General features: G+C 68.3%; 51 protein-coding genes (2 of these 51 cut by a window edge). 26 read left to right on the top strand and 25 right to left on the bottom strand.

What is annotated here, in order from left to right:
• The 3 genes in view from D0D37_RS07190 to D0D37_RS07180 are tightly spaced (each overlapping or abutting the next) and all read left to right on the top strand, a layout consistent with a single transcriptional unit that may run on beyond the window.
• Positions 1–750 carry the 3' portion of an ABC transporter ATP-binding protein gene (locus D0D37_RS07190; protein ID WP_116199731.1) on the top strand. 216 nt of this gene lie to the left of the window's left edge, so only the last 750 of its 966 coding nucleotides appear in the window; the start codon falls outside the window, past its left edge; it ends in the stop codon at positions 748–750.
• Positions 747–1,730 (top strand): ABC transporter ATP-binding protein, encoded by a 984-nt coding sequence (locus D0D37_RS07185; RefSeq protein WP_116199730.1) that lies wholly within the window; start codon positions 747–749, stop codon positions 1,728–1,730. The genes D0D37_RS07190 and D0D37_RS07185 overlap by 4 nt, the downstream gene beginning before the upstream one ends.
• Positions 1,715–3,334: an N-acyl-D-amino-acid deacylase family protein gene (locus D0D37_RS07180; protein ID WP_208719833.1), complete on the top strand. Its 1,620-nt coding sequence runs from the start codon at positions 1,715–1,717 to the stop codon at positions 3,332–3,334. The genes D0D37_RS07185 and D0D37_RS07180 overlap by 16 nt, the downstream gene beginning before the upstream one ends.
• 45 nt (positions 3,335–3,379) lie before the next feature.
• On the opposite strand, the gene D0D37_RS07175 is transcribed toward D0D37_RS07180, so the two are convergent.
• Positions 3,380–4,954 carry a PucR family transcriptional regulator gene (locus D0D37_RS07175; protein WP_116199781.1) on the bottom strand — a complete coding sequence of 525 codons (1,575 nt, stop codon included), beginning with the start codon at positions 4,952–4,954 and terminating at the stop codon, positions 3,380–3,382.
• A 92-nt stretch (positions 4,955–5,046) separates the two neighbouring features.
• Here D0D37_RS07175 and D0D37_RS07170 point away from each other — a divergent pair, with 92 nt between their 5' ends.
• From D0D37_RS07170 to D0D37_RS07160, 3 genes are read left to right on the top strand one after another with little or no spacing between them, the layout of a single operon-like run.
• Positions 5,047–5,901: a hypothetical protein gene (locus D0D37_RS07170; RefSeq protein ID WP_116199728.1), complete on the top strand. Its 855-nt coding sequence runs from the start codon at positions 5,047–5,049 to the stop codon at positions 5,899–5,901.
• Positions 5,898–7,007 carry an o-succinylbenzoate synthase gene (gene menC, locus D0D37_RS07165; protein WP_116199727.1) on the top strand — a complete coding sequence of 370 codons (1,110 nt, stop codon included), beginning with the start codon at positions 5,898–5,900 and terminating at the stop codon, positions 7,005–7,007. Before D0D37_RS07170 ends, menC begins: the two co-directional genes overlap by 4 nt.
• Positions 7,008–7,030: 23 nt before the next feature.
• Positions 7,031–8,140: a serine hydrolase domain-containing protein gene (locus tag D0D37_RS07160; RefSeq protein WP_116199726.1), complete on the top strand. Its 1,110-nt coding sequence runs from the start codon at positions 7,031–7,033 to the stop codon at positions 8,138–8,140.
• 59 nt (positions 8,141–8,199) lie between these two features.
• Here D0D37_RS07160 and D0D37_RS07155 read toward each other — a convergent pair whose 3' ends face one another.
• Genes D0D37_RS07155 through D0D37_RS07145 form a run of 3 tightly spaced genes read right to left on the bottom strand, consistent with a single transcriptional unit; the run spans position 8,200 to position 10,619 of the window.
• Positions 8,200–9,105 carry a phosphotransferase gene (locus tag D0D37_RS07155; RefSeq protein ID WP_116199725.1) on the bottom strand — a complete coding sequence of 302 codons (906 nt, stop codon included), beginning with the start codon at positions 9,103–9,105 and terminating at the stop codon, positions 8,200–8,202.
• Positions 9,106–9,591 (bottom strand): hypothetical protein, encoded by a 486-nt coding sequence (locus D0D37_RS07150; protein ID WP_116199724.1) that lies wholly within the window; start codon positions 9,589–9,591, stop codon positions 9,106–9,108. It lies immediately after the preceding gene.
• On the bottom strand, positions 9,588–10,619 hold the full coding sequence (locus D0D37_RS07145; protein ID WP_208719832.1) for a DNA polymerase III subunit beta family protein: 1,032 nt from the start codon (positions 10,617–10,619) through the stop codon (positions 9,588–9,590). The genes D0D37_RS07150 and D0D37_RS07145 overlap by 4 nt, the downstream gene beginning before the upstream one ends.
• Positions 10,620–10,706: 87 nt before the next feature.
• Between D0D37_RS07145 and D0D37_RS07140 the strand changes: the two genes are divergently transcribed.
• The gene (locus D0D37_RS07140) at positions 10,707–12,044 is read left to right on the top strand and encodes an aminotransferase class I/II-fold pyridoxal phosphate-dependent enzyme (protein ID WP_116199722.1); all 1,338 of its coding nucleotides are present in this window, start codon (positions 10,707–10,709) and stop codon (positions 12,042–12,044) included.
• A 616-nt stretch (positions 12,045–12,660) separates the two neighbouring features.
• Here the strand turns inward: D0D37_RS07140 and D0D37_RS07135 are convergent.
• From D0D37_RS07135 to D0D37_RS07115, 5 genes are all read right to left on the bottom strand, one after another.
• Positions 12,661–13,056, bottom strand: a complete 396-nt coding sequence (locus D0D37_RS07135) for a VOC family protein (protein WP_116199721.1) — start codon at positions 13,054–13,056, stop codon at positions 12,661–12,663.
• 18 nt (positions 13,057–13,074) lie between these two features.
• A complete protein-coding gene (locus tag D0D37_RS07130) occupies positions 13,075–14,505 on the bottom strand; it encodes a pyridoxal phosphate-dependent decarboxylase family protein (protein WP_116199720.1) in 1,431 nt (476 codons plus the stop codon).
• 122 nt (positions 14,506–14,627) lie between these two features.
• Entirely contained in the window at positions 14,628–15,467 is an 840-nt protein-coding gene (locus D0D37_RS07125) for an aminoglycoside adenylyltransferase domain-containing protein (RefSeq protein WP_162834108.1), read from the bottom strand.
• 18 nt (positions 15,468–15,485) lie between these two features.
• Positions 15,486–16,094 (bottom strand): CatB-related O-acetyltransferase, encoded by a 609-nt coding sequence (locus D0D37_RS07120; RefSeq protein WP_116199780.1) that lies wholly within the window; start codon positions 16,092–16,094, stop codon positions 15,486–15,488.
• Positions 16,095–16,162: 68 nt separating this feature from the next.
• Positions 16,163–16,792, bottom strand: a complete 630-nt coding sequence (locus D0D37_RS07115) for a DUF5701 family protein (RefSeq protein WP_116199718.1) — start codon at positions 16,790–16,792, stop codon at positions 16,163–16,165.
• A gap of 96 nt (positions 16,793–16,888) precedes the next feature.
• Between D0D37_RS07115 and D0D37_RS07110 the strand changes: the two genes are divergently transcribed.
• Both D0D37_RS07110 and D0D37_RS07105 read left to right on the top strand, forming a co-directional pair.
• Complete coding sequence (locus D0D37_RS07110) at positions 16,889–17,515, top strand: TetR/AcrR family transcriptional regulator (RefSeq protein ID WP_116199717.1); 627 nt, start codon at positions 16,889–16,891, stop codon at positions 17,513–17,515.
• Positions 17,516–17,634: 119 nt separating this feature from the next.
• Complete coding sequence (locus D0D37_RS07105) at positions 17,635–19,161, top strand: MFS transporter (RefSeq protein ID WP_116199716.1); 1,527 nt, start codon at positions 17,635–17,637, stop codon at positions 19,159–19,161.
• Positions 19,162–19,242: 81 nt separating this feature from the next.
• Here the strand turns inward: D0D37_RS07105 and D0D37_RS07100 are convergent, their stop codons facing one another.
• Together D0D37_RS07100 and D0D37_RS07095 are read right to left on the bottom strand one after the other, a co-directional pair.
• A complete protein-coding gene (locus D0D37_RS07100; protein ID WP_116199715.1) occupies positions 19,243–20,088 on the bottom strand; it encodes an SAM-dependent methyltransferase in 846 nt (281 codons plus the stop codon).
• Between the two features lie 84 nt (positions 20,089–20,172).
• The gene (locus D0D37_RS07095; RefSeq protein ID WP_116199714.1) at positions 20,173–21,318 is read right to left on the bottom strand and encodes a pyridoxal phosphate-dependent aminotransferase; all 1,146 of its coding nucleotides are present in this window, start codon (positions 21,316–21,318) and stop codon (positions 20,173–20,175) included.
• Positions 21,319–21,381: 63 nt separating this feature from the next.
• Here D0D37_RS07095 and D0D37_RS07090 point away from each other — a divergent pair, with 63 nt between their 5' ends.
• On the top strand, positions 21,382–22,185 hold the full coding sequence (locus tag D0D37_RS07090; RefSeq protein WP_208719831.1) for a GntR family transcriptional regulator: 804 nt from the start codon (positions 21,382–21,384) through the stop codon (positions 22,183–22,185).
• A gap of 45 nt (positions 22,186–22,230) precedes the next feature.
• Here the strand turns inward: D0D37_RS07090 and D0D37_RS07085 are convergent, their stop codons facing one another.
• The 8 genes from D0D37_RS07085 to D0D37_RS07050 form a co-directional block, all read right to left on the bottom strand.
• Entirely contained in the window at positions 22,231–23,718 is a 1,488-nt protein-coding gene (locus D0D37_RS07085; protein WP_116199713.1) for a CoA-acylating methylmalonate-semialdehyde dehydrogenase, read from the bottom strand.
• A gap of 84 nt (positions 23,719–23,802) precedes the next feature.
• Entirely contained in the window at positions 23,803–24,597 is a 795-nt protein-coding gene (locus tag D0D37_RS07080; RefSeq protein WP_116199712.1) for an SDR family oxidoreductase, read from the bottom strand.
• Positions 24,594–25,757, bottom strand: a complete 1,164-nt coding sequence (locus tag D0D37_RS07075; RefSeq protein ID WP_208719830.1) for a glycine C-acetyltransferase — start codon at positions 25,755–25,757, stop codon at positions 24,594–24,596. Before D0D37_RS07075 ends, D0D37_RS07080 begins: the two co-directional genes overlap by 4 nt.
• On the bottom strand, positions 25,754–26,305 hold the full coding sequence (locus tag D0D37_RS07070) for a cysteine hydrolase family protein (RefSeq protein WP_116199711.1): 552 nt from the start codon (positions 26,303–26,305) through the stop codon (positions 25,754–25,756). The genes D0D37_RS07075 and D0D37_RS07070 overlap by 4 nt, the downstream gene beginning before the upstream one ends.
• Positions 26,302–27,630 carry an MFS transporter gene (locus D0D37_RS07065; RefSeq protein ID WP_116199710.1) on the bottom strand — a complete coding sequence of 443 codons (1,329 nt, stop codon included), beginning with the start codon at positions 27,628–27,630 and terminating at the stop codon, positions 26,302–26,304. The genes D0D37_RS07070 and D0D37_RS07065 overlap by 4 nt, the downstream gene beginning before the upstream one ends.
• A 40-nt stretch (positions 27,631–27,670) precedes the next feature.
• Positions 27,671–29,383, bottom strand: a complete 1,713-nt coding sequence (locus D0D37_RS07060; RefSeq protein WP_116199709.1) for a hydantoinase B/oxoprolinase family protein — start codon at positions 29,381–29,383, stop codon at positions 27,671–27,673.
• Positions 29,380–31,482, bottom strand: a complete 2,103-nt coding sequence (locus D0D37_RS07055; RefSeq protein WP_116199708.1) for a hydantoinase/oxoprolinase family protein — start codon at positions 31,480–31,482, stop codon at positions 29,380–29,382. The genes D0D37_RS07060 and D0D37_RS07055 overlap by 4 nt, the downstream gene beginning before the upstream one ends.
• Before the next feature lie 396 nt (positions 31,483–31,878).
• Positions 31,879–32,655: an alpha/beta fold hydrolase gene (locus D0D37_RS07050; protein ID WP_116199707.1), complete on the bottom strand. Its 777-nt coding sequence runs from the start codon at positions 32,653–32,655 to the stop codon at positions 31,879–31,881.
• A gap of 66 nt (positions 32,656–32,721) precedes the next feature.
• Between D0D37_RS07050 and D0D37_RS07045 the strand changes: the two genes are divergently transcribed.
• Positions 32,722–33,141: a MarR family winged helix-turn-helix transcriptional regulator gene (locus D0D37_RS07045; protein ID WP_116199706.1), complete on the top strand. Its 420-nt coding sequence runs from the start codon at positions 32,722–32,724 to the stop codon at positions 33,139–33,141.
• Here D0D37_RS07045 and D0D37_RS07040 read toward each other — a convergent pair.
• The gene (locus tag D0D37_RS07040) at positions 33,084–34,082 is read right to left on the bottom strand and encodes a helix-turn-helix transcriptional regulator (protein WP_116199705.1); all 999 of its coding nucleotides are present in this window, start codon (positions 34,080–34,082) and stop codon (positions 33,084–33,086) included. The genes D0D37_RS07045 and D0D37_RS07040 overlap by 58 nt on opposite strands.
• An 86-nt stretch (positions 34,083–34,168) precedes the next feature.
• Here D0D37_RS07040 and D0D37_RS07035 point away from each other — a divergent pair, with 86 nt between their 5' ends.
• Together D0D37_RS07035 and D0D37_RS07030 are read left to right on the top strand one after the other, a co-directional pair.
• Positions 34,169–34,567: a VOC family protein gene (locus D0D37_RS07035; RefSeq protein WP_116199704.1), complete on the top strand. Its 399-nt coding sequence runs from the start codon at positions 34,169–34,171 to the stop codon at positions 34,565–34,567.
• A gap of 388 nt (positions 34,568–34,955) precedes the next feature.
• Positions 34,956–35,477, top strand: coding sequence for a phosphoribosyltransferase family protein (locus tag D0D37_RS07030; protein ID WP_116199703.1), 522 nt, complete (start codon positions 34,956–34,958; stop codon positions 35,475–35,477).
• Here D0D37_RS07030 and D0D37_RS07025 read toward each other — a convergent pair whose 3' ends face one another.
• On the bottom strand, positions 35,478–37,172 hold the full coding sequence (locus D0D37_RS07025) for a bifunctional diguanylate cyclase/phosphodiesterase (RefSeq protein WP_162834107.1): 1,695 nt from the start codon (positions 37,170–37,172) through the stop codon (positions 35,478–35,480).
• A gap of 296 nt (positions 37,173–37,468) precedes the next feature.
• Positions 37,469–38,377, bottom strand: a complete 909-nt coding sequence (locus D0D37_RS07020) for an SAM-dependent methyltransferase (protein ID WP_116199701.1) — start codon at positions 38,375–38,377, stop codon at positions 37,469–37,471.
• A 135-nt stretch (positions 38,378–38,512) separates the two neighbouring features.
• Here D0D37_RS07020 and D0D37_RS07015 point away from each other — a divergent pair, with 135 nt between their 5' ends.
• From D0D37_RS07015 to D0D37_RS06970, 10 genes are all read left to right on the top strand, one after another.
• Positions 38,513–40,141: a thiamine pyrophosphate-binding protein gene (locus tag D0D37_RS07015; RefSeq protein WP_116199700.1), complete on the top strand. Its 1,629-nt coding sequence runs from the start codon at positions 38,513–38,515 to the stop codon at positions 40,139–40,141.
• A 137-nt stretch (positions 40,142–40,278) separates the two neighbouring features.
• Positions 40,279–41,727 carry an aldehyde dehydrogenase family protein gene (locus tag D0D37_RS07010; protein ID WP_116199699.1) on the top strand — a complete coding sequence of 483 codons (1,449 nt, stop codon included), beginning with the start codon at positions 40,279–40,281 and terminating at the stop codon, positions 41,725–41,727.
• Positions 41,728–41,879: 152 nt separating this feature from the next.
• Entirely contained in the window at positions 41,880–43,334 is a 1,455-nt protein-coding gene (locus D0D37_RS07005; protein ID WP_116199777.1) for a 4-hydroxyphenylacetate 3-hydroxylase family protein, read from the top strand.
• A 17-nt stretch (positions 43,335–43,351) separates the two neighbouring features.
• Entirely contained in the window at positions 43,352–44,353 is a 1,002-nt protein-coding gene (locus tag D0D37_RS07000) for an amidohydrolase family protein (RefSeq protein WP_116199698.1), read from the top strand.
• Between the two features lie 11 nt (positions 44,354–44,364).
• Positions 44,365–45,381, top strand: a complete 1,017-nt coding sequence (locus D0D37_RS06995) for a DODA-type extradiol aromatic ring-opening family dioxygenase (RefSeq protein ID WP_116199697.1) — start codon at positions 44,365–44,367, stop codon at positions 45,379–45,381.
• Positions 45,382–45,383: 2 nt separating this feature from the next.
• Entirely contained in the window at positions 45,384–46,052 is a 669-nt protein-coding gene (locus D0D37_RS06990) for an RraA family protein (RefSeq protein WP_116199696.1), read from the top strand.
• A complete protein-coding gene (locus D0D37_RS06985; protein WP_116199695.1) occupies positions 46,052–46,699 on the top strand; it encodes an RraA family protein in 648 nt (215 codons plus the stop codon). The genes D0D37_RS06990 and D0D37_RS06985 overlap by 1 nt, the downstream gene beginning before the upstream one ends.
• Positions 46,696–47,334, top strand: coding sequence for a 4-carboxy-4-hydroxy-2-oxoadipate aldolase/oxaloacetate decarboxylase (locus tag D0D37_RS06980; RefSeq protein ID WP_116199694.1), 639 nt, complete (start codon positions 46,696–46,698; stop codon positions 47,332–47,334). Before D0D37_RS06985 ends, D0D37_RS06980 begins: the two co-directional genes overlap by 4 nt.
• A gap of 5 nt (positions 47,335–47,339) precedes the next feature.
• Positions 47,340–48,302, top strand: coding sequence for a flavin reductase (locus D0D37_RS06975; protein WP_116199693.1), 963 nt, complete (start codon positions 47,340–47,342; stop codon positions 48,300–48,302).
• An 11-nt stretch (positions 48,303–48,313) separates the two neighbouring features.
• Positions 48,314–49,924, top strand: coding sequence for an FAD-dependent monooxygenase (locus D0D37_RS06970; RefSeq protein WP_244223418.1), 1,611 nt, complete (start codon positions 48,314–48,316; stop codon positions 49,922–49,924).
• Between the two features lie 59 nt (positions 49,925–49,983).
• On the opposite strand, the gene D0D37_RS06965 is transcribed toward D0D37_RS06970, so the two are convergent.
• On the bottom strand, positions 49,984–51,360 hold the full coding sequence (locus tag D0D37_RS06965; RefSeq protein WP_116199691.1) for an aldehyde dehydrogenase family protein: 1,377 nt from the start codon (positions 51,358–51,360) through the stop codon (positions 49,984–49,986).
• A 55-nt stretch (positions 51,361–51,415) separates the two neighbouring features.
• Entirely contained in the window at positions 51,416–52,567 is a 1,152-nt protein-coding gene (locus D0D37_RS06960; protein WP_208719828.1) for a PucR family transcriptional regulator, read from the bottom strand.
• Between the two features lie 74 nt (positions 52,568–52,641).
• On the opposite strand from D0D37_RS06960, the gene D0D37_RS06955 reads away from it, so the two are divergent.
• On the top strand, positions 52,642–54,252 hold the full coding sequence (locus D0D37_RS06955) for a thiamine pyrophosphate-binding protein (protein ID WP_116199776.1): 1,611 nt from the start codon (positions 52,642–52,644) through the stop codon (positions 54,250–54,252).
• Positions 54,253–54,553: 301 nt separating this feature from the next.
• Here the strand turns inward: D0D37_RS06955 and D0D37_RS06950 are convergent, their stop codons facing one another.
• On the bottom strand, positions 54,554–55,765 hold the full coding sequence (locus tag D0D37_RS06950) for a M20 metallopeptidase family protein (protein ID WP_116199689.1): 1,212 nt from the start codon (positions 55,763–55,765) through the stop codon (positions 54,554–54,556).
• Between the two features lie 120 nt (positions 55,766–55,885).
• Here D0D37_RS06950 and D0D37_RS06945 point away from each other — a divergent pair, with 120 nt between their 5' ends.
• Both D0D37_RS06945 and D0D37_RS06940 read left to right on the top strand, forming a co-directional pair.
• On the top strand, positions 55,886–56,614 hold the full coding sequence (locus D0D37_RS06945) for a FadR/GntR family transcriptional regulator (RefSeq protein ID WP_244223417.1): 729 nt from the start codon (positions 55,886–55,888) through the stop codon (positions 56,612–56,614).
• An 88-nt stretch (positions 56,615–56,702) separates the two neighbouring features.
• A protein-coding gene (locus D0D37_RS06940) for a pyridoxal phosphate-dependent aminotransferase (RefSeq protein WP_116199688.1) crosses the window boundary here: on the top strand, positions 56,703–56,819 show its start. 933 nt of this gene lie beyond the right edge of the window; the window shows 117 of its 1,050 coding nt (coding positions 1–117); its start codon is at positions 56,703–56,705; the stop codon falls past the right edge of the window.

Raw genomic sequence — 56,819 nt, 5'->3', positions numbered from 1 at the left:
ACCGAGATCCTGGCAGGCGGCGAGGAAACCGTGCGCGGGCACCGGTGGCGGGACATCGCGATGGTGTTCCAGGGCGCGATGAACGCGCTCAACCCGGTCAAGACGGTCGGCTGGCAGATCGCCGAACCGATGCTGTGCCACGGCATGGGCCGCCGAGCCAAGGCGCGCGAGCGAGCGCGCGAGCTGCTCGAGCTGGTTGGTATTCCAGCCGCGGCAGCGAATCGGTATCCGCACGAGTTCTCCGGCGGCATGCGGCAGCGGCTGGCGATCGCGATGGCGCTGGCCTGTGAGCCGAAGGTGCTTCTCGCTGACGAACCGACCACCGCGCTCGACGTGATGGTGCAGGCGCAGATCCTGGAACTGCTGACCCGGCTGACCGACGAACTCGGCATGGCGCTCGTCCTGGTCACCCACGACCTGCCGTTGGTATCTCAATTCTGTCACCGTGCCGCGGTAATGTACGCCGGAAAGATGGTAGAAGAGGGCCCGGCGGATCAGTTGAGCTGGGAGTCGCAGCATCCCTATACGCGGCTGCTGTTCTCCGCCACTCCTGATCTCTACGGCGACGAACCGGTCGTGTCCATTCCCGGCGCTCCACCGCGGCTGGACACCGAGATCGTCGGCTGCCCGTTTCGTCCGCGGTGCGATGCCCCGATGGACCGCTGTGCTGCCGAGTTGCCGCTGCTCACCGCGACCGGTCCGGGGCATCGCGCGGCGTGTTTCCGCACCGAGAGCGTGGTGACGGCATGACCGAGGCGCTGCTGGAGGTCGACGACCTCTCGATCCACTACCCGATGCGCCGCGGCGTCGCAGGCGCGCTGACACGGCGGCCGCGCAGTGTCGTGCATGCCGTGGACGGCATCAGCTTCCGGCTGGGACGCGGTGAGATGGTCGCCGTCGTCGGCGAGTCCGGGTGCGGGAAATCCACCACGGCGGCAGCGATCTGCGGCCTGATTCCCCCGACCGGCGGCACTGTCCGGCTGGAAGGCGACGAGATCACCGGACTGTCGGAACGCCGGTTGCGGCCGGTCCGGAGACAGGTCCAGATGATCTACCAGGACCCGTACGAATCGCTCGACCCGCTGTGCCGGGTGCGGGACATCCTCGCCGAGCCGATGCTGATCCACGGCATCGGCGGGTCCAAAGCGGAACGGGCCGCGCTTGCCGAGGACGCACTGGAACGCAGCGGTCTCTCGCCGGCGCAAGCGTTCCTGGACCGCTACCCGCATGAACTGTCCGGCGGCCAACGCCAGCGCGTCGCCATCGCCGCCGCGCTCGTGCTCGACCCGGACGTCCTGCTCGCCGACGAGCCAGTGTCCATGTTGGACGTCTCGGTGCGCGCCGGTGTGCTGTCCCTTTTGGACACTCTGCGCAAGGAGCAGGACACCGCGATCCTGATGATCACCCACGATCTGTCGACGGCCGCGCATTTCGCCGACCGGATCGTGGTGATGTATCTGGGCCGGATCGTCGAACAGGGACCGGCGCGGGAAGTCGTACACAATCCGCGACATCCCTATACGAAGGCGCTGCTGTCGGCGGTCCCGCGACGCGACCGGGAGCATCAGGCGAAACCGCAGCTGCTCACCGGCGAGACACCGAACCCGGTCGACATCCCGCCCGGCTGCCGGTTCCGGTCGCGCTGTCCGATCGGCGCCGACGACTGCGAACGCACCGACCCGCCGCTGGTCACGACTGGCGGCCACGAAACCGCATGTCTGCACGTCTGATCCTGCCCCGCACGCCCAAGGAAAGGAAAACGATGTCCGCCGATCTCGTCCTCCGAGGTGGTTCAGTACTCGACGGCACCGGAACCGCCGCCCGCCGCGCGGACGTAGCGATCGCCGGGGACCGGATCGAGGCGATCGGCGACGTCCGGGACGCCGACGCTCCGGTCCTGGACGCCGAGGGATGCGTGGTGGCACCGGGATTCATCAACGTGCTCAGCCACGCCTACGAGACCCTCCAGCTGGACCCGCGCGGACTATCAGACATATATCAGGGCATCACCACTGAGATCTTCGGCGAAGGCCGCTCGATGGGCCCGGTCACCGGCCGGATGACGGACCTCGCCGCCGCCGAGCCGCCGTTGTTCGGCATGCGGACCAGTTGGCCCCGGCTCGACGACTTCCTGACCGATCTGAGCGGTACCGGGCTCAACATCGGCAGCTTCGTCGGCGCGGAGAACCTGCGAATGCCCTTCGCGGGCAACGAAGACCGCCCGCTCACCGACGACGAACTGACCGCCGCCTGCGCTTTGCTGGACGAAGAACTGACGGCGGGCGCACTCGGCGTGGGTTCGGCGTTGATCTACGCGCCGGGCAGCTACGCGTCCACCGAGGAACTGATCGCGTACGCACGAGTGCTGGCCAAGCACGACGCGCTGTACATCTCGCACATCCGCAGCGAGTCGGCCCGCCTGGTGGAGTCGGTCGACGAACTCATCCGGATCGCCCGGGAAACCTCTGCGCGCGCAGAGATATATCACCTGAAGGCTTCTGGACAACAGAACTGGCCGTTGATGTCCACCGTGCTGGAACGGATACATCAGGCGCGCGCCGAGGGGCTCGGCATCACCGCGGACATCTACCCGTACGACGCCGGTTCCACGTTCCTCTCCGCCTTCATCCCGCCGCGCTTCCACGAAGGCGGCGAGCTGGCCGCGCGGTTCGGCAGCCCGTCGATCCGCGAGGAGATCAAGGCAGCCATCCTCGACCCCAGGCAGGACTGGGAGAACCTCTACCTCGGATCTGGTGGCGCGGAAGGAATCCTGCTGCTGGGCGTCGGTTCTGCTTCAGTGCGGCCGGGCCAGACCCTCGCCGAGGCCAGCCGCGGCCCGGACCCGCTCGACACCCTGCTGGACCTCGTCGCGGCCGAACCGAAGCTGATGGTCGCCGAGTTCACCGCCTCGGAGGCGGACACGCGGCGCGCGCTGAAACAGCCGTGGGTTTCGGTGTGCACAGACTCCGAGGCGATCGCGGCGGAGGCACCGTTCACGGATACGTCCACCCATCCCCGGACGTACGGTGCCTTCGCACGAGTGCTCGGACCGTGGGTGCGGGAAGGCGTACTGCCGCTAGAAGAAGCGGTGCGGCGAATGACGAGCCTGCCCGCCTCGAACCTGCGCCTGGTCGACCGCGGCGTGCTGCGGCCGGGCGCGTTCGCGGACGTGGCGGTGTTCGACCCGGCAGCAGTGCAGGACAACGCGACTTACTTGGACCCGCACCGGTACGCGGACGGGATGCGGCACGTGCTGGTGAACGGCCAGCCCGCGCTGCAGGACGGCAAACCGACAGGGGTGCTGGCCGGGCGAGCGGTGCGGCGGGCGTCGTGAGTGCCTATCACGGTTAGAACCGGGATAAACACTCACGACGCAGCCCTACCAGCCGAGCTGATCTCCCAGCCGCAACCGCAGCCACAGCACGAGCCGCTCGTCCGGATCCGCCAGATCGAACCCGAAGATCTCCTCCGCCCGGGAAAGGCGGTACCGGATCGTGTTCGGATGCACCGACAACCGCGCCGACGCGGCCGCGATGTCGCCGTTCGTGTCGAGATACGCCAGGATCGTCGGCGCGTAAGTGGTCCCGTGCTCGACGTCGTGCGCTCGCACGGCCGGACCCAACCGCCGCGGCAAGGCGTCGTCCCCGGCCAGCAACTGCGCCAGCACCGACAACGTCGCCCCGGCCCAGACTTCCTCGATCGCCGCTACCTGGCACGGTTCCGGCGAAGTGCGTCGTTCCGCCAGCGTCCGCAGAACCAGATCCGCGTCGGCCCGGGAGGAAGCGATCGACCGGAGACCGGGGACTGTCGACCCGAGCCCGGCTTGCACCGGCATCCGCAGCGCCCCGTGCGCGTGCTGGGCGATGTCCGCGACCAGCTCGCGGTGCGTCGGCCCCTTGGGGAGCAGCGCGTAGACCGTCCCGTCGATCAGCGCGCAGCCGTGCCTGCCGTAGTGCGCCTCGCAGTGCAGGCTCACCAGATCGGCCAGCCGCGTCGCCGCATGAGCGGCCAGCACGTCTTCGGGATCGGTGACAGTGAACGCGGCGACCGCGGCTGGCGCGTCCGGGTCCAAGCCGAGTTGCGGGGCGACGGCGGTGACGCTGCTCGGGTCGGCCAACAGGCGTTGCAGCAGGTCAGCGCGCCGACGACGGACCACGTCGACCGCCGTCCGCGCGGCCAGCAGGTGCAGCGCGGCGATCTCGGCGGCGTTGAACAGCGCTTGTTCGGCCGCCTCGTCGAGGCTGTCCTCCGCGTCGACCACCCAGATCGACCCGAGCATCTCGCTGCCCGCCCGCACCGCGACGCCGAGCCGCGGCAGTCCGCCCGGCAGCGAGGGGAACCGGCAGGTCCGTCGCGCTCGCGCCAGTTCGCGGTACTGGTCGTCGTAGAAAACCGGCACCTCCGGCACCTGCAATCCGAGGATGCCCTGCTGGCGGCCGTCGTCGATGGGCTGGCCAGGCAGTGTCGAATACGCCAGGATCCGCCGGTTGGGATCTTCGATGGTGGTCGCGCCGCCGACCATCCCGGCGATGGCGTTGGCCAGCGCGAACAGATCACCAGCGGCCGGCGCACCGGGCGTGCGCACGGCTGGTGCGAGCGCTGAGGAGATCATCGCTTCCAGGTGGTGCCAGGGCACGGCTTCGTCGGCGGCGAGCAGCACCACCCCGGCGTCGCGCGCGACGTCGGACAACTCGGTGAGAGGCTCGCCGAAGCTTTTCACCACCAGCGCCGCATATCCCACCGCCGAGTAGATGAGATCTTTCGCTTGGGCCGGATCGGCCCCGACCGCGAGCAGGATCGTGTCCTGCCCCGGCGGTGCGACGCTGCGCCGCTCGTGGATGAGCACGCCGGACACCGGCACGGGCCGGTCCGGCATCGGGGTGACCGGCTGCAGCAGCGAAGCGCCGAGAGCGTCGAGGACCTGCCCCAGATCGGGCGTCTCCGGATCGAGCATCTTCACCTCTTTAGCCAGACGCACAAAACATCCGCGGAATCTCTGGACCGGCACTGCACGCATCCGGACGATCCGGCCGCGAGGCTGTCAGCATGCACGTTCCACCAGGCGCACCCGCGACCGTACTCCCTCCGGCCCCGGACGCGGCCGTCTCGACCGCACTGCGCGCCGCGAACCGGGCAGGAGTCCGGATCCGGCTGGCCGACGACGTCCGGACGCTCGAAGCGGTGTCGCGGTTCCTCGCCCAGGTCTGGCAAACGCCGGAAACCCAGGCCCCGTTCGGCACCGACGCATTGCGCGCCGTCGTCCACGCGGGCGGCGCGGTGCATTACACGGCTGATGACAACGGCATCCTTGCTGCCTCGGCGTTGATTTTCTGCCCGCCCGTGACCCGCGCGGTCTATTCGCTGATCGCCGCCGCACGCGCGAGCGACCGCGGAGTGGGCTTCGCGCTCAAGCAGGCCCAGCGGGTGTGGGCGCTCGACCAAGGCGCGGAAACCATGGTCTGGACCTTCGATCCGCTGGTGAGCCGCAACGCGCATTTCAACCTGGCAAAACTCGGCGCACACGGGACCGAGTACACAGTGGACTTCTACGGCCAGATCGAGGACGGCGTCAACGGAGCGGACGAAACCGACCGGTTCACCGCGGTATGGCCGCTGCGGAAACCGGCTCCGGCCCAGCTTTCCGGCCCCGACCTGGCGACCGCGGAGGTCGACCCGCGTCGCGCCCCCGACGGCGAGCCGTTTCTGGTTCGCGACAGTTCCGGCTATTGGTGCCGGGTACCGGCTGACATCGTGGGCCTCCGGCGCTTGAACGCGCGGCTGGGCGCGGAGTGGCGCTACGCGATCCGGGACGCCTTCGTGCCGTTGTTCGCCGAGGGCTGTACGGCGACCGGGTTCAGCCGGTCCGGCTGGTACCACTTGACTGAAGGGGCGCGGGCGTGAAAATCGAACGGATCGACCTGATCGAGGTCAGCCTCCCGCTCGTCCGTCCATTTCGGACTTCGTGTTCGGTGGACACCGAACGCAACACCCTTCTGCTGCATGTGGTGACCGACGTCAGCGAAGGCTGGGCAGAATTCGGCGGCGATCCGGAACCGGTGTACAGCGCGGAGTTCGCCGTTGGGGCCGAACGGATCCTGCGCGACCATCTCGTCCCGCGCGTCACCGCCCTGCCGCGCTTGACGGCCGCCCGGGTCGCGGGCGCGATGGCTCCGGTCAAGGGCAACCCGCTGGCGAAAGCCCTGCTCGAAACCGCGATCCTCGATGCCGAATGCCGCGCCTACGCGATGCCGTTGTCGACTTATCTCGGCGGCGTGCGCGATCGGATCGCGGCTGGAGTTTCCGTCGGAATAACCGACACCGTGCCGGAGTTGATCGACACCGTCGCCGGGTATCTGGCCGAGGGATACGTCCGGATCAAACTGAAGATCGAACCCGGCTGGGACCTCGAACCCGTGCGCGCGGTCCGCACCGAGTTCGGCCCCGGCCTGGTGTTGCAGGCCGACGCGAACACCGCCTACTCCCTCTCCGACGCCGAGCATCTGCGCCGGCTGGACGAGTTCGGCCTGGTCCAGCTCGAACAACCGCTCGCCGCGGACGACCTCGGCGGGCACGTCGAACTCGCGAAACTGCTGCGCACCCCGATCTGCCTGGACGAATCGATCTGCTCCGCCCGCGACGCCGCGTTCGCGATCCGGCTGGGAGCGTGCCGGATCATCAACGTCAAGCCCAGCCGCGTCGGCGGATACCTTGAAGCGCGACGGATCCACGACGTGTGTGCAGCGCACGGAATCCCGGTGTGGTGCGGAGGAATGCTCGAAACCGGGATCGGCCGCGCGCAGAACCTCGCCCTCGCCGCGCTGCCCGGTTTCGTGCTACCCAATGATATCTCAGCGTCGAGCCGTTACTACGCCACCGATCTCACCGCGCCGTTCGAACTCGAAGACGGTTGTCTGTCCATTCCGGACGGACCGGGCGGCGGCGTCGCTGTCGATCCGGTGGCACTGCGCCAGCACACCGTCGCTTCGCAAACACTCTTCGCAGTCTGAAGATTCCAGCAGAAGGAGACGACATGCGAGCTTGGACTGGCGCCGCCGCGGCAGTGGCAGTGACCGCAGCATTGGTGGTCGCGCCGGCGACCACGGCCTCAGCGGCCTCGTGTTCCGCCAAACCCGTCCAAACCGCGCTCGACGGACTAAAAAAGGTCGGTCTACCCGGAATCGTGCTGACCGTGCAGAGCCCGGACTGCGGTCTGTGGAGAGGCGGCGTCGGAATGGCTGACGTCGAGACCGGCCGCACGATCACCGGCGACGAACACTCCAGAATCGGCAGCGACACCAAAACGTGGACCGCGGTCGTCGTCCTGCAATTGGTCGCCGAGGGCAAAGTCAGCCTGGACGAAACCGTCGACCACTACCTGCCCGGCCTGATCCGTACCGCCCGCTACGACGGCCGCAAGATCACCATCCGGCAGCTGCTGCAGCAAACGAGCGGCCTGCCGGACTACCTGGACGCGCCGTTCTGGGAAGACGATCAAGCGCACCGCTGGGAACACTTCGACCCGATCCGGACAGTCGAACAGGCTCTTTCCCTTGCCCCGCCTGACCGCGCCCCGTCCGGCTTCGCTTATTCCAACACAAATTACAACCTGGCGGGCATGGTGGTCACGAAGGTGACCGGCCGCAGCATCGGCACCGAACTGACCGAACGGATCATCAAACCGCTCTGTCTGCACGAAACCTACTGGCCCGGCGACGAAACCACGATCGACGAACCGGACCTGCGGTCGTACACCGACGGCGTCGACACCACGGAATGGAACGTCTCCGAAGCAGACGCATCCGGCGAATTGATTTCCACCGGCGCGGACACGACGAAATTCTGGACCTCGCTGCTCGGCGGAAAACTCCTGCCCGCCGCCTTGCTGACGGAAATGAAGAAGACCGTCCTGGACGACGGCGGCGAGGGATACGGCCTGGGTCTGCAACGCTATGAACTGACGCCGAACTTCCCGACGTGGGGCCACAGCGGCGGCATGGCCAGCGGCCACGACTTCCGCAACGCGGTGACCGAGGACGGGAAACGCTCGGTGACGGTGTTCATCGACACCGCGGACTACTCGAAGGCCCAGTCGGACCGGATAGACGCGATCGTGGGCGCGCTGGTCCGCGACATCAGGTAACGCCTCCGGGCGGTTGCGGCGTCCCCCAGTGCGGCAACCGCCCGGATCCCACCCGAGTCTCAGGCGTTCGCCAGGCGAAGACGTTCCGCCTCCTGCTCCCGCAGCGCTTCGCCACAGATCTGCGGGTCACCATGCAGTGCTTCCCATCGGGCGTTGTGCGCGGCTGGCCACACGCTCGCCGCCCACGCGACTTCCTGTTCGGCCTGGCTGAATCGACGGCCACGGAAGTCCTGATAGGACTCTAGGAACGCTGCGGAGCTTTCGATCGGCGCGAGCGTCGGCGGAATGGTACTCGGGAACATCCCGCTTGCCGCTCCTGCCAGCGCTGCTTCCGGTTGCCATGCCAGGCTGTCCCAGTCATGTACCGTCCAGCCTCCGTTGATATCCCAGCGGAGGTTCTGCGCTTCGAAATCGCCGTGGCCAAGTACGTTCGGCAGATCGGCCGCGAGCAGTCGGCGTCGCGCTCGGTCGGCGGTTTTGGTTACCTCCTCGGGGACTAAGCGCTGATCTCGCTCGTCCAGGAAGTCGATTGCTGGCCACAGACCGGGGTCCTGGTGATCCCAGCGCAGCCAGCGGGGGTTCGGCAGCGGCGGCTTGACGGAAATTGCCTCGAGAGTCGCCAGCAGCAAAGCGAACACCTCGGCATAGCGCGTGGCGACCTCCGGCGAATCCCCGGAAATCACTTCGCCGCCAGGGCGGTACTCCTCGGCGTGTACGGCCAGGGAACCGACAGCGACGGCGGGCGTTAGCGGTCGTGCGCAAGGAAAGCCCCGCTCAGCGAGTTGAGATTGCGCAGCGACGCACGACTCGGCGCGGTCGTCATCCGGTCTGGCTTTGACCACGACCTTCCGGCCGTCCTCGAGACGGAGGCCGTGCACTGTCGAGACCTGTCGCACCTCGAACAGGACCTCCACCGGTGCGGTGCCGAGGTGCGCGAGGCACCAGTCCGACAGCCATTGCTCCAACTATTCGACTCCTGGTGCCGTCGTGCGTCGTTCGGTAGACCGGCGTTCGATGGCTTCCGCGACACCGTCGATCGCCTGTCGGATCATCGCACCGTACGCGTCGTCGGCTAGCGCGTCCTGTCGATTTCGCGCTGCCTTGATCTGCTCTGCCGCCGCGGAGAATGACCCGAGGCGACGGAAGTTGTCGGCCAGGTTCAGGTGCAGCGACGGGTAGAAGCCTGCGATTTGGGCCCCGGCGTCGTGGGCTTGCACCTGCTCGTCGGTCACCGTCGCCGCGGCGTCCAAGGCTCTGATATCCCAGACCAGTGCCTCTGCCGGGTCAGCGAACAGATCTGCCTGGTAGTGCGACAGAACGCAGCGGTAGAACGGATCACCGCCCGGTCCGATCTCGTCCCACAGTTCCTGCAGACGCGCCCGAGCGGCATCCGTCGAGCCCGTTCGGCCCTGCGTCACCGCGGCGGTGATCTCGGCCATGGTGTCCGTCATCTGCCGTTTCCTTTCACTGGCATGGCAAGGGTGGTCAGGTCGCCGTCGTCGGCGGAGCGCACGACGACCGGCAGGTGCGGGCCCGCGACGTCCAGCATCACGTCCGGGCCGACGGCTGTGCTGATCGCCGGGTGCAGCGTGCTCACGGCGAAGGAGAGCGAGATCGGCGGTCCCGCGACGTCGGCGGGGATGGATTCGGCCCCCACCCTGACGGCCGCGGCGGAGAGGTCTAGCTGGACCTGCGCGGTGTTTTGGCGTTCCAGACATCCCACCAGCGCGTTGCGAGATATCACTGCCCGGGTAAGGACTTCTGGCAGCGAAGTGAGCATCAGCCGGTAGTCGGGGAACTCGTCGGCAACAGTGCGGCAGGCCCGGACCGTGCTGTCGCCCTGGAAGCGGAACTCCCCGCCGTGGACGCTCAGGTGCAGTTCGTGCTGACGGCGCGTCCACGGCATCGCGAGCCGCAGGTCGTCGGCATCGATGGTCGCGCTCCAACTGGACGCACTCGGTTCGGCGGGGACCAACGTGCGGGTCGAGAGCCGGTATCGGTCGGTGGCGGTGAGCACAATCGCCTCGGGAGAGACTTCCAGGTGCACGCCGTTGAGCACCTGCGGGTCCTGAGTCGTCGCGGTCAGCACCTGCTCGACGGCAGCGGCGAACACCGGCCCGGTGACCTGGACTGACGGCGCCGAGGCCGTCGAACCCAGCGTCGCTTTCACCGCCGCCGCGGTTTCGCGCGCCTGCTGCACCTGAGATACCAACCCGGCGACGTGGTCGTCGATGATCCGCGACGCTTCGGCCGGATCGGCGGCGAGGACCGCACCGACTCGCTCCAGTGGCAGGCCGATCTCCCGCAACCGCCGGACGAGCAGTGCCGCCGAGATCTGGCCGGGGGAGTAGTAGCGGTAGCCGGATTCCTCGTCGACCCGGACCGGTCGCACGAGGCCGGAATCGGCGTAGAAGCGCAGCGCGCTGGCGGTCAGGCCGCAGCGGCGGGCGAACGCACCAATGGTGAGCAGGTCGGGCACCTGCCCATCATCAGGCTTCAAGCAGCTTGAAGGTCAACCCCGCGGCGGTTGACCACAGGATTTCCCTGATTGTGCTAGTACAGACAGATGACTGACCCGATCGAGGCTGCGGCGTTGTCCGGCCGGACGGCCGCTGAGATCGCGCTGTCGGTTGAGGGTGCCATCTCCGCCGGAAGGCTGGCGGCCGGCGCGCGGCTGCCCACCGTGCGCGAGCTTGCCGCGCGGCTCTCGGTGAGCCCGGCGACCGTCAACGCTGCCTATCGGACGCTGCGCAACCGCGGTCTCGTCGCAGCCTCCGGCCGTGCCGGGACCCGTGTGCTTGAACGGACCGCGCCGAAGAACCGCGCACTCGGCGCCCCGGTCGGGCCAGGCGTACGCGACCTTGCCGACGGCAACCCCGACCCCGCGCTGCTCCCGCCGCTGCAGCCCGCACTCGCCAACCTGTCCGGACGGCAATGGCTCTACGGCGAATCCGGCAACCTGCCCGCCCTGCTGGACTGGTTCCGCCTCGACTTCGAACGCGACGGTCTCGCCGCCGAACACCTCGCGGTCGCCGGTGGCGCGATGGACGCCATCGAGCGCGTGCTGCAGGCACACCTGTGGCCCGGTGACACCGTGCTCGTCGAGGATCCAGCCTTCGGCGGCGTCCTGGATCTCGTATCCGCACTGGGCTTGCGCCCGATCGCAGTGCCGGTCGACGACGACGGCCTGTGTGCCGACCTCCTGCAACGTGCGCTCGAACAGCGCCCGGCGGCGTGCGTTCTCACGCCGCGCGCACAGAATCCCACCGGTGCCGCACTCAGTCCGGAACGGGCTTCGGAGCTGCGGAAAGTGTTCCAGCGTCACGAAAACGTCCTGGTGATCGAGGACGACCACGCTGCCGCCGTCGCTGGCTCGGAATCGGTAACCGTTGCTGGGCAAGGAGATTTCCGGCACTGGGCGGTGATCCGCTCGGTGACCAAGTACCTAGGCCCGGACCTCCGGCTCAGCGTCATCACCGGCGACCGGCTCACCGTGGACCGGGTGCACCGGCGGCAGCAGGTCGGCGCGGGCTGGGCGAGCCATCTCCTGCAGGAACTGGCTGTGACCCTCCTCCTCGATCCCGCGACTCCCAAGCTGCTCACCACGGCCCGCGAGACCTACCGCGACCGGCGGCAAGCTCTTGCGGATGCGTTGGGGCGGCGCGGAATCACGCTGTCCGGCCGGTCCGGGTTCAACGGCTGGATCCAGACTCCGGCCGAGGGCGCGGTGGCGCAGGCACTCCTCGCACGAGGCTGGGCGGTGCGCACCGGGGAGGCGTTTCGGACGAACGTCGCGCCGGGCCTTCGGGTGACCTTCGCGAGCCTGTCGCCTGCCGAAGCGGAGGAGTTCGCGGCGACGCTGCACGCGATTCTGCAGGGTGACGGGCGTGGTTACCCGGCTTGACCGGCCCGGTCGGCGACCAGCCAGCACGGGCAGAAGGGCTGCCCGGGCGGGGTGGCTTATACGTCCGGCCGGTGGCGTTCTGGAGGGAGTTCGCGGCGGCTCTGTCCGGGAGTCTGCGGGACGACGGGCGCGGTTACCTGCCTGACCAGTCCGGTTGTTCGGCGGCCAGCCAGCACCGGCGGAAGGGGCGTCCGGCGGGGTCAGCTTGCCAATGCCAGGGACTTAAGCGGCGCGGCTTCACGCCTACCTACCGTCCACAAAGGACGTCACTTCCGCCGAAATGCCCGACCTACGCCCACTTAGCCGCTTCCCCTCACGGACAGCAAACCCCGTGCCGGCCTCGCCCACCCCCACGACCAGGACAGGCACACTTCGAACCGCACCCACAGCGCCGCCTTAAGTCCCAGGCATTGGGTCAGCTTGCGGGGGGGTCCGGAGGAGTTCGCAGTGACGCTGTCCGCGAGTCCGCGGGAGGACGGGCGCGGTTACCCGGGCCTGACCAGTCCGGTTGGTCAGCGGCCAGCCAGCACCGGGAGAAGGATTCCTGGCCGGGGCGGGGCTAAGTTGCGAAGGAGGCCGCGGCGACGCACGCGATCCTGCGGGATGACGGCCGTGGTTACCCGGTCTGACCAGTCGGTTGCGCAGCGGGCAGCCAGCACAGGCAGAAGGGATGCCCGGCCGGATCGGCGTACACCTGGAAGTCGTCGCCGGATGCGTTCCCTTCGGCCTCCTTCAGCAAGGTAGCCCCGAGCGACCTGACGTGCTCGTGAGCCTCGGCGAAGTCCTCGACCCACAGATCGAGGTGAACGTGTTGCCGGGTCGGGCCGTCCGGCCACTCTGGCGGTACGTGGTCCGGTGCTAGTTGCACGCCGATGCGCGGCGCGCCGTCCACGGTGACCATGTGCCAGTCGCTTTCCGCCTCCACCTGGCCGCCGAGTACGCCAGCCCAGAACGCGCTCTCCGCAGCGAGATCTGCCGCGTCAAAGGCGACGACCTGGTATCTCACCCGCATCCAGGCAACATACCGCGCTTACACTCGGTCCAGAATCTCGCGCAGCCGCACGATGTCCTCGGTCCGCGTGCGCCAGCTGATGATGCACACCCGCAGCGCCGGCCGTCCCGCGACGCGAACTGGGCTCACCCACGCGGAGCCAGTGGCGTTGACCCGCTCCGCGAGATCGCTGTGCCACTGCCAGGATTCCTCCGGATCGACCGGCGCGTCGGCGCGAGTCGCGCACACGATCGGCAGCGGCGTGTCGTTGACGGCGATCCATCCCGCACCGGTCAGCTGGTCCCGCAGATCCTGTCCGAGCGCCGCGTCGTGTTCGATCTGGTCGCTGTAGCCGGAAACCCCGTACGCCAGCAGACTCAGCCACAGCTTGAGCCCGATGAACCTGCGCGACCACTGGGTGCTGGTCGTATACGGGTCGGCGGTGTCGTCGACCCGCCCCGGCATGTACGAGGTCGACACGGTGAACGACGAACTCAGCTCAGCCCGGTCGCGCGTGAAGAACATCCCCGCGCCCATCGGCACCGACAGCCATTTGTGCGCGTCCACCGTGATCGTGTCCGCGCGTTCGATCCCGGCCAGGACCCCGCGCAGCCGATCCGACAGACAGGCGGCTCCGCCCCACGCCGCGTCCACGTGGAATCGCAGCCCGGCGGCCTGCGCGACGTCGGCGATTCGCGGCAACGGATCGATCATTCCGGCACCGGTAGTCCCGGCGGTGGCGACGACGAGGAATGGCGCTTTGCCGTCCCGCCGGTCTGAGGCGAGCAACGCTTCGAGCGCATCGACGTTCAGGCGACCGCTCGCGTCGGACGGCACCAGTCGGCAAGCATCGCGGCCGAGCCCGGCGGCGTGGGCGATTTTCAGCCAGGCCAAATGGGAATCCGCGCCGGCGTAGAACACCGGCGCGGCATCGAGGGCGCGCAGGCCGCCGGTGCTGTATTCCGGAAACGCGTGGGTGAGCGCGGTCAGCACCGCGGTCGCGTTGGCCTCCGCGCCGCCGCTGGTGAAGTGGCCGCCCGCGGTGTCCGGGAGGCCGAGCCGTCCGGCGAAGAGGTCGATGCACCGCTGTTCGGCCTCGACCGCGAACGGCGCGTGGCTCCACGCGGCGAGCTGTGGATTGACCGCCGCGGTGATGAGGTCTCCGGCCACGCCCGCCCAGGTCGCGGACGGGTTGAACAGCCCGAAATACCCCGGGTGGTCGGTGTGCACGGTCCAGCGGTCAAGCGCGGCGAGCACCTCCGGGACGGCCTGTTCGAGGTCTTCCGGTTTCTCCAGCGGATACTTCTCGAGCCAGTCGCGGATCTCCGCCGCATCCGCGGTCACTGGGCTCGCCGGACGCTCCGGCCGCGTGCGCCATCCCTCGACCAGCTGATCCACCACACCGTGCAGCAGCCTCGCCGCCGATTCCGCGTCCGTCGCGACCCCGCCGCGGTCCAGCTCGTTCGTCATCAGCCACTCCCCATATTGTGCTAGTACATATTCCCGTTTGTGCTAGCTTGAGGTCGAGGCTAGGTGTGCCCGAGCACGGCCGCAAGCAAGTAATTCCGGCCATTCCTGGCCCGATCCGCGCGCTAGGCCAGGGCGAGCGCGTCGTCGATCGTGGCGTCCAGGAACGCGAGGGTGTCGCGTCGTCGGGCCAAAGGATTGCGGTAGCTGCGACGGCCTTCCGCGCCACCGGTGCGCAGGCTCAAGCTCTCCGCGATGATCCGCTGCCAACGTGAGTTGAATTCCCTTGCCGCGTAACGCCCCGCGCCGCATTTGGACGTCATTTCCCCGGTGGCCAGCACATAGTGCAGGCGGCTCACCCCGAGCACCGCCCACACCGGGAACCACGGGCTCATGCCGATCGCGAGCGACAACGCGCTGGTGTGCCGGTTCTTCTCCCACCACGGCCGCCAATAGCGGCTCAGGTTGTCGACAGTGAACGCACGCAAGGCATCTTGGTCCGCCCAAACGTCCACATCGGACGATGCCGGTCCGCGTAGCGTGATCCCGCGGCTGGCGAGTTCGCAAAACAGCACCGGATTGATGCCGTCCCGCCCCGCCGCGGTGAACCGGCTTTCCTGCGCGCACGGAACGTCCGGGCAGTCCTCCGGTCCGGCGGCGAGATCGGCCCAGGTCAGCACGGATCCGTCGAAATGCGGCTTCGGGAACTGGGCGACCGTGGCGGCGTGCGCCTGCGCCAGTGCCTCAACATCGCCGGGTTCCGCGCGCCGATCAGTGACCGCGACGAAATCGATGTCGCTGGCCGTGCCCAGCCGCCCGCGTCCGGCGCCGCGAGCGTGGAAGTCGCCGAAGCAGACCGAGCCGACCAGGTAGAAACCGGTCACCAGTCCTGGCGCGATTCGGTCCACTGTGGACAGGAACAGTGCGGTGCTTCGGCGGACTTCCTCTGGTATCTCACTGGGCACGCCTGCCACGTTACCGAGTTACGCGAGTTCGGCGGCGGCCCTCGCCAGTTCGTCGACGCTGCCGGACATGACCGTGCGCACGTGCTTGGTGAGGTGCTCGAGCGGCCAGTCCCACCAGGCGATCGCCAGCAGCCGTTCGACGTCCTCGTCGCGGTACCGCCGCCGGATCAGCTTGGCCGGGTTGCCGCCGACGATGCCGTAGTCCGGCACGTCGTCCACCACGACGGCTCCGGACGCGACGACCGCGCCGTGTCCGATGCGGACCCCCGGCATGACCATCGCCCGGTACCCGAGCCAGACGTCGTTGCCCAGCACCGTGTCGCCGCGGCCGGGCAGCCCGGTGATGACGTCGAAGTGTTCGGCCCAGCCACCGCCCATGATCGGGAACGGGAACGTCGACGGCCCGTCCATCCGGTGGTTCGCGCCGTTCATGATGAACCGCACGCCCTCGCCGAGCGCGCAGTACTTGCCGATCACGAGCTTCTCCGGCCCGTAGTGGTACAGCACGTTGCGGGTCTCGAAGGCGGTCGGATCGTCCGGGTCGTCGTAGTAGGAGAACTCGCCGACGTCGATCAGCGGCGAGGTGACCAGCGGCTTGAGCAGCACCACTCGCGGCTGTTCGGGCATCGGGTGCAGGACGGTCGGATCAGGGAAAATGGAACTCACCTCAGTGTGCGTTTCAGCGGCGTGACGGTTCAGCGGCGGGCGGCGGCGGACCCGAAACCCAGCCAGGTGTGCCGGTTGCCCCACCAGCACCAGCCGACCTTCGGGGCGCCGCGCCGCTCGCTGCCGTCGCGGCCGGTGCCGTTGCTGATCCACAGCGCCGGCGTGCGCGCGTCGAACTTGCCGTTCTCCTTGCGCAGCCGGGAGCCGATGGTCATGAAGCACTGGTTGCGCTCGAGCGCCGACGGCTGCTGCAGCACCCAGTGGATCCCCTCGGTGAGCAGCAGCGGACTGCGTCCGGCCTTGGTGATCGCGGGCAAGGCCTCCTCGGGGCTCCAGTTGGCCATCTCGTCGCCCCGGTCGACCCCGGTGACGAGGTACAGCGGCGCGTCGGGCAGATCGATGTCGTGCGGCGCGAACTGGTCGACGTCCGTCATGTCGGTGACGACGAACCCCGCTTTGCCCTCGCGGCGGAGCAGCGGCGAGAGCGCCGACGCGGGCGCGCGATCCGGGTGGATCGCCAGCAGTGCCCCGTCCACGTCGCTGTGGGCCGCGGCGAACGTGCGCAGGTCGTCGGCGGAAAGCTGCGCGATCTCGGGCACCCCCAGTGCGATCAGGCGGTCCGCCTGGTCCTCGAGCGACGGAAGAGCGGCAATCGACAAGAAGTTCTCCTTCGGGCTATGTTTACGTCGGTAGTAAAAGTATGCCGAGACTGCCAACAGGTGTCAAGGTAAAATTACGTCGGAGGTAAGTTTTCGATGGAGCTAGGGCTGCGGGAAGCCAAGAAGCAGGAGACGCGCCAGCTGATCTCCGACCACGCGACGCGGCTGTTCCTGGAGCAGGGCTTCGAGGAAACGACGATCGCCCAGGTCGCGGAGGCCGCGCGGGTGGCGAAGAAGACGGTGACCAACTACTTCGCCCGCAAGGAAGACCTGGTCCTGGACCGGCAGGACGAGTTCGTCGCGACGCTGGCGGATGCCGTGTCGTCGCGGGAACCCGGGGAGTCCGCGCTCGCGGCGCTGCGGCGGGCGTTCGAGGCCGGAGTCGCCGCGAAGGACCCGGTGGTCGGATTCGCGGGGCTGGAGTTCAGCCGGATGGTCGCGGAGAGCCCGACGTTGTCGGCGTGCCTGCGGGGCCTGCACGAACAGCGGGAACGGGCGTTGGCGGCGGCACTGGCGGAGGCGACGGGCAGCGTCCGGACGGACATCACCGTCCGGACGGCGGCCGCGGTGCTCGGGGCGGTGCACCACAGTCTGTTCGAGCGGATCGAGGAGCTGACCCTGGCCGGACGGCCGGACGACGAGATCGCGGAGACGGTCGCGAGCGAGGCGGCGCGGGCGTTCGACCTGCTGGAACCCGCGCTCGGGGACTACGCGGTGGCCTGATTCGAAAAACTTCTCCCCGGGATGTCGATCCGCTCGCGCCCCGATCGTCGCGTCAGTGAGACCAATCAGCGAGACCACTCACTGAGACCACCGACGAGACGACTTCAGGGGAGACCGAAATGAGTGCCGGACGACGCGAATGGCTGGGCCTGGCGGTGCTGGCGCTGCCGACCGTGCTGTTGTCGCTGGACATGAGCGTGCTGCACCTCGCGGTTCCGCACCTCGCCGCGGATCTGCGGCCGTCCAGCACGCAATTGCTGTGGATCATCGACATCTACGGCTTCATGATCGCCGGGTTCCTCGTCACGATGGGCACCCGCGGCGACCGGATCGGCAGGCGGAAGCTGCTGATGATCGGCAGCGGCGCGTTCGGGCTCGCGTCGGTCGCGGCGGCGTTCTCGACCAGTCCGGAGATGCTGATCGCCGCGCGGGCCGTGCTCGGGATCGCCGGGGCGACGCTCATGCCGTCGACGCTCGCGTTGATCAGCAACATGTTCCGGAACCCGAAGGAGCGCGGCACCGCGATCGCGGTGTGGATGAGCTGTTTCATGGGCGGCATGGTGGTCGGCCCGGTCGCCGGCGGGTTCCTGCTCGAGCATTTCCGCTGGGGTTCGGTGTTCCTGATGGGCGTGCCGGTGATGCTCCTGCTGCTCGCGACCGCGCCGAAACTGCTGCCGGAATACCGCGACCCCGCGGCCGGACGTCTCGACCTCGCCAGCGTCGGACTGTCGCTCGGCGCGATCCTGCCGGTCATCTACGCGCTCAAGGAAATCGCCAAGAACGGCTTGTCCCTGACCGAAATCGTCGTGCTGGCCGCGGGTCTCGCGGTCGGCACGGTGTTCGTCCGGCGGCAGCGGCGGCTCGAGCACCCGCTGCTGGACCTCCAGCTGTTCCGGGTGCGCGCGTTCAGCGCGGCGGTGGCGATCATGCTGGTCGGCGCGGTCACGATGGGCGGGGTTTTCCTGCTGGTCAGCCAGTATCTGCAGATGGTCGCCGGGCTGAGCACGGTCGACGCCGGACTGCTGCTGGTTCCGCAGGCGCTCGCGGTCGTCGTCGGATCGATGGTCGCGCCGCGGCTGGCGCGCCGGTTCCGTCCGGAATTCGTGCTGGGCTTCGGAATGCTGGTCGCGGCGGCCGGAATCCTGTTGTTCACCCTTGCCAGCGGACCCGGCGGAGTGCCGTTTGTGGTGCTGGGCATGGCGATCGCCAGCTTCGGGATGGGGCCGCAGGGTGTGCTCTGCACCGAAATGGTGGTCGGCTCGGTCCCGCCGCAGCGCGCCGGAGCGGCTTCGGCGATGTCCGAGACCAGTGCGGAATTCGGGATCGCCATGGGGATCGCGGTGTTCGGCAGCGTCGCGACGGCGGTGTACCGCGACCAGATCGCAATTCCGGCGCAGGTCCCCGCTGCGGCAGCTGCGCAGGCGACCGACAGCATGGCCGGTGCGATGGAGGCTTCGGCGACGCTTCCCGGTGCGACGGGGGAACAGTTGCTGGCTACGGCGCGGGACGCGTTCAGTTCAGGACTGCATACGGTGGCCGGAATCGGCGCGGCGATTGTGGTGGTGTTCGCGGTGGTCGGAATGGTCGCGTTGCGGCGTTCCCCGGCGGCGGCGCAGGTCGAGGAGCCGGTGTCGGTCGCGTCGTGACCCACGGCAGCGGGCCGGTGTCCCAGCCGAGCTTCCAGCCCGGCCGGAGCACTGGCCCGCAGTGGTGAATCTGGTGTGCGGTCAGGGTTTCCGCGCGACGCCGATCGCCACGATCCGCTGCGCGACCGTCGGCTCGCCCAGCAGCGGACCGTCCGGCCACCATTCGACGACCGGCACGATTTCCGCGGCTTTGTTCGGCCCGCTCGGGATCAGCTCCAGGCCGTGGAACAGTGCCTCGATCTCGGCGCGGGTGCGGGACGAGACGTCCTTCATCGAGCCGTTGTGGATGGACTCGATGATGCCCTGCACCGCATCGTCGTCCTCGGAGCCGTCGTGCGGGTCGAGCAGGTGCGAGATCGCCACGTACGAACCGGACGGGAGCCGGTCGATGAATTCCTTCGTCACCTTCGCCGGAACGTCGCGGTCGCCGGTCTGGTGGTGCAGGGCGAGCAGGAACAGCACCGCGATCGGCTGGTCCCAGTCGAGGTGCTCGTTGACCGTCGGGTGGTCGAGAATGCTCGGCGGGTCGAAGAAATCCGCCTGGATGTACTCGGTGAATTCGTTTTCGTCGAGCAGCGCCCGTCCGTGGCTGGCCACCACCGGGTCGTAGTCGACGTAGACGACTTTCGCCTGCGGGTCGGCCCGCTGCACGATCTGGTGCACGTTCTCCGCGGTCGGCATGCCGGAACCGCAGTCGATGTACTGGCGGATGCCCGCGTGGTAGGCGAGGAACCGGCAGATCCGGGTCATCAGGTGCCGGTTGACCCGCGCGGTCTCCGCGATGTCCGGCATCACCCGGGCGGCTTCCCTGGCGACCTGCCGGTCGATCTCGTAATTGTCTTTCCCGCCCAGCAGATAGTCGTAAACGCGGGCGGCGCTCGACTGATTCGGGTTGACCCCCGGCGGTGCGTTGACGGCGTCGGTCACGACGCGTACCTCCCGCGTGTTGACACGGTGATAGATGCCGTACCGAGAGTAGCGGACTTCGCCGATGCCGCGAAACCGGTGCCGCTAGGCCTCCAGCAGGGTTTGTTTCAACGAGCTGACCAGCTTTTCCAGCACGGGTTCCGCCGCGCCGAAAGTGAGCCGCACGTGGGTGTCCGGCGCGTGCAGATCGGCGCCCCGGATCGCCGGGATGCCGTTGCGCAGCAAGGCGCGGTCGATGTCTTCGGGAGTGTCGCCGAGGAGGCCGCAGTCGGCGAGCAGGAACGCGCCGCCGCCGGGGCGCACCGGGGCGGGAAGGCCGCTGGCCGCGATGCCGTCGCACACGAGGTCGCGTTTTCGCTGATATGTCGCACGCTCGCGGTCGAGCCAATCGCGCGGCCCGGTGAGCGCGGCGACCGCCGCGTACTGCGCAACCGCGCCGCAGCACACGGCTTCCCATTGCAGGCGGCGTTCCATCGCGTCGACGATCTCCGGCGGGGCCAGCACATAGCCGAGCCGCCAGGTCGCGAGCGCGTAGTACTTGCTGAGGCTGGTGACGGTGATCAGGTGCGGCCATTCCCCGGCCAGTCCCTCGATCGGATGGTGTTCGCGCCGGTCGAAGGCGAAGTGCTGCCACGAGTCGTCAGAGATCACGAGAAGTCCGTGGCGGGCGGCGAGGCCGACCACCGCGGCGATGGTTGCGGCATTGGGGAGGTAGCCGGTGGGATTGACCGGATTGCACAACAGGACGGCACGGCTGCGGGAGGTGACCGCGGCGGCGATGCCGTCGAGATCGAAGGCCCAGTCCGCTCGGGACGGGACGTATGCGGGCACCGCGCCGGATTCGCGGATGGCGCCGTCGAAGAAGTACGCCGGGGTCGGCACGATCACCTCGTCGCCGGGCTCGAGGACGGTGCGCAGCACCAGGGAAAGCCCGTGCTGCGCGCCGTGCGTCACCAGCAATCGGCGCTCGGGGTCGATGCCGGGGCCGAGTTCCGCGGCGATGGCCGACCGGAGTTCGGGAAGGCCCCGGCTGTCGCGCGGGTCGGGTTTGCCCATCGCTTGCCGGACCGCCTCGCGCACGTGCTCGGGCATCGGCAGGACCGGGGCGCCCACGAGCGGGAGCATCGGGACGCCGGTGCGGCGGGCCCGGTCCCGGGCGCTCATCGCGCCCAGCGCCGGTACCTCTCGGGAAACGGGGAAAACCCAGGTGCTCGAACTGCTTGGCGGCATGAAAACAGCTTCGCACACTGAGATATCAGTAGCAATAGTAGATATCTTTGGAGGTGCCTAGAGATGTACACCTGCAATATCAACCGGAAGTACTGGTATTCTGTACCGGTGTCCGACATCCACGACGTCCTCTCCGGAGCGCCGCACATTCCCGCGTTGCTGCTGGTCGGCAAGGACGAATCCGGCCTCGACCGGACCAGCCAGGCCTACCGGGCGATCCGGCGCCAGATCATCGACCTGACGCTGCGGCCCGGCAGCAGTTTCACCGAGACCTCGCTCGCGCAGCAGTGGCAGATCAGCAAGACGCCGGTGCGCGAGGCGCTGGCCCGGCTGCGCCGCGACGGGTTGGTCAGCGCGCTTCCGCGCGCGGGCTACCTCGTCAGTTCGATCACGTTGCAGGACACCGACGATCTGTGCGGCCTGCGGTCGCTGCTGGCCGCGGAAGCGGCTGCCGCGGCGGCGCGGAACGGCGTCTCGGCGGCGGCGCTCGAACGGCTCGAAATACTGTCGAAGATCTCGTCCGATTACGTGGCGGGCGAGACGGAACTCGACGACTGGCTGCCGGTCGGGATCGAATTCGAAGCCGTCATGGCGCACTTCAGCGGCAACAACCGGCTCGTCAAAGCGCTCGTCGACGTGCTCGACGAGCTGGAACGGGTGCTGCGGATGGTGTTGATGATCGCTCCGGACGTCGCGAGCCCGCCAGGCGAGCTGCAGGCGATTTTCCAGAGCCTGCGCGACCGTGACGAGGACGGAGCGCGCGTCTCGATGCAGGCGCGGTGCGAGCGGGTCCGCCGCGACGTGCTCCAGGTGTTGACCAAGAGCGCGTCGGTCAGCCGGGCGAACATCGAAATCCCGCTGAGCTGACCGGTCGCGGCCCGGGGAGCGCGATTTCCCCGGGCCGCGCCGCGGTCAGACCGCGGTCGGGAAGTGCAGGCTCGCCTCCTCCGCCGACTCCGGCCAGCGGCTGGTCACGGCCTTGGCCCGGGTGTAGAAGGCGACGCCTTCGGGACCGTGCATGTGGTGCGCGCCGAACAGCGACTGCTTCCAGCCGCCGAACGAATAGAACGCCATCGGCACCGGGATCGGGACGTTCACGCCGATCATCCCGACCTGCACCGACCGCTGGAACTGCCGCGCCGCCCGGCCGCTGCCGGTGAAAATCGCGGTTCCGTTGGCCCAGTCGCTCGCGTTGATCAGGCCGATCGCCTCGGTCAGCGAATCGACGCGCACGATGACGAGCACCGGGCCGAAGATCTCGTCGCGATATACGGTCATTTCGGGTGTCACGCCGTCGAAAAGCGTTGGCCCGACAAAGAATCCTTCCCCTTCGACGGTGACGTCCCGTCCGTCGACCACGAGTTCGGCGCCCGCGGCGACGCCGGCGTCGAGGTAGCCCCGGACGCGGTCGAGCGCTTCCGGCGACACCACCGGTCCCATCTCGGACCCAGGCGTCAGGCCCGGCCCGACCTTGATCGCCCGGGCCTTTTCGCCGATCAGTTTGACCAGCGGCTCGGCGACGTCTCCGACCGCGACGGCGACCGAAATCGCCATGCAACGCTGGCCCGCCGATCCGTACGCGGCGGAAACCAGGTGCTCGGCGGCGTTTTCGAGGTCGGCGTCGGGCAGCACGACTGCGTGGTTTTTCGCGCCGCCGAGCGCCTGCACGCGCTTGCCGTTCGCGGTCGCGCGCTCGTGCACGTACCGCGCGATCGGGGTCGAACCGACGAACGACACCGCGGCGACGTCCGGATGGTCCAGCAACGCGTCCACCGCGACTTTGTCGCCGTGCACGACGTTGAAAACGCCGTCCGGCAACCCGGCTTCGGAATAGAGTTCGGCGACGAAATTGGCGGCGGAAGGGTCGCGTTCGGACGGTTTGAGCACGAACGTGTTGCCGGTCGCGACGGCGATCGGGTGCATCCACATCGGGACCATGGCGGGGAAATTGAACGGCGTGACGCCCGCGCACACGCCGAGCGGCTGCCGGAACGAAAACAGGTCGACGCCGGTCGAGACCTGGTCGGAGTACTCGCCTTTGAGCAGGTGCGGGATCCCGCAGGCGAAGTCGATCACCTCCAGGCCGCGGACGAGTTCGCCCTTCGCGTCCTCGAAGACCTTGCCGTGCTCGGCGGACACGATCCGCGCCAGGTCGTCGAGGTGTTTCTCGACCAGATTGCGGAACGCGAACATGAGCCGCGACCGGCGCATGACCGAGGTGTCGGCCCAGTCCGGCAGCGCGCGGCTCGCGGCTCGCACCGCGGCGTCGACGTCGGCGGGTTCGGCGAGCAGCACGTCGGCCTGGCGTTCGCCGGTCGCGGGGTTCCACACCGGTGCGGTGCGGGTCGAATGTCCGGTGGTTTCCCGGCCGCCGATGCGGTGTCGGATGATGGAGTGCACGAGAGAACTCGCCTTCTGGTAAGGGTTTTGCGCAGCATCGAACTCGGGTGCTGCGGTGTGGCAAGGGTTTTCGGCTGGAGAAGATCAGCCGATGAGGTCGCCGCCGTTGATGTCGATCGCGGCGCCGGTGATGTAGGCCGCTCGGTCGGACGCGAGGAACGAGACGAGTTCGGCCACCTCCCAGGGCAGCCCGGCGCGCGGCACCGGGAACGACCGGGTGGCTTCGTCGAGCGCCGCGGCGGGAAGCAGGCCGCGGGCCATCGGGGTGTCGATCAGGCCGGGGCAGACGGCGTTGACCGTGATCCCGTCCGGCCCGCAGGTCTTGGCGAGATGCCGGGTGAGGCCGAGGACGCCGTGCTTGGCCGTCGTGTAATGCGCACCGCCCGCGGTACTGACCGTTTTGCCCGCGGTAGAGGAGAAGTTGACGATCCGGCCCCAGCCGGTGGTGCGCATCGCGGGCAATGCGCGCTGGCAGCACAGGAAAGTCCCGTGCACGCTGACCGCGAGGACGCGATTCCACTCGGCTTCGGTGATATCTTCAAACGCGGTCGGTGGTGCGATACCCGCGGCGTTGACCAGGATGTCGAGCCGGGCCTGCTCGGCCAGCACCGCGTCGAAGGCGCGGCCGACTCGATCCGCGTCCGTGACGTCCGCCGCGATCGACCTGATCCGTTCCGCCGGAACCGCGAGCGTGGCCGCCAGTTCTTCGCTGTCTCGCGCGGCGGGGTCGAATACCGCGACGGTCGCGCCCCGGCGGACCAGTGCGTGCACGGTCGCCAGGCCCATGCCGCTCGCGCCGCCGGTCACGACCGCGACCCGGCCGGCCAGCTCGCGGCTGTCGGCGCTGGTAGGAGCGCGGAGGTTTTCGACGGTGCTCATGCGGCCGCCACCAGTCCGCGCACGCGACCGAAGGCGGCGACTGCCCGTTCGAGGTGTTCTTGCGTGTGCGACGCCGAGACCTGTACGCGGATCCGCTCTTCGCCCGCCGGGACCACTGGGTGCGAAAGTGCGAACACGAGGACGCCCTCACGCCGTAGTGCCGCTGCAATATCAACGGCCAGCGTTCCGCCGCGCAGCATCACCGGGACGATCGGATGTTCGCCCGGCAGCACCTCGTACCCCAGATTCCGCAACGCGGTGCGGAGCCAGGAAGTGTTGGCGGCGAGGCGTTCCCGCAGTTCCGGACGGTGGGCGGCGAGCCGGATCGCGGTCAGTGCGGCCGCCGCCAGCGGAGGCGCCATCGCGTTGGTGAAGATGTACGGCCGCGAAACCTGGCGCAGGGTTTCAGTGACCGCGCGCGGCCCGGCGACGAAGCCTCCGGCCGCGCCGCCGAGCGCCTTGCCGAGTGTCCCCGTCACGAGGTCGACTTCGCCGGTCAGCCCGAAGTGCTCGGCGGTGCCGCCACCGAGCACGCCGGTCGCATGCGAATCGTCGACCAGCAGCACCGCGTCGTAACGCCGCGCCAGTTCGGCGAGCCGGGGGAGCGGGGCGAGGTCGCCGTCCATGCTGAACACTCCGTCGGTCACGATCAGCCGGTGCCGTGCGTCCGCGCTCTCGTTGAGATATCGCTCAAGCTCGTTGAGATCTGAGTGCGCGTAGACCTGCCGCCGGGCCCGCGCCAGCCGGATACCGTCGATCAGGCTGGCATGGTTGAGCGCGTCGCTGAAGATCACGTCGTCCGGACCGAGCAAGGCAGCGAAGACGCCGAGGTTCGCGTCGAAGCACGAGCTGTACAGCACAGCGTCCTCAGTGCCGACCAGTTCGGCGATGGCAGCTTCGAGTGCACTGTGGACACTCCGGGTGCCGCAGAGCACCCGGCCGGCGGCCACGCCGAGTCCTTGGTCGCGCATCGCTTCTTCGGCCGCGGCAAGGACTTCCGGGGAACCGGCGAGACCGAGGTAGTCGTTGGAGGCGAGGTTGACCAGCGTCTCGCCGTCCACGCCCAGCGTCGGCCCCTGTGCGCCGGAGACCACAAGGTCGCGCCGTAGCCGGCGTTGGCCGAGTTCGGTGCGGAGCCGGTCGAGCAACGCCGCGTTCACGGGGTGCCTCCAGCCCACTCGGCGCAGGACACGACCTCGAATCCCCGGCTGGGGAAGACCTTGTCCAGCAAGAAGTCGCTGACTTCTTGGTCTCCGTCGGCGCACCCGTCGCGCAGCACGGTCACCTGGTAACCGCGATCCGCCGCGTCGTAGCAGGTCGCGGTGACCATCGCGCTGGTCGCCACCCCGGCGACCGCGACCTCGCGGATCCCCCGGGCGCGGAGCACAAGGTCGAGGTCCGTGCCCGCGAACGCGCTGGCCCGGCGCTTCAGGACGACGACGTCCTCTTCGGCGACCGGCAGCGTCAATTCGGTGCCCGGCGAACCCTCGTGGAAGGCGTCTCCGGCGTTGAAGAACGAGCGGTACAGCGCGCCGTCAGGCAGGTCCGTTCCGTTGTCCCGCATGGCGAAGTGCACGAAGACGACGAGTGCGCCGGCTTCCCGGACCCGCGGCAGCAGGCCGGTGAGCGGAGCAACGACCCGGCGGGCGAACGGGTAGCCGTCCGTGATGCCCCGCTGGACGTCGCCGACGATCAGTGCAGTGGTCATGAAAGGTCCCCGTCCAGTCGTTCCATCCGCCGCCCGGTGGTGAGCAGGGCGGTCAGTCCCGCGGTCATGATGACCGCGATCGCCAGCAGCGCATAGGTGAAACTGCCGGTCGCCGACGCGACCGCGCCGGTGAAGTACGGGCCGATGAACCCGCTGAGGTTGCTGACCGAGTTGATCAGCGCGATCCCGGACGCGGCGGCCGCGCCGGTCAGCCCGATCGCCGGGATCCGCCAGAACTGCGGCATCGCGGTGAGAATCCCGGAGACGCTCAGGCAGACCGCGATCACGAACAGCGTGCCGCTGCTGGTGATCGTCGCCAGCAGCAGGCCGACAATACCGAGCGCCATGGGGATGGCAGTAGCGGTCACTGCGGTACGCCGGGCCGCGAACCGAGCCCACGCCAGCAGCGCCAGCAATGCCACCGCGTAGGGGATCGCGGACAACAGGACGCTGCTGACATCTCCGGCGCCGCCGATGCTGTGCGTGATGGACCGGAGCATCGTCGGCAGGAAGAACTGGAGCGGGTAAAGCCCGAACGCGATCGCGAACCACGTCACGGCCATGACCCAGACCCGGCGGCTGGTCAGCGCCTCGCGCAGCCCGGAAAGCGCACCGTGGGCCCGGTGTTCTTCGGCTTCGGCGGCCAGCGTCGCCTCGATCGCGGCCTTCTCGTCGTCGTCGAGCCAGCGGGCGGTGGCCGGGCGGTCGGGAAGGAAGACGAAGATGAGGACGCTGACCGCGACCGTCAGCAGGCCTTCGACCAGGAACAGCGCCCGCCAGCCCGCGATGCCGAACAGTTGCCGGCCCCATTCGAGCAGCGCGGCGGCCAGCGGCGAGCCGATGATCGAGGCCACCGGTGTCATCAGGAAGAACGCCGACAACGCCCAGGACCGCTGGCGGCGCGGGAACCACAGAGTCAGGTACAGCAGGATCCCGGCGACGAGCCCGGCCTCGGCGAACCCGAGCAAAAGCCGCGCCAGATACAGCGTCGCGGCCGAATTGACCGTCGCGGTGGCCGCGGTGACCAGGCCCCAGGTGATCATGATGCGCGCGATCCATTTCCGCGCGCCGAACCGCCGCAGCGCCAGGTTGCTCGGCACCTCGACGAGGATGTAGCCGATGAAGAACAGTCCGGCGGCGAGCCCGATCTGGCCGGTGCTCAGGTGCAGGTCGCGCGACATCGGGGCGGCGAGATAGCCGACGTTGGCGCGGTCGATGTAGCTGGCCACGTAGGCGAGACCGACCAGCGGGATGATCCGGATGCCCGCTTTCCGCCAGGTGCTCGGTGCGACAGTGCTCCGGCCCGCGGCGACATGGGAACTCATGGCGAAGTCCGATCTGTCGGGGAATGGGAATGGTGGTGCGTCAGCGCGCCCCGCCGCGTGCGGCGGCGGTGGCGGCCCGGTCGATCCCCCCGTCGGCGATGACGACGCCGTAGTCCCGTTCGGCCCCCTCGCGGGTGACCTTGCCGTCCAGGACGTCTTCGAGCACCCGCTCCGGCTCGCGGCCGAACGGATGTCCGTGGCCGCCCCCGCCCGCGGTCACGTGCCGGTGCCGGGCGCCGGCGGTCATGGCGAAGTGCGGTTTGGACTCCAGCACGCGTTCGTCCGGCCCGCCTCGGTCGAGCACGTTGAGCGACGGAGTCCCCGGCGCGCCGCCGGACAGCCCGTACGGCAGGAACTTCCGCCGGTCGGACCGGATCTGCACGCTGGCCTCGGGAGCCAGCAGCGTCATGTCGCGGAACGTCGCGAGCCCGCCGCGCCATCGTCCCGCGCCGCCGCTGTCGGGCAGGTAGCCGTAGCCGTCGATGCGGAGGTGGCCGGAGCGTTCGAGTTCTTCGACCGGCGTGTTGGTCAGGTTCGCGCCCAGCGAGCTGATCCCGTCGACGCCGTCGCGGTCGGGCCGGGCGCCCCACGCGCCGGCGAGCGGATCCCACAGCACCATGGACGCGCCGTCCGGCCCGACGAGACCGATCGCGATGCCGTCCGGGCCGCCTTCGCCCGCGGCCGGCACCCGGTCCGGGAACACCGGCGCGAGCGCGCCGAGCACCGCGTCGATGATCCGGAAGCCGACCAGCCCGCGCGCGCCGCGAGCGGCCGGGCGCTGTCCATTGAGGATGGACGCTTCCGGGATGACGAAGCTGAACGGCCGGTAGAAGCCGCTGTTCGCCGGAATGTCAGAGGCGAGGACGCCTTGCAGCGCGGCGTAGGCGGCGGAGCGGGTGAACGATTCGGTCGCGTTGAGCGCGGAGGCGACCTGCGGCGAGGAACCGGTGAAGTCGAGTTCGATCCCGGACTCCGACAGCGTCGCCTTGACGCGGATCGGGATCGGCCCGGAGCCGAGGCCGTCGTCGTCGATGTGATCGGTGAACTCGTACGTGCCGGGCACGGCTTCGGCGAGCGCGGCGCGCAGCAGGGTTTCGGAGTAGTCGAGCAGTTCGTCGATCAGCTCGGAGAGCCGTTCGACGCCGTGCCGCGCGGCGAGGGCGCGCAGGCCCTCGGCTCCGGTGTGGCAGGCGGCCAGCTGGGATTCGAGGTCGCCGCGCAGAAGCTCCGGTTCGCGGACGTTGCGCAGCAGCACGCGCAGGAAGGTTTCGTTCGTGGTGCCGGCGTCGATCAGCCGCGACGGTGGGATCTGAATTCCCTCGGCAAAGATATTAGTCGACTGGACTGCCATCGACCCGGCCGCCCAGCCGCCGACGTCGGTGTGGTTGACGACGGTGACCGCGAAGCCGAGCAGCGTTTCTCCGGTGAACACCGGGGAAACCGCGAAGATGTCCGGCAGGTGCATGCCGCCGAGCGACGGGTCGTTGAGCAGGTAGAGGTCGCCGGGCCGGACCGAATCGCCGAACTCGGCGAAGATCGCCTCCATCGCGTCCGGAATGGACCCGAGGTGCACCGGCAGTGTGTTCGCCTGGGCGATCACCCGGCCGCGGGCGTCGCACAGCGCGGCGGAGAAGTCCATGCTGGACGCGACGAGCTGAGAATGCGCGGTGCGCAGGATGGTGATCGCCATTTCGTCGGCGATCCCGGTGACGGCGTTGCGGAAGACCTCGAACGTCACGGCGTCGCGGATCATGCGGCACTCCAGGTGATCACGATGTTGTTGAACCGGTCGCGGTGCGCTTGGGCGCCGGGCGGGACCAGGGTGGTGGCGTCCATGTCCTCGATGATCATCGGCCCGTCCGCTGGCTCGGCGCCGAGCGCGGACCGGGTGATGACGGGTGCGGAAACTGTTTCAGCGAAACGGCATTCGCGGGTCTTCGGTGCGGTGGTGTCGGTATCGGTCTCGGTCTCGGTATCGGTATCGGGGAGGGCCAGTACGTCCGAAATGGACACTGGGGTCGGCTGCCTTCCGCGCACCCGGAGATTGACCGGTTCGACCAGATCGTCGGTACCGGCGCGGCCGTAAGTGCGCTTGTGTTCGGCGTGGAACCGGGCTCGGGTCTCGGCGAGCAGGTCTTCGGTGAGTTCGCCGTCGGGAACGCGGATTCGCAGCTCGAATCGCTGGCCGCGGTAACGCAGGTCCAGCAGCCGGTCCACGACCGCGTCTTCGCCGAGTTCCTCGCGCACCTTTTCGGCCAGCCGAGCGAATTCCTTGGCGAGCGCTGGTATCTCAGCGAACTCGGCGCGGTACGGCGAGAGTTCGTGCCGTTCGGTGTCGGCGACGAGCAGGCCGAGACTGCTGAACAGCCCGGGGTGCACCGGCACGAGCACAGTGTCGATACCCAATTCGCGGGCCAGCGCGGCGGCGTACAGCGGACCCGCGCCGCCGAACGCGACCATCGTGGCCTCTCGCGGATCCCTGCCTCGTTCGCTGGTCACCGCTTTGACCGCGGTTGTCATACTGGAGACGGCGACCTGATATGCCCCGCGGGCGGCTCCTGATATGTCATCGCCGAGCTGTTCGGCCACTGTGGACAGTGCTTTTTCGGCAAGGTCCGGATGAATCGCGACGCGGCCGCCTGCCAGCGACCGCGGGCTGAGATATCCAAGCGTGACGTTGGCATCCGTCAGGGTCGGCAGTTCGCCGCCCTGGCCATAGCAGGCCGGCCCTGGACGTGACCCGGCGCTCGTCGGCCCGACGTGGAGCGCGCCGGCGGGATCGACCGAGATGATGCTGCCGCCGCCGGAACCGACCTCGGCGATGTCGATCGACGGAGCCCGCACCGGGTGGCCGGCCCCGGAACTGAGCCCGCGCGCCACATTCATCCCGCCGCCGACCTCGTAGTCCGCCGAGACGAACGGTTCCCCGTGCTCGATCAGCGAGGCTTTCGCCGTGGTTCCGCCCATGTCGAAGGCGACGACTGTGGACAGACCGATCAGCTGCGCCAGCTTCTGCACTGCGGTGACACCGGCCGCCGGGCCGGACTCGATGATCTGCACCGGCCGCTGCGCGACCGAAGCGGCATCGAGCAATCCGCCGCTGGACTGCATGACCAGCAGCGGCGCGTGGACGTTTTCCGCGCGCAGTCCCGCTTCCAGCCGGGTGAGGTAACCGTGCACCGCCGGGCCGACGTACGCGTTGACCGCGGCCGTGCTGGTGCGTTCGAACTCGTGCGGCTGCGGGGAAACGTCGACCGACGCGGTGACGTAGACGTCCGGCAGTTCGGTGCGCAGCAACTCGGCGACCCGGCGCTCCTCGTCCGGCCGGACGTAGGAGTTGATCAGGCATACGGCCACCGCTTCGATGCCGTCCGCGCGCAATTGCCCGGCCAGCGCACGGACTTCGTCCTCGTCGGTCGCGGGGGAGAGCTGCCCGTCGGCGGCGATGCGCTGGTCGAGTTCGTAGCGATTCCTGCGGCGGGCCAACGGTTCCGGCTTCGACCAGGACAGGTCGTAGAGCGCCGGACGCCGCAGCCGCCCGATTTCCAGCACGTCGCGAAAGCCCCGGGTGGTGACTACCGCGGTCCGGACGCCGCTCATCGACAGGATCGCGTTGGTGGCCACGGTGGTGCCGTGCAGCATCGCGACCACCGACTCCGGTTGCGTACCGGCGGACGACAGCACCGCGGTCGTCGCCGTCACGACGCCCGCGCCGTAGTCGGGCGGCGTCGACGGGACCTTCATCGGGACGATCTCCCCGTCCGGGCCCAGCGCGATGACGTCGGTGAACGTGCCGCCGATGTCGGCGCCGACCCGCCAGCCGGCCGGTCGAGGATCGTGACTGCGAGGCACTGCGATCTCCTTCGTTCAGCGAGCGACTGGGATCACAGTAGGTGTGAGTTGAGATATCAGCAAGCAGTAGTTGCCATTTTTTAATCCGCAACTGGTCGTAGTACGGGAGGGCTGAAGGTCTGGTCGGGATCTAGTTTCGGGGAGACGTTTAGCGCTTTGACCTGCTAGTTCTGGGTCGCGCTTGGCTACCGCAGACTGGAAAGCTCATCGATGGCTGGCGATCGTCGCGCGTCGGTGACGGGTAGTTCCTCTGAGGACTGCAGTTTACGGTGCGCGTTCGGCGTGGAGCAGACGGTGAGTGTTGCGCTTGGAAGTGCGGGGCTGCGGGCCGCTTTTGGTCCGGGAACTAGGGGAGGCGTTCGGCCAAGGGTTCGCGGTGCGACCCACCTTCGAGGGCTAGAACCCGGCTTCTGCGGGCTTTCCGTCAAGAGCGAGCAGTGCGTCGAGCAGTTCCTCCGGAGTTTCGACCTGCGGCAAATGCCCGGTACGAGGCAGCACGGTGAACGTCGCCCCGGGGATCGCGGCGGCGAAAGCCGTGCCGTACTGCGGGTCGGCGATGCGGTCGCTTTCGCCCCACAGGACATGGACCGGCGTCTCCGCTTTGCCCAGCCGTTCGGCCAGGGTCGGGTCGGCCATCGTCGGGCCGGTGTAACCGACCAGCGCCACGACGTCCGGGCTCGGGCCGGTGCTGCCGGGCGGCGGGGTCGGTGCCTTCGCCGGGTCGTGGAACGAGAACTGCTGGATCTCGGCGACCGTCTTGCCGCGGACGTCGGCCAGTGGATGGCCGTCGACCTCGATGCCGATGCCGTCGAGGATCACCGCGCGGCTGACGCGCGGGCTGTGCAGCAGGGCGATTGCGGCGGCCAGCCAGCCGCCGAAGGAGTTGCCGACCACGGTGACGTTCGAGGCGTCGAGGTGGTCAAGCATCGTGACGTACGCCTTGGCCAGCGCGGTGACGTCGGTGAGTTCGGCGGCTTTCGGCGTGCCGCTGAAGCCGGGATGGGTGGGCAGCAGCACTCGCGAGCGCGTGCGTTCGGCCAGGAGGTCGGCGAAACCGGCCATCGTCGCGACGCCGCCTCCGCCGTGCAGGAGCAGGAACGTCTGGGTGCGGTCGCGGTCCTGGACGGTGAACTCGACCGGGCCGGCGAGTTGGAGGGTCTTGGCGGACGTCATATCAGGAACCTTATATAAGGAAGTTGAGATAAGCAAGCTGTCTTGAAGCGGGTAGGCTCCTCGGTCATGAGGTACCGCCACGCCGACGTCGCACTGGCCGTCAAGCGCCTGCAGCACCGCCATCACCGTGCGCTGAGTCAGGCGTTGCAGCCGCTCGGCCTGTCGCTGGTGCAGTGGGACACGTTGCGGCACTTGGACAATCACCCGGAGGCGTCGCTGCACGACCTCGCCGTGCTGACTTTCCAGACCGACCAGTCCTTCGGCACGCTGGCCGCGCGGATGGTCGACCGCGGCCTGATCGAGCGGGTGCCCGGGCCGGGCCGCGCGGTGCGGCATCGGTTGACGGAGAAGGGCGCGGAGCTGCGGGCGGCGGGGCAGGAACTCGCGGACGTCGTGGTGAAGGCGTCGTTCAACCGGCTTTCGGCGGCTCAGCTCAACGAGTTGGGCGCGCTGCTGGATGTCGCGCTGGAGTCTGATCCGGCGTAACCAGTCAGGCGGTCGGCGAGGGCGCGCATCTGGTCGCGGAGGGCGTCGGGCTGCTCGATGACGAACGGCCGGTCGAGCGCGGCGAGTCGCGGCGGGATCCAGTCGAGCCGTTCGGCCCGGATCCGCGCCCGCGTCCATGGGCCGTCTGCCTCCAGGATGGCGATGGACGGCGGGAACACCGCGCGGATCTCCTCCGCCGCAGCGCGTATCCGCACGGATACGGCATGCCGATGCGGTGCTTCGGCGATGCCGGTGAGAACCTGCTGCGTGGGGTCGAAATCCGTTGGGGCGCTGAAGGTTCCGTCCTGCGGTTCGGCCCGCTCGATGCGGTCGACGCGGAACGTGCGCACCTGTCCGGCACTTGAGTCGAAGCCGGTGAGATACCAACGGCCGGAATGTGCCACGACACCGTACGGCTCGACGACGCGTTCGCTGCTTCGTCCGTGGGCCGCGGTGTAGGCGATCTTGACCGGACGCTGGTCGCGTGCTGCCTCGGCGACCGCGAGAAGCACTTCGGCCTCGGCGGTGAGCGAGGCACGCGCGGGTGCGGTGAAGTCGGCGACCTCCAGCAACGCGTCGAGCCGACGGCCGAGCGCTTCGGGCAGTACCCGGCGGACCTTCGCGACCGCGCTTTCCGCAGCCGCCACCGACGTGGTGACCAGCCCCGCGCGCCGACCGGCGACCAGCCCGAGCAGGACCGCGAGCGCCTCCTCGTCGGTGAGCATCAGCGGCGGCATCCGGTAGCCGGGGGCGAGCCGGTACCCGCCGTAGCGGCCGCGCACGGAGCGGACCGGAATGTCCAGGTCAAGCAGGTGCTCGACGTACCGGCGGACGGTGCGCTCGTCCACGCCGAGCCGCCCGGCGAGTTCGGCGACGGTCCGGGTGCCGCCGCCCTGGAGGATCTCCAGCAGGGCCAGCACGCGGGCGATCGGCCGGGTCATGCGGAGAATTCTCGCAATACCGGGCGGATCCTGTCCACTATTGCTCCTAGCGTGGCCACCAAGCAACCAGAGAGAGGAACTTGGCCGTGCAGCTGACTTCAGTCCGGATCATCACCGGCGACATCGACCGTCTGACGTCCTTCTACGAGCAGGTGACCGGGCTCGTGGCGAGCAGGCCGGCGAAGCAGTTCGCCGAGTTCGTCGGCGAGACCGCGACGCTGGCGATCGGCAGCGCCGAGACGATGACGCTGTTCAGTGCGGGTGCGGCGGTGCCGCAATCGAACTGGACCGTCATCCTGGAGTTCCAGGTCGAGGACGTGGACCGAGAGTTCGCGCGGCTGCGGCCGCTGCTGCCGGAGGTGGTGCAGGAGCCGACGACGATGCCGTGGGGCAACCGTTCGCTGCTGTTCCGCGATCCGGACGGCAATCTGGTCAACCTGTTCGCGCCGCAAACCGAGGAGGCCCGCGCCCGGCTCGCGAGGTGACCGGGGAATGGCCTCGGCTGACCGCGGCGTGACTCGCTAGGTGACGGGGCTATCGCGTTGCGCGATCGCCGGGTGGCGTGAGGTGGCGGGGAGATCGTCTCGTCCGGCTGCGGCGTAACTCGCTAGGTGACGGAGCTATCGCGTTGCGCGATCGGTGGATGGTGCGAGGTGGCGGGGAGATCGCGGCGCCCGGCCGCGGCGGGACGTGCCAGGTGACAGGGCAATTACCTGGCACGATCGCTGGGCGGCGCGAGGTGACGCGGAGATCGTGGCGCGCGATCGCTGGGTGCCTCGCTAGGTGAATCACCTCGCGCGATCCTTGGTCGGCGCGTCAGGCGGTGGCGAAATCGCCTCGCCCGACTGCCGGGCGAGGCGTCAAGATCGCCGCATGACACGTGCTCTTCTGCTGGACCGCTTCCGCTGGGTCGACGGACACGCCGACCTCTGGCCGGTTTTCCGCGACGCGACGGCGTTCGCCGAGGTGGTCAAGGCGCTGGCCGAGCCGTTCCGGGACGCGGACGTGACCGCGGTGTGCGGGATCGAATCGCGGGGATTCCTGCTCGGCGGGGCGGTGGCGCTGGAACTGGGCGTCGGGTTCGCCGCGATCCGGAAGGCGGCCGGGATGTTCCCCGGCGAGAAGCTGACCCGCGAAACGGACCCGGACTACCGGGGTTTCCGGCATACCTTGCGGTTGCAGCGATCGGCGCTGTCGTCCGGCGACCGGGCGCTGTTGGTGGACGACTGGATCGAGACGGGGAGTCAGGCGCTGGCCGTTCGTGATTTGGTGGTGGAGGCGGGTGCGGAACTGGTTGGCTGTGCGGTGCTGGTCGACCAGCTCAATCCAGCGATGCGGCGGCGTCTCGGGAAGCTGCATGCGTTGCTGACCGCGGATGAACTGCCGGAATGCTGACTACTGCTGGGAAAGCAGCACCGGCGACCGATCACCCATCTCCTTGCCACCGCGAAGAATCTGCGCCCGCCCCGCACCCGGCCAGCTGTTGACCCAGCTCGAACCCGCGATCCCTTTCGCCTGCTTCTTCAACGGCGCCAGCAACCGCGCGCTTTCGCGATACGAACCCGCTGACGCACCGGTCTGGACAAGGCTCGCCAGGGAGAGCGTTACCGGCACCCCGTCGACGGACCAGCCGTGGCCGAGGACGGCGTCCGCGAGTGACGTGATGTCCTCGACGCCGCACACGACCAGGAAATCGTCTCCGCCGACGTGCCCGACGGTGACGTCTCCGAGCCGCCGGGCGTGGTCGGTCAGGGCTCGGCCGATGGCGCGGATCAGGTCGTCGCCCGCGGCGAACCCGGCGGTGTCGTTGAGGCGCTTGAAGTGGTCGATGTCCAGCCAGGCCACGACAAACGGCCGTCCGGCGCCCGCTCGGCGGGCAACGTCCTGGGCGATCGCGTCGCTCCCGGGCAGCCGGGTGAGCGGGTTGAGCGCGACCGCGGCCTCGACCTTCACCGCGGCCATCCGGCGCATCACCTCGTTCGGCCGCACCACCCCCTGGTACCGGCCGGATGCGTCAGTGACCACTAGGTCGTCGCCGCTGTGCTCGGCTCCGCCGTCGGCGATGATTTCGAGCAGTTCGCGGGTACCGGTGTCGATTCGGACCAGCCGCGGCGGGCCGGCCAGTTTCGCGGCGGGTTTGCCCGCGTACAGCGCGTGTCCGTACCGGCCGGTCACCGCGAGCAGGAAGCGCATCCGGTCGATAGTCCACTGTGGACGCGCTTGCTGGTCCAGCCCGACGATGGCTTTCGGCGCGTGCTCGGCGGACAGGATCGCGTGGACGTCGTCGCACGTCGCGTCGTCCGGCAGGGTTTTGGCTTGGCGGAGGAATTCGGGGATCCGCAGTCCGGCGGCGGGCGAGACCACCATGGTGCCCGGCTGGTCGCCTCGTTCGGCGGTGGGCAGCACCCGCTCGGGAGCGGCGGTGGCGAACAGATTCCCTTGCACCAGCCGGATTCCGGCCCGCCGGGCGACGTCGAGTTCCGCGTCGTTCTCGATTCCCGTCGCGACGAGCCGCAGATCGGTCTGCGTCGCGAACTGCACCAGCGCCTCGACGAGCGCGACGGTCGCCGCGTTCGCCGGGAGTCGTCGTAGCGTCGCGCGATCCAGCTTGATCATCTCGATCGGCGCTTCGGCGAGGAGGTTCATCGGCAGGCCCGCGGCGCCGAGCCGGTCGAAGGCCAGCCGGAAGCCGAGGTCGCGGAGTCGGTGCAGGCCCTGCAGCAGGGTGCCCGGGTTCGGGATGGCGAGCGGTGCGGTGATTTCCAGTACGACGTCGGCGGGTCGGCGACCCGTGCGTTCCAAGGTCTGGAGCAGCGGGATGAACCGCTCGGCGGGCGCGCCGGCGGTGCTGGCGCTCAGGTTGAGATGCAGCGAAACCCCGGCCGTGGTCCGCGGGACCGCCGCGGCCGCGCGTGCCGCCAGGTCGAGGTCGGCGTCGATCAGCTGGGCCTGGTCGCCCGCCGCGTCGAGCAGATCCTGGACCCAGCCCGCCGCCGGATGCCCGACCGCTTCGACTGCGACAGCCGAGCCGCTGTAGAGGCTGTACAGCGGCTCGAAGGCGAAACGGACCTGGTCGGCAGGGGCGAGCACTCGCAAATCCTCGCCCGGAACGCACGGATCTCCACAAAACCGTTATCTCCCGTTGACCTTCCCGGTCGGCGGCCGAACCGGAAATCTCTTCGGGATCGGGGGCTGTGCTTGGGATTCGCGACCGCGAGGAGCAAACCCTCGGTATGGCCCGTGACCACCATCACAAATCGGCCACGGAGCAGGTGTGACCAGCCGTGATGGCTCGGCCACGGCCCAGGTGGCTCGCGGCGAGGAGGACGCGGCGTGCCGTGTGGGCTGCGGAGTCCGTGAGGGTTCCCCTCACGGCACGCGATGCGCTAGGGCAATGCGCCGGTGATGTACCGAAGGTCGCCCATGCGCAGATCGTCGTCCTGCAGCGGCGGCAGGCCGTTGGCGGCGAGCAGCTCCCGGACAGTGCTTCCCTGCACCGCCCAGCCGAGTCCGGTCAAGTAGGGAGCCGCTTCGTTGCGCTCGCCGAAGTACCGCAGCCTCGTCATGTCGGTGTCGAAACCCTCGCCGCGCCATTGCTCGGAGATGCGGTCGAGGCGCTCCTTCGTTTTGTCCTCTTCGCCGGGACGAGGGTTGGGCCGGTTTTCGGTGGCGACCCGGCTTCCCGGCGCGCTGAGTTCGGTGATGGTGTCCAGCAAGCGATCTTGCGCTTCGGGCGGCAGATATCCCAGCAGTCCTTCGGCGCTCCACGCGGTCGGCCAGGCCGGGTCGAAACCGGCGGCGTGCAGTGCGGCGGGCCAGTCGTCGCGCAGGTCGACGGCGACCGGTCGCCGGTCAGCGGTGGGCTCGGCGCCCAGTTCGGCCAGGGTGCGGGCCTTGAACTCGACCACCGGCTCCTGGTCGATCTCGTACACCACGGTCCCGTTCGGCCAGGGCAGCCGATAGGAGCGCGAATCCAGTCCGGACGCCAGGATCACGGCCTGGGTGATGCCCGCGCCGGCCGCGTCGAGGAAGAACTCGTCGTAGAACTTGCCGCGGATCTTGGCCGCGTCGATCCAGATCTGCCCGACGAGGTTGCCGGAGGCCGTCTCGCCGGACGCCAGTTTGGCGAGCAGGTCGACGCCGACTGCCTGGACGAGCGGTTCGGCGAACCGGTCCGAGAACAGCGTGCCGTCCTCGCGGGTCGCGATCGCCCGGGCCGCCGCGGCCATGGTCGCGGTCGCGCCGACGCTGGACGCCAGATCCCAGGTGTCTCCGTCGTGCCGGGCAGAAGTCATTGAGCCGCCTTGCCTTTCGCCGGGTGCCGGGACCGTAACCTACTCCGATCCCGACACCGTGTCGCACAGTCCGCCGGGTTTCTTCCGTCGCCGCGTCGGAGCGCTCAGCCTGGCGCGCTGCGTAACGTGCTGGGCATGACGGCTGCCGCGCGGTTGCTGGAAACCTTGGCGCAGTGGGGAGTCGAGCGCGTTTTCTGCTGTCCCGGCACCAGTGAGATACCAGTGCTCGACGCTGTTGCCACCAGGCGAGGCGGACCCGAGTTCGTGCTGACCACCCACGAGGCGATCTCGGTGTCCATGGCCGACGGCTACGCGCGCGCCTCCGGACGGATCGGCGTGGCCTACCTGCACACGAACGTCGGAGTCGCGAACGGCTTGGCGCATCTGTACGCGGCGCAAGTCGCGCGCAGCAGCGTCGCGATTCTCGCCGGGATCAAGGGAACGGCGACCCTGCCGCACCGCGCGTTGACGACGTCGCCGCGATTGCTCGAAACGGCCGCGCCGTACGTGGGTCACGCCTGGCAGAACCTTCGCGCCGAAGACTTGCTAGAAGATGTCAGTCGGACGCTGTGGCATACCACGGTCGTTCCGGAGCAACCGGCGATTCTCACGATCCCGCAAGACCATTTGGCCGCGGAAGCCGGCGTCGCGCCTCCGGTCCGCTGGGGTGCGCGGCAGAGCCCCGCCGCGGAGGCCGTTCGACACGCGAGCGCGCTGCTCGATGCGGCGCGGCGGCCGGTGGTCGTGGCGGGCTCGGATGTCGCCCGGCGAAGGGCCGAGGCCGACTTGGAACGGTTGGCCGAACGGCTCGGCGCACCGGTGTTCGTCGAGTCCCGGCGAGACCTCGAACGATGGTCCTTCCGCACGGATCATCCGCTCTACGCCGGATTGTTCGAGCCTCGCGCGCCGTTGCTGGCGGAAGCCGATCTGTTGGTGCTGGCCGGAATGCCGACGCCGTTGGAGTTCTCGGCCGAGGTCCCGGCGCTGCCGCCTGGCGTGCCGATCCTGCATCTCTCCGAAGACCCCGCCGAGCCTGGCCGCCGGTATGTCCCAGCCGGGGCCGTCGTCGGCGACACCGCGGCGGTGCTGCGCGGACTGGCCGAAGGGGTTCGTCCGGAGTGCGTGCCGTCGCGGAGTGAGTGGCTTGCCCGGGTGCGGAAGGACAGTGAGGAACGACGTGCCCGCTGGGAAGCCGAAGTGCCGTGGGATGGGGAGTTCAGTGCCGCGTTGGCGATGCGCACCCTCGCGAAGGTCATTGGCGGGGAACGTCTGCTGGTCCTCGACGCGGTGACCTCGACGCTGCCGTTGCTGCGCTTTCTTCAACGCACGCGCGCGGATTCGCTGTTCGCCACTGCGAGCGGTTCGCTCGGCTGGGGCATGGGTGCTGCGGCGGGTGTGGCGATGGCGCGGCGCGAGCGCGTACTCGCGGTGGTCGGCGACGGCGTGGTCCAGTTCGGCGTGCCCGCGTTCTGGACGGTGGTACGTCATCGGCTGCCCGTGACATATCTCGTGGTGAACAACGGAAAGTATCAAGCCGTGGTCGCTGGCCTGGTGAAAAGCGGAGGCGCGGCGGCCGAGCGAGGGGAGTATCCGCTTACGGACATCAGCGGCGTTGAGATATCAGCACTGGCGATGGCGTTCGGCATGAAGGCGACGACGGTCGACGGAGCCGCCGGGCTGCGGGCTGCTCTCGCCGAGGACCAGGGCCCGGAGGACGGTCCGCGGCTGATCGAGGTCCGGGTGAACGACCGGTTGTGGCAGTGACTCCGACCGCCTGATTCCGACACGGTGTCCAGTCGCGGGTGCGGGATTTGCGTCGCCGAGGCGATGAAGCGAGGGCTCTCGCCGACCTAGCATCGCGGCGATCTCCGCACCCGCACCAGGATTGGCAGGCGACGACGATGGCCCGGTGGGATCTCAGCGAGGCAGACGGGCATATCTACTCCGGGGGTTGGCGTGCCGGAGGGGGAGGCACGCAACCGGTTATCTCGCCGGGCGACGGCGGGAAGGTGGGCTTGGCGGGGATCGCCGATCAGCATGACGTCGAACGGGCCGGAGCACGCGCCGCCAAGGCACAGGCCGAGTGGAGCCGAGCCTCGTACCGCGTGCGCGCCGACGTCCTCACCCGGGCCGCGGACGCGTTGCGCGACATCCGCGCGGACGTCGAGGACGTGCTCGTGCGCGAAAGCGGCTCGCTCCCCGCGAAGGCGAAGCACGAGGTCGACAAAGCGATCGACGAGCTGATCGCCGCGGCCGGGCTGGTGACGATCTCGCAGGGAGACCTTCTCCCGGTGGAAGACCCGGCGACGCTGGGCCTGGCGCGGCGGATCCCGGTCGGCGTCGTCGGGGTGATCGCGCCCTGGAACGCGCCGTTGATGCTCGCGATGCGCTCGGTCGCCCCGGCGATTGCGCTCGGCAATGCGGTGCTGGTCAAGCCGGACGTGAAGACCGCCTTCTCCGGCGGCGCGGTGCTCGCGCGGATCTTCGAGCAAGCCGGTCTGCCTGACGGCGTGCTGCACGTTCTGCCCGGCGGTGCCGCAACCGGCGAGGCGGTGGTGCGGTCGCCGCACACGAACGCGATCTCGTTCACCGGCTCGTCCGCCGCGGGTCGTCGGGTCGGCGAAGTCGCGGGCGGCCTGCTCAAACGGGTAGTGCTCGAACTCGGCGGCAACAACGCGTTCATCGTGCTGGCGGACGCCGATCTCGACCGTGCCGCGGCCGGTGGTGTCGGCGGAACTTTCCGGCACCAGGGCCAGATCTGCATGGCCACCGGACGGCATCTGGTGCACGAAAGCATCGCTGACGAGTACGTCGAACGGCTCAAAGCTGCGGCGGAGAAGCTGCGGCTCGGCGACCCGAAGGCACCCGGAACAACACTCGGACCGCTGATCACGACCGCGCAGGCCGAACGGGTGCACGGCATTGTCGAGGCCGCGGTCGCCGGGGGCGCGCGGGTCGTACACGGAGCCACGCACGACGGCGCGTTCTACCAACCGACTGTGCTGGACGGCGTAACAGTTGACAATGCAGCTTTCCGCAGTGAGATCTTTGGCCCGGTCGCCCCGGTAACCCGCTTCTCGACCGAAGAAGAAGCACTCGAACTCGCCAACGCGACCGAATACGGCCTGTCCGCGGCGATCCACAGCCGCGACGTCGCGCGCGCTCTCGGCTTCGCTTCCCGGTTGCGCGCCGGGATGGTCGCGCTCAACGGCCAGACCATCTACGACGCCGCACACATCCCGATGGGCGGCCTCGGCGCGTCCGGCAACGGCGGACGGCACGGCGGGCACTGGAACCTGGACGAGTTCACGTACTGGCAATGGGTGACGGTTCCGACCATCGCGCGCTGAGCGTTCTCCGACACCGCGTCGGACTTTCCTACACGGTGTCGGACGCCCGCAGCGGAGATTCCCGCAGCGGGCCGATTCCGCGGGGCCGCGATTTCCGTAGCTTCGAATCGTCGCCCGGTGCGGGCCCGTCACAGACAAAGGAGTCGGAGTACATGGACATTTCCGGTGCCACCGGGGCGCTGACCGGCGAGCAGTACAAAAAGAGCCTCAACGACGGCCGCGAGGTCTGGCTCGACGGGAAACGCATCGAGAACGTCGCGGAACACCCGGCGCTCAAGCCGACCGTCGACGAGTTCGCCCGGCTGCTCGACCTGCGGTTCGCCACCCCCGAGGGGCGGGCGGCGACCCTGTTCAAGTCCGAGGAGACCGGCAACGAGGTCAGCTACGCGTTTTCCCTGCCGAAGACCCCGGAGGAATTGCGGGACAAATTCGCCGCGTCGGAATGGTGGATGCGGGAAAGCCTCGGACAGCTCGGCCGATCGCCGGACTTCATGTCGAATGTGGTCGCGGGCCTCGCCGATTACGCTGACGAACTCGAACAGAACCGCGAAGGTTTCGGTCAGAACGCGCTGGATTACCGCCGGTTCGCGATGGAGCACGACCTCGTCCTGACCCACGCGCTCGGCGATCCGCAGATCGACCGCAGCGCCAGCCCGCTCGACGACCCGGACCTCGCCCTGCGCGTCGTCGAGGAGCGCGAGGACGGCGTAATCCTGCGCGGGGCCAAGCAACTCGCCACGCTCGCGCCGTTCTCCCATGAAGTGCTGGTGTATCTCAACGGCGTCACCGCCGCTCGCGGCGCGGAAGACTTCGTCATCTGGTTCGCGCTGCCGATGAACACGCCGGGCCTGAAGATCCTGCTGCGCGAACCGCTCGGCGCGCCGGAGAGCGGCCATTCGCACCCGCTCGGCAATCGGTACGACGAGCAGGACGCGATGCTGTTCTTCGACGACGTTTTCCTGCCGCGCGAACGCATCTTCCTGCTCGGCGATTCGCTCCGTGCGCTCAAGGGCCTCGGCCGGATCAACGTCTGGAGCCTGCAGAGCACGCACATCCGCTTCCTCGCCCGGATGAAGTTCTTCACCTCGGTCGCGAAGAAGCTCGCGCACTCCATCGGCGTGGACACCTTCCGCGGCATCCAGGAGCAGCTCGGCGAACTCATCTCCTACGTCCAGACGCTCGAACTGGCGATCAAGGGCGCCGAAGCCGACGCAGTCGTGACGCCGGGCGGACACCTCGCGCCGAACAACACCAACGGAGTCGGCTTCTGGTCGGCTGATATCTCAGCGCGGATGGTTCAGATCTTGCGCCAGGTCGCCGCGTCCGGCCTCATCATGCAGCCGACCGAAGCCGACCTCGCGAACCCGGAACTGCGCCCGTTCCTGGACCTCTACATGCGTGGTCACGACATCGGAGCAGCGGAGAAGGCCCGGCTGTTCCGGCTCGGCTGGGAACTCGCCGGCTCGAGTTTCGGGATGCGCCAGGAACTTTACGAGTACCTGCACCGCGGCGACCCCGGCGCGGGCCGCACCCGGCTGCTGCGCTTCTACGACACGTCGGCGACGGACGCGCGCGTCGACGAACTCATCAGCAAGCCGCTCGTCTGAGACGCAAGGAGCATCCCGTGATCATCGACGTCCACGGCCACATGTCCGCGCCGGACGCCTACTACGCCTGGAAAGCCTCGCTGCTGGCGCACCGCGGCGCGCACGGCGGCAAACCCCCGGCCATCAGCGACGACGCGCTCGCCGCCGCGTATCACCACCCGCACCCGAGCTTCGGCGACATCTCGCATCTGGCGCATATCGACGGCGCCGGAATCGACCTGCAGATGATCTCGCCCCGCCCGTTCCAGATGATGCACAGCGAGCGGCCGGCCAAGCTCGTGCAGTGGTTCACCGAGGAGACCAACAACCTCATCCATCGCGCCACCGAACTGTTCCCCGGCCGGTTCAAGGGCGTCGCCGGACTCCCGCAGAGCCCGGACCTGACGCCGCGGGAGTGGACCGCCGAGCTGCGCCGCACGGTGACCGAACTCGGCTTCGTCGGTGCGATGCTCAACACCGATCCGTACGAGGGCACCGAAACTCCGCTCGCTCTCGGCGACCGGTACTGGTACCCGGTGTACGAGGTGCTGTGCGAACTCGACGTGCCGGTGCTGCTGCACGCGGCCGGGTGCAAGCCGCCTGCGCGCGAGCCGTACAGCCTGCACTTCATCCAGGAAGAAACCATCGCGGTGTGGAGTCTCGTGAACTCCACCGTGCTGAAGGACTTCCCGGACCTCAAGGTGATCGTCTCGCACGGCGGCGGCGCGATTCCGTACCAGGTGGGCCGTTTCCTGCCGTCGGTGGTGCGCACCGGAGTGTCCTATCTGGACAAACTGCGCCGCCTGCACTTCGACTCGTGCCTCTACACCCAGGACAGCCTGGAGCTGCTGATGAAGGTCGTCGGCACCGACCGGGTGCTGTTCGGTTCGGAGAAACCGGGCACCGGCTCGCAGATCGACCCGGAGACCGGCCGCTGGTTCGACGACATCCACTTGCTCATCGACGACATCGCCTGGCTCGGCGAGAAGGAGCGCGCCGACGTCCTCGAGAACAACGCCCGCGCGCTCTTCCGGCTCTGAGGGAGAAGGCCATGACGGAAATCGTTGCCGGGTTCGGCACCTCGCACGGGCCGCAACTGAAGGCGCCACCACCGCACGCGTGGGATACCAGGGGCACGGCGGACCGCGCCAGCAAGGGACTGAAGTTCCGCGGCGAGACCTATAGCTATGAGGAACTGCGCGAGCTGCGGGAGGACTTTTCGCCGGAGATCACTCCCGAGGTGATGGCGCGGCGCTGGGAAAGCTGCCAGCGGTCGATGGACCGGCTCGCGGACTTCATCAAGTCGCAAGACGTCGACGTTCTCGTCATCGTTTCCAGCGACCACAAGGAAACCTACGGTGACGAATGGCTCGCCCCGTTCTCGGTGTTCTGGGGCGACGAGGTCGCGCACGTGCCGTTCACCCAGGCGCAGCTCGACGCGATGGCTCCCGGCCTCGCCGAAGCCGCGACCGGTGACGTCCCGGACCGCACGATCATGCGGCCGACACACCGTGAGCTGGGCAAGCACATCATCCAGTCCACACAGGCCGACGACTTCGACACCGGTGCCACCGAGGTCATCCCGGCCGGGCGGTACGAGAACCACACGATTCCGCACGGCTTCGGGTTCATCTACCAGCGGTTCCTCGGCCAGGAATCCACGCTGCCGATGGTGCCGATCTTCATCAACACCTTCTGGGAGCCGAATCCGCCGGGAGCCAAGCGCTGCTACGACTTCGGACGCGCGGTCGGCCGGGCGATCCGGTCGTTCCCCGGCGACCTGCGCGTCGGCGTCGTCGCGTCGGGCGGTCTCAGCCACTTCGTGATCGACGAAAAGCTGGACCAGGAGTTCATCCAAGCCCTGCGGGACCACGACGCCGACTACCTCTCGACCGTCCCGGCCGCCGAGATGCGGTCCGGTGCCTCGGAGCTGCGCAACTGGATCGCGGTCGCCGGGATCGCCGAGGAAGCAGGTCTCGTCGTGACGAGCGCGGACTACGAACCGTGCTACCGAACGGAAGCTGGTACGGGCAACGCGATGGGTTTCCTTACCTGGGAACGGAAGTGATCATGTCTCTCGAAGAGATCATCACCGCGCTGCGCGGACTCGACAGCTGCGCGGTTTCCGACGCGCTCGATACGCTGGGCCTGCCTGGCGCGGTCACCGCGCTGAAGCCGATGTGGCCCGCAGGCACAGTCCTCGCCGGGCGGGTGCGCACAGTCACCGCCGCACCGAAGGCGACCGCTGGACCGGCGACGCACATCGCCACGCCGCTGGTCGCGATCACCGAGCCGGACGACGTCGTGGTGATCGACAACCACGGTCGCACGGACGTCTCGTGCTGGGGCGGTTTGCTCGCCGAGGCCGCGGTCCGGCGTGGCGTCGCTGGCGTCATCGTGGACGGTGCCTGCCGCGACGTCCAGGAGAGCGAGGCATTGAAGCTGCCGGTCTTCGCGCGCACGGCCGTTCCGGTCAGCGCGCGGGGCCGCATCGTGCAGGCCGCGATGGACGAGCGCATCCAGATCGCTGGTATCTCAGTTGCCCCGCAAGACTTCGTGCTCGCGGACGTCAACGGCGTCGTCTTCGTCGCCGCTGGCGATGCGGAACGCGTCATCGCGCTCGCGCAGCGGATCGCCGAGCGCGAAGCCCGGATGGCAGAGGCGGTCCGGTCCGGCCGCGACGTGCAAGAAGTCATGCACGATTCCCAATTCCCCTCAGTCACCGTGGAGCAGCGCTGATGTCTCTCCTCGACCGGTTCGCCGGACTCGGCACCGCGACGGTCTCCGACGCCCTCGACAAGCTCAAGCGACCAGGCAGCCTGCTCGGCCTCGCCCCGCTGGCGGACGGACAGCGCATGGTCGGTCGCGCGTTCACCGTGCGGTATGTCAGCGCGCAGGTCCCGGCCGGAACCGTCGGCGACTTTATCGACCAGGTCGAGCCTGGCCAGGTGATCGTGCTCGACAACGACGGTCGCGTCGACTGCACGGTCTGGGGCGATATCCTGACCGCAGTAGCGCACCAGCGTGGTATCTCAGGCACGGTCATTGAAGGGGTCTGCCGCGACACGCACCGCGCTTTGTCCATTGGCTACCCGATCTACAGCCGTGGTCGCTTCATGCGCACGGGCAAGGACCGGGTCGAGGTGGCGGAGGAACGCGGACCGGTGACCATCGGCGGCGTGACAGTCCGCGATGGGGACATCTTGCTCGGCGACTCGGACGGCGTCGTGGCGATCCCGCGCGATTGCGAGGACGACGTATTAGAGGTCGCCGAGATGATCCAGGCGCGCGAAGAGGCGATCCTCGCCGCTGCGCTCGGCGGCGCGACGATCGCCGAAGCCCGTGCGAAGTACGGCTACCACGATCTGCAGCGGGCGGAAGCATGACGACTTTGGCCGAAGACACCAAGGAACTGCTAACGCTCGGCACAGCCACGCTGTACGAGGCGTCCGGCCTCGACTGCTTCCTGGACGCCGCGTTCCGGCCAGCCTGGGACGGTGCGCGGATGGTCGGCCGCGCGGTGCCGGTGTCGGCGCAGATCGGCGACAACCTCGCGCTGCACCACGGGATCGAGGCTGCTGGTCCGGGTGACGTGCTCGTGGTCGACGCCGGTGGCGCGCCGTTCGGGTACTGGGGCGAGGTGATGGCCGTCGCGGCGCAGGCGCGCGGTATTCACGGCCTGGTCATAGACGGCGGCGTCCGCGACACTCAGCAGCTCGCGTCGCTCGGGTTCCCGGCGTTCAGCACGGCGATTTCGATCCGCGGCACGATCAAGAACTGGCCGGGGACAGTCGGCCGGCCGATCACCTTGCGCGGCAGGGTGATTCGCCGCGGCGACATCGTCGTGGCCGACCGGGACGGGATCGTCGTGTTCCCGGCGGACGAGTACGACCGTGTTCTGGCCGCGTCCCGGGTCCGGGCGGAGAAGGAAGCGTCCTATCTGGACCGGCTCCGCGCCGGTGAGACCACTTTGGACGTTTACCAATTCCGCAATCTCGGCGTCCCGGACGAAGCGAGGTGAAACCCATGACCTCCGACCAGCAACGCATCGACAGCTTCCGCCAGGCAGCCGGGCGATTCGCCTCGGGCGTCACGGTGGTGACCACCGCGCTCGACGGGCACCTTTACGGAATCACCGCGACCTCGTTCGTTTCGCTTTCGCTGAATCCGCTTCTGGTGACGGTCTCGATCAATTCGCACAGTCCGATCCTTGAGGAGATCCGCGCGAGCGGGGTCTTCGCGATCAACGTGCTGAGCCGTCATCAGCAAGACGTTTCCGCCTGCTTCGCCCGCCGTGGGCGCGGCCGGAGCAAGGAGCGGTTCGACGAGGTCGAGACGCACACCGAGGCCACCGGCGCACCGGTCGTCACCGGTGCACTCAGCTGGTTCGACTGCACCGTGCACACGATGCTCGGCGGCGGCGACCACATCATTCTCGTCGGCGAAGTTGTTTCGGCGGGCGGCGGAACTGGACAGCCGTTGCTGTACTGGTCCGGCGAATACCGCGAACTCGACACGGCGGAAGAGGCGGAAGCGGACATCGGTCGGATCGCTGATTCGCTTTCCATCCAGCTGCATTTGCACGGAATGCGGACCGAACAGCTTTTGGAGGCGCAGCACGCGGTCGAACCCGCGGCCGCCGCCCTCGCTGCTCGTGCCGCGGCGGACGACCAGATAGCGCAATTGCGGGCGCTGGTCGAGGAATCGGAGAAACACGTCCACGACGCCAGCCGGTACAACCCGCTGTCGCTGGAATTCCACGCGCGGCTCGGTTTGCTCAGCGGGAATCCGGCGATCGCCGCGTCGGTCGGCGCGCTCAACCGGCCGCGGGAAAGCGTGTATGCCGTGCACACCAACGCCGAACGGGCGACTCGTGCGGTCGATGCGCACCGCCGCATCCTTCAGGCCATTGAGGACCGTGACGAGGACGCTGCCCGCCGGCTGATGACCGAGCACCTTGGCGTGGTGGCGCAAGGAATGCCGTGCTGAACAGAGAGACCATGGACGCAGACGTCCTCATCGTCGGGGCAGGCCCGGTCGGCCTTGTCGCCGCTTTGGATCTGAGCAGCCGCGGCGTGTCGGTGATCGTCGTCGAGGAACGGGAGTTTCTCGAACCGCCGAACGTCAAGTGCAACCACGTCGCCTCGCGCACCATGGAAAGCTTCCGGAGGCTCGGGATCGCGGCTGAGGTGCGTGCGGCCGGTCTGCCGCGCGACTACCCGCAGGACGTCGCGTTCCGGACCTCGCTGATTGGCCGGGAACTGTCGCGCATCCCGATCCCGGCGAGCGGCGAGCGGTACACGTCTCGCGTTGGCCCCGACACGAGCTGGGCGACGCCGGAGCCTCCGCATCGGATCAACCAGACGTTCCTGGAACCGATCCTCGCCCGGAACGCCGCTGTCGCACCCGGGGTGACACTGCTCAACCGCACGCGGTTCCATTCGGTCGAGCAGAACGCCTCTTCCGTCTCGGCCGTAGTGTCCGACGGTTCGGGGGAGCGCACTCTGCGCGCTCGGTACTTCATCGGCGCGGACGGCGGCCGTTCGGCGGTGCGCAAGCAGATCGGTGCGAAGCTCAGCGGCGATCCGGTGCTCCAGCACGTGCAGTCCACCTGCATCCGCGCACCGAAGCTGTACTCGCTGATGTCGGCTGACGAACCGCGGGCTTGGGGTTACTACACGTTCAACGCTCGCCGCGTCGGGCACGTCTACGCGATCGACGGCAGCGAGACTTTCCTTGTGCACACCTACCTTTCCTCGGAGGAAGAGGTCGTCGATCGGGACGCGGCGATTCGCGCGATTCTCGGCGTGGACGAGTCCTTCGAGTACGAGGTCGTGTCCAAAGAGGACTGGATCGCTCGCCGCCTGCTCGCCGACCGGTTCCGCGACCGGCGGGTGTTCCTTGCCGGAGACGCTTCGCATCTGTGGGTGCCGTTCGCGGGATTCGGGATGAACGCGGGCATCGCGGACGTGCTCAACCTGACCTGGCTGCTCGGCGCGCATCTCGGCGGCTGGGCCGAGGAAGGAATCCTGGACGCCTACGAAGCCGAACGGCGGCCGATCACCGAACAGGTGTCGCTCTTCGCGATGAACCACCAGCGCAAGCTCGCCCGGCCAGGACTTCCCGCCGCCCTGGAAGACGACACCCCGGCCGGTGACGCTGCGCGCTCGTCGTTCGGTACTGCGGTGCGCGAGCTGAACGAGCCGCAGTTCGCCGCCGCGGGCCTGAACTACGGGTACGCGTACCACGGTTCGCCGATCATCGCCTACGACGGCGAAGAAGCGCCTGGCTACACGATGGGCAGTTACACACCGTCCACTGTGCCCGGTTGCCGCGCCCCGCACTTCACGCTGCCTGATGGATCCTCGCTGTACGACCATTTTTCAGCTGGCTACACGGCGATTGCAGCGCGCGGGGTTGATATCTCAGCCTTGACCGTTGAAGCGGCAGACCGAGGTATCCCATTCGCTGTTGTTGAAGTCGACGAGCTGCCGGATGAATATCTTTGCCCCATCACGCTGGTACGTCAGGATCAGACGGTGGTGTGGCGAGGGGCTCCGCCCGACCGGGCGGCCGCGGCCGAGTTGTGGGAAAAGCTTCGCGGCGCTTGACCACCGGCCCACAGTGAAGGCCTCCTCGGGGAAATCCCTCCAGGAGGCCTTCACTGGTTTCACCGGCGGATGATTTTGGTGGCCGCCATGGCTTTCAGGCCTTCCACGCCGAACTCCAGCCCGTAGCCCGACGACTTCGTCCCGCCGAACGGAATCGCCGGATCGACGCCGCCGTGCTGGTTGATCCACACGGTGCCCGCCTCCATCCGCTGGGCCACCGCGTCGGTCTCGTCAGCGTCGGGACCCCACACCGAGGCGCCCAACCCCTGGTCAGTGCCGTTCGCCCGACGCACCGCGTCGCCCACAGTGGAGTACCTGATCACCGGCAGCACCGGACCGAACTGCTCCTCGTCGACCACCGCGGCACCGTCCTCGACATCCGCGACGATCGTCGGCCGGTAGAACAGCGGCCCCAGTTCCGGCGCTGGCATGCCACCGGTGACGATCCGGGCACCGCGCGTCCGAGCCTCTTCCACCAGCCGCGAAACGATCTCGAACTGTGCCGGATTCTGCACCGGCCCGAGCCGGTTCGCCTTGTCCTGTCCCGGTCCCATCGGTGCCTTCTCGGCGCGTTCGGCCAGCGCGGAGACGACGTCGTCATAGATCGACTCGTGCACGTAAAGGCGTTTGAGCGCGGCACACACCTGGCCGGTGTTCATGAAAGCCGCCCAGAACAGCTTGTCGGCAACGGCGTCCACGTCCGTGCCAGGCAGCACGATCGCGGCGTCGTTCCCGCCCAGTTCCAGGGTGAGCCGCGCGAGGTTGCCCGCCGAGCTTTCGACAATCCGGCGTCCGGTCGCGGTGGAGCCAGTGAAGACGATCTTGGCGATCCGCGGGTGCGCGGCCAGCGCGGCACCGACTTCACGATCCCCGGAGACCGCGGTCAGCACGTCCGCGGGGAGGTGCCGGCGGAAGATCTCCGCGAGCGCGAGCACGCTCAGCGGAGTGTTCTCGGAAGGCTTGAGCACCACCGTATTTCCCATGCGCAACGCCGGCGCGACGTGCCACACGGCGATCATCACCGGGAAGTTCCATGGACCAATCGACGCGACGACGCCGAGCGGGACGTAGTGCTGTTCCGCGCCGTCCGGGAGAGTCTGCGGTTCAAGCGCGGTGTCCGCCGCGGACCGGAGCCAATGCGCGGCACCGTGTGCCTCACCGGCACCCCCGGCTTTGCCTTGCTCAGCGGTGATGATCTCGCCGAGTTCCTCCGCGTTCGCGTCGATGTCGTCCGCGATGACGTGCAGGATCCGCGAGCGTTCAGCGTGTCCCAGCGCGGCCCAAGACGGTTGAGCCGTTGCGGCAGCGGCAATCGCGGCGTTCAGCTGGTCGACCGTGTGCACGGGTGCGTGGCCGACGACTTCCCGGGTCGCGGCGTCCAGGATCGCCCGCCCGCGGTCTTCGGCGACCGAGACGGTGGTCAGCAGTGCGTTCATGCGGGACCCTTCCGTAAAAGTTTACATTGAATATAGTCAATTGGGAGCGGTGCGGCTAGCGAAGACCGGCGAGCGTCGCGATCCGCAGCCCGGTGTGGAGTTCCCGGCGCACCTTCCCGTCGGCGAGGTCGACGTCGGCGACTGCTCGCACCCGATCCAGCCGGTAGTAGAGGGTGCTGCGGTGGACGTGCAGGGTCAGCGCGGTGCGTTGGGCGTCGCAGCCGCAGTCGAGGTAGGTCTCCAGGGTCTGCGCGAGATCCGGGCCGGACTGCGCGTCGAGCAGTCGTCGTACGGCATCGGGGAGATCTGGGATATCAAGGTCTTCGAGCGGGAGTTGCAGCAGCAGCCGGTCCAATCCCAACTCCGACCAGTGGACCACGCAGCCGGTGTCGCCGCCGCGCAAGGAGATCCGGGCTTCCCGCAGCGACCGGTGCACGCCGGACAGCGGCGCGTGCGCTCCGCCGACCCCGGCGTGCAGGCCGGAAAAGGCCGGCTGCGCAAGGAGAGCCGACAGTCGCTCGGTGTCGATCTCGTATGGCACCAGCAGGACGGCTTCGCTGCCGAGCACCGCGCCGACGGCCTTCAAGGTGGGGAAGACCGGGATGCTCGACAACGCCCGGTCCAGCACGAGCCGGAGTGTCGCCGAGCTGGGCTCGGCGCGGGGCGGGGTCGCGATCGAGATCACCGTGTAGTGCGGGACAGGGGAGAGCAGGCCGCTCGCGAGCAGTTCGTCGGCGGCCTGGACGCGCTGGTCGTCGTTGCCTTCGAGGAGCGCGGCGAGCAGACGTCGCGCGCGGTCCTCGTCCTCCCGGTTGCCCAGGGCCATGGCGGCCAGCAGCAACCCGATCTGCGCCCGACGTTCGCGTAGCTCGTCGTCGTCCTCGTAGGCGGAGTCGTCGTCCTCGGGGATGGTCGAGGACAGGTAGCCGACGAGTCGTCCCTCGTGCCGGACCGGTGCGACCAGCCGGGACTGCCCGCCGTCGAGCGGCGGGATCCGGACCGGCTCCTGCGACTGGCCGACCCGGTAGTCCCGAATGGATTCCCGGGCGCGCGAAGATCCTTTGTGGGACAAGATGATCGCCAGCCGGGCGTGGTCGACGTCCTGGTCGTGCACGCTGAACGCGATCACCGTGAAGTCGACGTCGAACACGATGATCGGCCGGCCGAGCCGGTCTGCGTAGGCCTGCACCTGTCCTTCGAGAGTCATGCTCGCCTCTTCCGTTGCCAGCTGCCGGAGATTTGATCTATATTCATTATAGACATTTGACGAGAGGGATCCGCATGGCACAGATGACAGGCGGTGACGCGCTCGCCAGGGCGCTCATCAGCGAGGGCGTCGACACGGTCTTCGGCATTCCCGGAGTCCAGCTGGACGGGCTCACCGACGGCATGTACCGCAAGCGCGACGAGCTGGAACTGGTCGTTCCGCGGCACGAGCAGGCGACCAGCTACATGGCGGACGGCTACTACCGCGCGTCCGGACGGCCGGGTGTGGCGATGGTGGTGCCGGGGCCTGGTGTACTGAACGCTGGCGCTGGTATGGCAACGGCGTATGCCTGCTCCTCGCAGGTGATGCTGCTGGCGGGGACGATCCCGTCGCCGCTCGTGGGATCCGGGCTGGGCGCGCTGCACGAGATTCCTCGGCAGACTGACACGGTTCAGGGGCTGACTAAGTGGTCGGCGCGGCCTAAGCGGGTCGAGGAGATTCCCGATCTGGTGCATGAGGGGTTTCGGCAGATGCGGACTGGGCGGCCGCGGCCGGTCGCGCTGGAGCTGGGGCCGGACTTGTTGCATGCGGTTGCGGATCTCAAGCCGGGGGAGCCGTTTGGGGTTCGGGAGCCGGAGGCCCCGGAGCGGGATGTTGTTGAGCTGGCTCGGTTGCTGGGGGCTTCTGAGCGGCCGGTGATCCACGTTGGCGGGGGGATGCGGGATCCTCGGGCGTTCAAGTTGCTGGCTCGGCTTGCTGAGTTGCTCGACGCGCCGGTGGTGATGAGCGAGAACGGGCGGGGCGCGATCGATGCTCGGGATCCGCATGCGTTGCCTGCGTTTGCGTTGTGGGAGTTGCGGTCCGCTGCTGACTTGGTGGTTTCGTTTGGCAGCCGGTTCCTGACGCCGTTTGGGCAGCAGTTGAATATTGGCGACGCTCGGCTTGCGTTGGTCAATATTGATGCCGCTGATCTTCGTGCGCCTCGGCGGCCGGACCTTGCGGTTAATGCTGATGCGGTCGCGGTGTTGGCGGCGTTGGTTGAGCGGCTCTCGCCGCGTTCGACCTGGGGTGCTGAGTTGGTTCGGCTTCGGGAGGATTGCGAGGCTCGGATTCGGAAGCAGGCTGGGCCGCAGATGGAGTTCGTGGACGCGATCCGTGCTGCGTTGCCCGAGGACGGGGTTTATGTCAATGAGTTGACGCAGATTGGGTATGTGTCTACGTACGGGTTTCCTGTGCAGGCACCGCGGTCTTATGTGTGGCCGGGGTATCAGGGGACGCTGGGGTATGCGATGCCTACTGCGCTTGGGGCTGCCGTGGGGTCGGGTGGGCGGCCGGTTGTCGCGGTTACTGGAGACGGGGGGATTGGGTGGTCTCTGCAGGAGTTCGCTACGGCTAAGAAGTACGGGATTCCGTTGGTGACTGTGTTGTTCGAGGACTCTCGGTTTGGGAACGTGTGGCGGATCCAGCGGGACACTTATGGTGGTCGGTTCATTGGGTCTGATTTGACCAATCCGGATTTCGAGTTGCTTACGCGGGCGTTTGGGTTGGATTTCGCGCTTGCGGAGGATGCTGCTGCGGTGGAGAAGCATGTTTCCGCGGCTATCGCGGCTCGGCGACCTGCGGTGGTCAAGGTGCCGGTGGATGTTTTTCCTTCGCCTTGGCCGTTGATTCACGAGAAGCATTGATCGGCTCGTCGCCTGGCGGCGACATTGCGCACGGTGGTTGCGTGGGGCACCCCGAAGTTGATTGTGCTGACGGTCTGAGGGTGGTTGTCAAGGCGGGAAAGATGCCTTGACAACCACCCTCAGACCGCAGGGAAGGCTTCGTATCGGGGTGCGGGGGTGGTGTGGGTGCACTGCGAGTTGGGTGCATCGGCTGCGGTTGGATGGCGGGCGGGTGGTCCGTGAAGGGCTCCTTGAGGGAATTAGATTCCTTCAAGGAGCCCTTCACGGACTTTCGAGGGTCGTGAGGGGAACCCTGAGGGAATCAGAGTCCCTCAGGGTTCCCCTCACGGACTGCGACGTGGCTTAGGGCTAGTGCTGCCAGTGCTGCGGCCTGGTCGGCTAGGACGCTGTCGTCGAAGATTGCGCGGGGGGAGTGGTTCATTTCCGCGGTGTCCGGGTCGGTTCCGTTCGGGGTGGTGCCCAGGAAAATAAAAGCGCCGGGGACTTCGTTCAGTACGGCGGAAAAGCTCTCCGACGCCATTATCGGGTGTTCCAGCGGTTCGGCTCGTTCCTGGCCGAACAGGTCGCCGAGCACGGTCAAGGCATGTGCTGCTGCCTTTGGGTCGTTCGTGGTGACTGGGTAGACCGACCGGAATTCCGTCTCTGCGCGGCAGCCGAATGCCGACGCGATTCCGCCCGCCAGCGACGGTAGTTCGCGGGCCAGGATGTCTACGCTCTCCGCGGAAAGCGCGCGGATTGTCGCGGCCAGCGTTGCTTCGTCGGGGATGGCGTTGATGATCTCGCTTGCCTGCATTTTGGTCACCGACAGCACGACTGGGTCGAAGACCGGGAATCGGCGGGTGACGTAGGTGTGCAGCGCCGAAATGATCTGTGCGGCAGCGGGAACTGGGTCGACTGCCTGGTGTGGGCGCGAGCCGTGTCCGCTTCGGCCTAGTACGCGTACGGTCAGGCTGCTGGCTCCGGCCATCATCGAGCCGGGGCGGGTGGTGAATACGCCGGTGTGGCCTGGCAGCACGTGGATGCCGTAGGCGGCCTCGACGCCGGAAAGCACACCCTCGGAGATCAGTCGTTGTGCGCCGCCGCCTGCTTCCTCGCCTGGTTCGAACATGAAGACCACTGAGCCTGCGATCTCGTCGCGGCGGGCGTTCAGCAGTTTTGCCGCACCGACTAGCGCGGCGGTGTGGAGATCGTGTCCGCAGGCGTGCATCAACCCGGGCCGTTGAGATGCGAACGCCAGTCCGGTTTCCTCGGTGACGCGCAGTGCGTCCATGTCTGCGCGCAATAGGATCGACGGTCCGGGTCGTGCGCCGCGCAGTACTGCGACGATCGACGTGAAGTCGGGCGGGCCGGGGGTTGCTTCGAGGTCGAGGGAAGCCATCGCGGTCAGCACGGTGCGCTGGGTCCGGGGGAGGGCGAACCCGGCTTCGGGCTGGGCGTGGAGGGTGCGGCGGAGTGCGACCAGATCTGGCAGGAGGGCGGCGGAGTCGGCGAGGATCGAGGCGGAAACCGGCATGGGGCTCCTTAGGGGCGACTGTGCGTGCCGCGCTGGTGACGCCAGCGGCTAATGTCTACAATCAATATAGACGATGCCGGGTGTTCGGGGTTCCGGTGCGCCTCTAATCTGTCACTACGCGTGACCCGCGTCGGCGACGTCACCGGACCGAGAACTTCGGAGGACTTCTTGCCGCAGATCACGAACACCGCCGCCGCCGTCCAGGTCGCTCGCGCGCTCGAGGACGAGATCGTCTCGGAGGGCTGGAGTGCCGGGCACTTCGTCGGCCGTCGCCAGGAGCTGATGGCGCGCTTCGGGGTCGCGCCGGCGACGTTGAGCGAGGCGATCCAGCTGTTGCGCGCCCGCGGCATCGTTGACGCGAAGCCCGGTCCGGGCGGCGGGATTTTTGTCGCGACGCGTTCGCCGTTCACGCACCTGAGCGATCAGCTGCTGCAGTTGCGCGAGGGAAAGGCGACGGTGGAGAACTGCCTGCGCGTCCTGGACTCGCTCGACGGTTCGGTGCTGCACGACGCGGTCGAGAACGCGAGCGACGAGGACATCGCTGATATCTCAGCGTGCGCTGAGACGTTGAAGTCGGCCTGGGATTCCGCGGAGGCGCCTACGGCGATCTGGGCGCTGCACGCGCGGATCGCCCAGGTGTCGCCGAACGAGCTTTTGCGCAGTCTGTATACGAATCTGGTCGACTACATCATCGCCGCGCGGCTCGAGGGCGTCACCGCGCCGACCACGCAGGAGCGGCTGCGGACGCACCTCGACTTCGCCGAGGCGGTCATGAAGCGCGACCACGAGCTGGCGGAGTCGGCGATCTCGCGGCATCGCCGTCCTGCGGTGGCAGCTCGGCCCTCCTGATCTCTGCAAGCCGGAGAACTGATGGATGTACACGCGCTCAGAATTATGTATATTCATTACAGTTAATCATCCGGCCTGAGGAGGATGCATGCTGCTGGAGCTCCGCAGTGTGGTCGACCGCGTGCTCGCCGCCCCCGATCGCTCGTCTCGCGGTGCGCAGCCGCCGATCCGCTTGTCACAGAACGAAATGCCGTGGGCGCCTGCC

Origin of the sequence: Amycolatopsis circi (assembly GCF_003385235.1) — a bacterium.
Taxonomy (GTDB): domain Bacteria; phylum Actinomycetota; class Actinomycetes; order Mycobacteriales; family Pseudonocardiaceae; genus Amycolatopsis; species Amycolatopsis circi.
The sequence above is the reverse complement of the archived record's forward strand: the minus strand, read 5'-3'. Positions and strand labels throughout refer to the sequence as shown.

Coding starts and splice junctions, on each gene's coding strand:
- D0D37_RS07185 (WP_116199730.1), top strand. CDS start 747: ATGACCGAGGCGCTGCTGGAGGTCGACGACCTCTCGATCCACTACCCG.
- D0D37_RS07180 (WP_208719833.1), top strand. CDS start 1,715: ATGTCTGCACGTCTGATCCTGCCCCGCACGCCCAAGGAAAGGAAAACG.
- D0D37_RS07175 (WP_116199781.1), bottom strand. CDS start 4,954: ATGCTCGATCCGGAGACGCCCGATCTGGGGCAGGTCCTCGACGCTCTC.
- D0D37_RS07170 (WP_116199728.1), top strand. CDS start 5,047: ATGCACGTTCCACCAGGCGCACCCGCGACCGTACTCCCTCCGGCCCCG.
- D0D37_RS07160 (WP_116199726.1), top strand. CDS start 7,031: ATGCGAGCTTGGACTGGCGCCGCCGCGGCAGTGGCAGTGACCGCAGCA.
- D0D37_RS07150 (WP_116199724.1), bottom strand. CDS start 9,591: ATGACGGACACCATGGCCGAGATCACCGCCGCGGTGACGCAGGGCCGA.
- D0D37_RS07140 (WP_116199722.1), top strand. CDS start 10,707: ATGACTGACCCGATCGAGGCTGCGGCGTTGTCCGGCCGGACGGCCGCT.
- D0D37_RS07135 (WP_116199721.1), bottom strand. CDS start 13,056: ATGCGGGTGAGATACCAGGTCGTCGCCTTTGACGCGGCAGATCTCGCT.
- D0D37_RS07130 (WP_116199720.1), bottom strand. CDS start 14,505: ATGACGAACGAGCTGGACCGCGGCGGGGTCGCGACGGACGCGGAATCG.
- D0D37_RS07120 (WP_116199780.1), bottom strand. CDS start 16,094: ATGCCCGAACAGCCGCGAGTGGTGCTGCTCAAGCCGCTGGTCACCTCG.
- D0D37_RS07110 (WP_116199717.1), top strand. CDS start 16,889: ATGGAGCTAGGGCTGCGGGAAGCCAAGAAGCAGGAGACGCGCCAGCTG.
- D0D37_RS07105 (WP_116199716.1), top strand. CDS start 17,635: ATGAGTGCCGGACGACGCGAATGGCTGGGCCTGGCGGTGCTGGCGCTG.
- D0D37_RS07095 (WP_116199714.1), bottom strand. CDS start 21,318: ATGCCGCCAAGCAGTTCGAGCACCTGGGTTTTCCCCGTTTCCCGAGAG.
- D0D37_RS07090 (WP_208719831.1), top strand. CDS start 21,382: ATGTACACCTGCAATATCAACCGGAAGTACTGGTATTCTGTACCGGTG.
- D0D37_RS07080 (WP_116199712.1), bottom strand. CDS start 24,597: ATGAGCACCGTCGAAAACCTCCGCGCTCCTACCAGCGCCGACAGCCGC.
- D0D37_RS07070 (WP_116199711.1), bottom strand. CDS start 26,305: ATGACCACTGCACTGATCGTCGGCGACGTCCAGCGGGGCATCACGGAC.
- D0D37_RS07065 (WP_116199710.1), bottom strand. CDS start 27,630: ATGAGTTCCCATGTCGCCGCGGGCCGGAGCACTGTCGCACCGAGCACC.
- D0D37_RS07060 (WP_116199709.1), bottom strand. CDS start 29,383: ATGATCCGCGACGCCGTGACGTTCGAGGTCTTCCGCAACGCCGTCACC.
- D0D37_RS07050 (WP_116199707.1), bottom strand. CDS start 32,655: ATGACGTCCGCCAAGACCCTCCAACTCGCCGGCCCGGTCGAGTTCACC.
- D0D37_RS07045 (WP_116199706.1), top strand. CDS start 32,722: ATGAGGTACCGCCACGCCGACGTCGCACTGGCCGTCAAGCGCCTGCAG.
- D0D37_RS07040 (WP_116199705.1), bottom strand. CDS start 34,082: ATGACCCGGCCGATCGCCCGCGTGCTGGCCCTGCTGGAGATCCTCCAG.
- D0D37_RS07030 (WP_116199703.1), top strand. CDS start 34,956: ATGACACGTGCTCTTCTGCTGGACCGCTTCCGCTGGGTCGACGGACAC.
- D0D37_RS07020 (WP_116199701.1), bottom strand. CDS start 38,377: ATGACTTCTGCCCGGCACGACGGAGACACCTGGGATCTGGCGTCCAGC.
- D0D37_RS07015 (WP_116199700.1), top strand. CDS start 38,513: ATGACGGCTGCCGCGCGGTTGCTGGAAACCTTGGCGCAGTGGGGAGTC.
- D0D37_RS07010 (WP_116199699.1), top strand. CDS start 40,279: ATGGCCCGGTGGGATCTCAGCGAGGCAGACGGGCATATCTACTCCGGG.
- D0D37_RS07005 (WP_116199777.1), top strand. CDS start 41,880: ATGGACATTTCCGGTGCCACCGGGGCGCTGACCGGCGAGCAGTACAAA.
- D0D37_RS06995 (WP_116199697.1), top strand. CDS start 44,365: ATGACGGAAATCGTTGCCGGGTTCGGCACCTCGCACGGGCCGCAACTG.
- D0D37_RS06990 (WP_116199696.1), top strand. CDS start 45,384: ATGTCTCTCGAAGAGATCATCACCGCGCTGCGCGGACTCGACAGCTGC.
- D0D37_RS06985 (WP_116199695.1), top strand. CDS start 46,052: ATGTCTCTCCTCGACCGGTTCGCCGGACTCGGCACCGCGACGGTCTCC.
- D0D37_RS06980 (WP_116199694.1), top strand. CDS start 46,696: ATGACGACTTTGGCCGAAGACACCAAGGAACTGCTAACGCTCGGCACA.
- D0D37_RS06975 (WP_116199693.1), top strand. CDS start 47,340: ATGACCTCCGACCAGCAACGCATCGACAGCTTCCGCCAGGCAGCCGGG.
- D0D37_RS06970 (WP_244223418.1), top strand. CDS start 48,314: ATGGACGCAGACGTCCTCATCGTCGGGGCAGGCCCGGTCGGCCTTGTC.
- D0D37_RS06965 (WP_116199691.1), bottom strand. CDS start 51,360: ATGAACGCACTGCTGACCACCGTCTCGGTCGCCGAAGACCGCGGGCGG.
- D0D37_RS06960 (WP_208719828.1), bottom strand. CDS start 52,567: ATGACTCTCGAAGGACAGGTGCAGGCCTACGCAGACCGGCTCGGCCGG.
- D0D37_RS06955 (WP_116199776.1), top strand. CDS start 52,642: ATGGCACAGATGACAGGCGGTGACGCGCTCGCCAGGGCGCTCATCAGC.
- D0D37_RS06950 (WP_116199689.1), bottom strand. CDS start 55,765: ATGCCGGTTTCCGCCTCGATCCTCGCCGACTCCGCCGCCCTCCTGCCA.